The organism is Hassallia byssoidea VB512170 (genome assembly GCF_000817785.2).
Taxonomy (GTDB): Bacteria; Cyanobacteriota; Cyanobacteriia; order Cyanobacteriales; family Nostocaceae; genus Hassallia; species Hassallia carrinoi.
Genome location: NZ_JTCM02000055.1, coordinates 1 through 43549, shown reverse-complemented (window position 1 = coordinate 43549; position 43549 = coordinate 1). Strand labels below are relative to the sequence as shown.

The 43549-nt window shown below is 42.7% G+C and carries 48 protein-coding genes; 24 read left to right on the top strand and 24 right to left on the bottom strand.

The features are described from left to right. Positions 1 to 134 precede the first annotated feature (134 nt). Positions 135 to 737 (bottom strand): precorrin-6Y C5,15-methyltransferase subunit CbiT, encoded by a 603-nt coding sequence (gene cbiT / locus PI95_RS21285; RefSeq protein ID WP_039742100.1) that lies wholly within the window; start codon positions 735 to 737, stop codon positions 135 to 137. Between the two features lie 165 nt (positions 738 to 902). Between cbiT and PI95_RS21280 the strand changes: the two genes are divergently transcribed. Next, positions 903 to 2306, top strand: a complete 1404-nt coding sequence (locus PI95_RS21280) for a serine/threonine protein kinase (RefSeq protein ID WP_039742097.1) — start codon at positions 903 to 905, stop codon at positions 2304 to 2306. Between the two features lie 85 nt (positions 2307 to 2391). Next, a complete protein-coding gene (gene tatA, locus PI95_RS21275) occupies positions 2392 to 2568 on the top strand; it encodes a twin-arginine translocase TatA/TatE family subunit (protein WP_039742090.1) in 177 nt (58 codons plus the stop codon). 128 nt (positions 2569 to 2696) lie between these two features. On the opposite strand, the gene cphA is transcribed toward tatA, so the two are convergent. After that, positions 2697 to 5399 carry a cyanophycin synthetase gene (cphA, locus tag PI95_RS21270; protein ID WP_039742087.1) on the bottom strand — a complete coding sequence of 901 codons (2703 nt, stop codon included), beginning with the start codon at positions 5397 to 5399 and terminating at the stop codon, positions 2697 to 2699. Positions 5400 to 5581: 182 nt separating this feature from the next. Further along, positions 5582 to 6445: a cyanophycinase gene (locus PI95_RS21265; RefSeq protein WP_039742084.1), complete on the bottom strand. Its 864-nt coding sequence runs from the start codon at positions 6443 to 6445 to the stop codon at positions 5582 to 5584. 688 nt (positions 6446 to 7133) lie between these two features. Between PI95_RS21265 and trmD the strand changes: the two genes are divergently transcribed. From trmD to larB, 8 genes are all read left to right on the top strand, one after another. Next, positions 7134 to 7814, top strand: a complete 681-nt coding sequence (trmD, locus tag PI95_RS21260) for a tRNA (guanosine(37)-N1)-methyltransferase TrmD (protein WP_039742078.1) — start codon at positions 7134 to 7136, stop codon at positions 7812 to 7814. 44 nt (positions 7815 to 7858) lie between these two features. After that, complete coding sequence (locus tag PI95_RS21255) at positions 7859 to 8089, top strand: hypothetical protein (RefSeq protein WP_163519059.1); 231 nt, start codon at positions 7859 to 7861, stop codon at positions 8087 to 8089. Next, a complete protein-coding gene (gene ispF, locus PI95_RS21250) occupies positions 8082 to 8564 on the top strand; it encodes a 2-C-methyl-D-erythritol 2,4-cyclodiphosphate synthase (RefSeq protein WP_039742075.1) in 483 nt (160 codons plus the stop codon). The genes PI95_RS21255 and ispF overlap by 8 nt, the downstream gene beginning before the upstream one ends. Before the next feature lie 81 nt (positions 8565 to 8645). Next, positions 8646 to 9110, top strand: a complete 465-nt coding sequence (locus PI95_RS21245) for a hypothetical protein (RefSeq protein WP_039742072.1) — start codon at positions 8646 to 8648, stop codon at positions 9108 to 9110. 9 nt (positions 9111 to 9119) lie between these two features. Next, complete coding sequence (locus PI95_RS21240; RefSeq protein ID WP_236117137.1) at positions 9120 to 9467, top strand: hypothetical protein; 348 nt, start codon at positions 9120 to 9122, stop codon at positions 9465 to 9467. A gap of 277 nt (positions 9468 to 9744) precedes the next feature. Further along, the gene (locus PI95_RS21230; RefSeq protein ID WP_039743909.1) at positions 9745 to 11535 is read left to right on the top strand and encodes an ABC transporter substrate-binding protein; all 1791 of its coding nucleotides are present in this window, start codon (positions 9745 to 9747) and stop codon (positions 11533 to 11535) included. Between the two features lie 24 nt (positions 11536 to 11559). Continuing rightward, complete coding sequence (locus tag PI95_RS21225) at positions 11560 to 11730, top strand: hypothetical protein (protein ID WP_163519058.1); 171 nt, start codon at positions 11560 to 11562, stop codon at positions 11728 to 11730. After that, positions 11720 to 12499, top strand: coding sequence for a nickel pincer cofactor biosynthesis protein LarB (larB, locus tag PI95_RS21220; protein WP_039742069.1), 780 nt, complete (start codon positions 11720 to 11722; stop codon positions 12497 to 12499). Before PI95_RS21225 ends, larB begins: the two co-directional genes overlap by 11 nt. 219 nt (positions 12500 to 12718) lie before the next feature. Here the strand turns inward: larB and PI95_RS21215 are convergent, their stop codons facing one another. Further along, positions 12719 to 13990 carry an aspartate aminotransferase family protein gene (locus PI95_RS21215; protein WP_039742066.1) on the bottom strand — a complete coding sequence of 424 codons (1272 nt, stop codon included), beginning with the start codon at positions 13988 to 13990 and terminating at the stop codon, positions 12719 to 12721. 141 nt (positions 13991 to 14131) lie between these two features. Here PI95_RS21215 and PI95_RS35305 point away from each other — a divergent pair, with 141 nt between their 5' ends. Together PI95_RS35305 and PI95_RS21205 are read left to right on the top strand one after the other, a co-directional pair. Further along, entirely contained in the window at positions 14132 to 14356 is a 225-nt protein-coding gene (locus PI95_RS35305) for a hypothetical protein (RefSeq protein ID WP_052324906.1), read from the top strand. Then, positions 14308 to 15372, top strand: coding sequence for an NAD-binding protein (locus PI95_RS21205; RefSeq protein ID WP_039742064.1), 1065 nt, complete (start codon positions 14308 to 14310; stop codon positions 15370 to 15372). Before PI95_RS35305 ends, PI95_RS21205 begins: the two co-directional genes overlap by 49 nt. 157 nt (positions 15373 to 15529) lie before the next feature. Here PI95_RS21205 and PI95_RS21200 read toward each other — a convergent pair whose 3' ends face one another. The 8 genes from PI95_RS21200 to PI95_RS21165 all read right to left on the bottom strand — a co-directional run bounded on the left by PI95_RS21200 (position 15530) and on the right by PI95_RS21165 (position 21833). Then, a complete protein-coding gene (locus PI95_RS21200; RefSeq protein WP_039743906.1) occupies positions 15530 to 16105 on the bottom strand; it encodes a methylmalonic aciduria and homocystinuria type D protein in 576 nt (191 codons plus the stop codon). A 353-nt stretch (positions 16106 to 16458) separates the two neighbouring features. After that, positions 16459 to 16665, bottom strand: a complete 207-nt coding sequence (locus PI95_RS21195) for a hypothetical protein (RefSeq protein WP_039742063.1) — start codon at positions 16663 to 16665, stop codon at positions 16459 to 16461. 198 nt (positions 16666 to 16863) lie between these two features. After that, complete coding sequence (locus PI95_RS21190; RefSeq protein ID WP_039742061.1) at positions 16864 to 17517, bottom strand: MotA/TolQ/ExbB proton channel family protein; 654 nt, start codon at positions 17515 to 17517, stop codon at positions 16864 to 16866. 65 nt (positions 17518 to 17582) lie between these two features. Continuing rightward, positions 17583 to 18269: a DevA family ABC transporter ATP-binding protein gene (locus PI95_RS21185; RefSeq protein ID WP_052324856.1), complete on the bottom strand. Its 687-nt coding sequence runs from the start codon at positions 18267 to 18269 to the stop codon at positions 17583 to 17585. Positions 18270 to 18317: 48 nt separating this feature from the next. Further along, entirely contained in the window at positions 18318 to 19484 is a 1167-nt protein-coding gene (gene devC / locus PI95_RS21180) for an ABC transporter permease DevC (RefSeq protein WP_039742057.1), read from the bottom strand. Between the two features lie 63 nt (positions 19485 to 19547). Further along, positions 19548 to 19871 carry a DUF2834 domain-containing protein gene (locus PI95_RS21175; protein WP_039743904.1) on the bottom strand — a complete coding sequence of 108 codons (324 nt, stop codon included), beginning with the start codon at positions 19869 to 19871 and terminating at the stop codon, positions 19548 to 19550. A 54-nt stretch (positions 19872 to 19925) separates the two neighbouring features. Continuing rightward, complete coding sequence (locus PI95_RS21170; protein ID WP_039742055.1) at positions 19926 to 21215, bottom strand: ABC exporter membrane fusion protein; 1290 nt, start codon at positions 21213 to 21215, stop codon at positions 19926 to 19928. A gap of 9 nt (positions 21216 to 21224) precedes the next feature. Beyond that, complete coding sequence (locus tag PI95_RS21165; RefSeq protein WP_039742053.1) at positions 21225 to 21833, bottom strand: TetR/AcrR family transcriptional regulator; 609 nt, start codon at positions 21831 to 21833, stop codon at positions 21225 to 21227. A gap of 500 nt (positions 21834 to 22333) precedes the next feature. Here PI95_RS21165 and PI95_RS21160 point away from each other — a divergent pair, with 500 nt between their 5' ends. The 9 genes from PI95_RS21160 (at position 22334) to PI95_RS21120 (ending at position 33536) form a co-directional block, all read left to right on the top strand. After that, positions 22334 to 22786 carry a hypothetical protein gene (locus PI95_RS21160; RefSeq protein ID WP_163519063.1) on the top strand — a complete coding sequence of 151 codons (453 nt, stop codon included), beginning with the start codon at positions 22334 to 22336 and terminating at the stop codon, positions 22784 to 22786. Positions 22787 to 22810: 24 nt separating this feature from the next. Then, positions 22811 to 24643: a response regulator gene (locus PI95_RS21155; protein WP_039742050.1), complete on the top strand. Its 1833-nt coding sequence runs from the start codon at positions 22811 to 22813 to the stop codon at positions 24641 to 24643. 363 nt (positions 24644 to 25006) lie between these two features. Continuing rightward, positions 25007 to 27256, top strand: a complete 2250-nt coding sequence (locus tag PI95_RS21150; RefSeq protein ID WP_039742049.1) for an ATP-binding protein — start codon at positions 25007 to 25009, stop codon at positions 27254 to 27256. Positions 27257 to 27269: 13 nt separating this feature from the next. Further along, positions 27270 to 27716 carry a response regulator gene (locus PI95_RS21145; RefSeq protein ID WP_039742045.1) on the top strand — a complete coding sequence of 149 codons (447 nt, stop codon included), beginning with the start codon at positions 27270 to 27272 and terminating at the stop codon, positions 27714 to 27716. 134 nt (positions 27717 to 27850) lie between these two features. Beyond that, positions 27851 to 29608: a PAS domain S-box protein gene (locus tag PI95_RS37235; protein ID WP_052324855.1), complete on the top strand. Its 1758-nt coding sequence runs from the start codon at positions 27851 to 27853 to the stop codon at positions 29606 to 29608. A gap of 140 nt (positions 29609 to 29748) precedes the next feature. After that, positions 29749 to 30120, top strand: a complete 372-nt coding sequence (locus PI95_RS21135) for a response regulator (protein WP_039742044.1) — start codon at positions 29749 to 29751, stop codon at positions 30118 to 30120. Between the two features lie 239 nt (positions 30121 to 30359). Then, positions 30360 to 32003 (top strand): ATP-binding protein, encoded by a 1644-nt coding sequence (locus PI95_RS21130; RefSeq protein WP_052324854.1) that lies wholly within the window; start codon positions 30360 to 30362, stop codon positions 32001 to 32003. A gap of 150 nt (positions 32004 to 32153) precedes the next feature. Beyond that, positions 32154 to 33323: a homocysteine biosynthesis protein gene (locus PI95_RS21125; RefSeq protein WP_039742039.1), complete on the top strand. Its 1170-nt coding sequence runs from the start codon at positions 32154 to 32156 to the stop codon at positions 33321 to 33323. Positions 33324 to 33395: 72 nt separating this feature from the next. Next, positions 33396 to 33536, top strand: a complete 141-nt coding sequence (locus PI95_RS21120) for an alpha/beta hydrolase (RefSeq protein WP_163519062.1) — start codon at positions 33396 to 33398, stop codon at positions 33534 to 33536. Here the strand turns inward: PI95_RS21120 and patR are convergent. Beyond that, positions 33502 to 34512 (bottom strand): heterocyst master regulator PatR, encoded by a 1011-nt coding sequence (patR, locus tag PI95_RS21115; protein ID WP_039743898.1) that lies wholly within the window; start codon positions 34510 to 34512, stop codon positions 33502 to 33504. The two genes, PI95_RS21120 and patR, sit on opposite strands and share 35 nt — an antisense overlap. Before the next feature lie 365 nt (positions 34513 to 34877). Here patR and PI95_RS21110 point away from each other — a divergent pair, with 365 nt between their 5' ends. Next, positions 34878 to 35747, top strand: coding sequence for a tetratricopeptide repeat protein (locus tag PI95_RS21110; RefSeq protein ID WP_039742037.1), 870 nt, complete (start codon positions 34878 to 34880; stop codon positions 35745 to 35747). 163 nt (positions 35748 to 35910) lie between these two features. On the opposite strand, the gene PI95_RS21105 is transcribed toward PI95_RS21110, so the two are convergent. The 9 genes from PI95_RS21105 to PI95_RS21070 all read right to left on the bottom strand — a co-directional run bounded on the left by PI95_RS21105 (position 35911) and on the right by PI95_RS21070 (position 41084). Further along, positions 35911 to 36531 carry a TMEM165/GDT1 family protein gene (locus PI95_RS21105; protein ID WP_039742035.1) on the bottom strand — a complete coding sequence of 207 codons (621 nt, stop codon included), beginning with the start codon at positions 36529 to 36531 and terminating at the stop codon, positions 35911 to 35913. A gap of 320 nt (positions 36532 to 36851) precedes the next feature. Beyond that, positions 36852 to 37304, bottom strand: a complete 453-nt coding sequence (locus PI95_RS21100; RefSeq protein WP_039742032.1) for a DUF29 domain-containing protein — start codon at positions 37302 to 37304, stop codon at positions 36852 to 36854. Positions 37305 to 37449: 145 nt separating this feature from the next. Then, positions 37450 to 37659: a DUF6887 family protein gene (locus PI95_RS21095; RefSeq protein ID WP_039742029.1), complete on the bottom strand. Its 210-nt coding sequence runs from the start codon at positions 37657 to 37659 to the stop codon at positions 37450 to 37452. Further along, on the bottom strand, positions 37656 to 37838 hold the full coding sequence (locus PI95_RS37525; RefSeq protein ID WP_039742026.1) for a DUF6888 family protein: 183 nt from the start codon (positions 37836 to 37838) through the stop codon (positions 37656 to 37658). Before PI95_RS37525 ends, PI95_RS21095 begins: the two co-directional genes overlap by 4 nt. Beyond that, entirely contained in the window at positions 37783 to 37932 is a 150-nt protein-coding gene (locus tag PI95_RS21090) for a hypothetical protein (protein ID WP_163519061.1), read from the bottom strand. The genes PI95_RS37525 and PI95_RS21090 overlap by 56 nt, the downstream gene beginning before the upstream one ends. Positions 37933 to 37983: 51 nt before the next feature. After that, positions 37984 to 38145, bottom strand: coding sequence for a hypothetical protein (locus PI95_RS36095; RefSeq protein WP_236117136.1), 162 nt, complete (start codon positions 38143 to 38145; stop codon positions 37984 to 37986). Positions 38146 to 38291: 146 nt separating this feature from the next. Beyond that, positions 38292 to 38495: a hypothetical protein gene (locus tag PI95_RS21080; RefSeq protein ID WP_039742023.1), complete on the bottom strand. Its 204-nt coding sequence runs from the start codon at positions 38493 to 38495 to the stop codon at positions 38292 to 38294. 164 nt (positions 38496 to 38659) lie between these two features. After that, entirely contained in the window at positions 38660 to 40387 is a 1728-nt protein-coding gene (locus tag PI95_RS21075; protein WP_039742020.1) for a succinate dehydrogenase/fumarate reductase flavoprotein subunit, read from the bottom strand. Positions 40388 to 40811: 424 nt separating this feature from the next. Continuing rightward, positions 40812 to 41084, bottom strand: a complete 273-nt coding sequence (locus PI95_RS21070) for a hypothetical protein (RefSeq protein WP_236117135.1) — start codon at positions 41082 to 41084, stop codon at positions 40812 to 40814. Between the two features lie 124 nt (positions 41085 to 41208). Between PI95_RS21070 and PI95_RS21065 the strand changes: the two genes are divergently transcribed. Further along, the gene (locus tag PI95_RS21065) at positions 41209 to 41412 is read left to right on the top strand and encodes a hypothetical protein (RefSeq protein ID WP_039742018.1); all 204 of its coding nucleotides are present in this window, start codon (positions 41209 to 41211) and stop codon (positions 41410 to 41412) included. A 152-nt stretch (positions 41413 to 41564) separates the two neighbouring features. Then, positions 41565 to 41774 carry a hypothetical protein gene (locus PI95_RS21060; RefSeq protein ID WP_039742014.1) on the top strand — a complete coding sequence of 70 codons (210 nt, stop codon included), beginning with the start codon at positions 41565 to 41567 and terminating at the stop codon, positions 41772 to 41774. A 402-nt stretch (positions 41775 to 42176) separates the two neighbouring features. On the opposite strand, the gene PI95_RS21055 is transcribed toward PI95_RS21060, so the two are convergent. After that, positions 42177 to 42497, bottom strand: a complete 321-nt coding sequence (locus PI95_RS21055) for a hypothetical protein (protein ID WP_039742010.1) — start codon at positions 42495 to 42497, stop codon at positions 42177 to 42179. 565 nt (positions 42498 to 43062) lie between these two features. After that, positions 43063 to 43236 carry a hypothetical protein gene (locus tag PI95_RS21050; protein WP_163519060.1) on the bottom strand — a complete coding sequence of 58 codons (174 nt, stop codon included), beginning with the start codon at positions 43234 to 43236 and terminating at the stop codon, positions 43063 to 43065. Between the last annotated feature and the right edge of the window lie 313 nt (positions 43237 to 43549).

Below are 43549 nucleotides of genomic sequence, written 5' to 3'. Positions count from 1 at the left end.
AGACGCGAAGCGCGAACATCCTTTGTGACTCGCTATCGTGTTGAGGATCTTTAAAACAAGCCTGTCCATTTTTGTCTACATGAGTGTGAAACCCAATCTAAAATCTAAAATCTAAAATCTAAAATCTATCGGATTTAGTCTAGTTTCTCACCACTGAGGATAAAAATGGGATCGACGGCTGCAAAGGTTTGCGAATAGCCGCGTGTTTCTAAGCGATTTATTGCCGATTGAACAACTTCAACATTGCGAGCTTGCAGTTGAGAAAAGCTTTGAGAAATAGCATACAGAGTTTCTAGACTAGCAGCTGTGGCGACAACTCGACCGGATAAAGGTAAATAATTCCAAACTGCTTGCAAAATTTCTTGGATGGAACGTCCTCCTTCGATGCAGACGCGATGGGGTTTCTCTTTCAAATTGTGCAAACACTCTGGGGCACTACCTTCAATCACTTCAACATTCTTTACCTCAAAGCGATCGCAGTTACGCCGAATTAAGTTGGCTACTTCTTCATCTCTTTCCACTGCGATAATCTGCCCCTCAGGACACAACAACCCCACTTCTACCGGAATTGTACCTGTTCCCGCGCCAATATCCCACAACACTGAATTGGGTAACAGACGCAGTTGAGCTATCAACAGCAGGCGAATTTCGCGCTGTGAAAGAGGAATTCCCGGTAGGCTTTCAAACAACTCATCAGGAATACCAGGAGTAATGTAGGGCCAAAGTTGGGAGGGCATAGAATTTTACTAAACTAAAAGGGGAATGGGGAATAGGGAATGGTGAATTTCATGAGGGGAAAAGGTTAAAGGGTAAAGGGTAAAGGAAGAAGAATTTTTCCCTTTCAACCTGACCCTTTTCCCTTTCAACCTGACCATGATTGCCCTTTACTCTTCTTTTTTGTCATGAATGGTCAAATATTAGGCGATCGCTATCAAATTCAACAACAGTTAGGAAAAAAGGCAGGACGGCGATCGCTCTTAGCCCGTAACTTGGAAACTGAGGAATTAGTTGTAATAAAGTTACTTTCTTTTAACAGTGATTTTGAATGGGACGATCTCAAGCTGTTTGAACGAGAAGCCGAAACATTAAAATCTTTGTCTCATCCCTGTATTCCGCGTTATTTAGATTATTTTGAGGTAAATTCACCTTCTATTAAAGGATTTGCTTTAGTACAGTCTTATATCCCAGCACAAACTTTAGAGCAATATTTAAAAGCAGGACGTAGTTTTACGGAAGCGGAAGTAAAAGAAATTGCTAAAGAGCTTTTAGAAATTTTGATTTACTTGCATGGGCTGCATCCGTCTGTAATTCACCGCGATATTAAGCCTAGCAATATTTTATTGGGCGATGCCTACGGCGGGCTACGCCAACGCACTGGTAATACAGCAGGTCTTGTGTACCTTGTAGATTTTGGCTCGGTGCAGACTGTTGCCAAAGAAAGCGGAACTCGCACTGTAGTAGGAACATATGGTTATATGCCACCTGAACAATTTGGCGATCGCACAAAGTGCGCTTCTGACCTTTATAGTTTAGGTGCAACGTTAATTTACTTGGTCACGGGTTTACACCCAGCAGATTTACCCCAAAAAGATTTTCGCATTTCCTTTGAGCATATCGCTAATCTCAGTCCCGCTTTCACTGATTGGTTGCGCTGGATGACTGAACCGAGTTTAGAAAAGCGTTTGAGTTCTGCTGTTGAAGCACTTGCAGCTTTGGATGATTCACAACCAAGAATCAGTGCTTTAACTAAACCAAGTGGTAGTAAAATTCAACTTACTAAAGATAGAGATTCGCTTTTAATTCTCATTCCGCCGACAGGCTTTCAGTCATCAATGGTGTTCACGGGTTTGTTTGCGATCGCCTGGAATTCATTTATCTTTTTTTGGACAACTGCCGCTCTTGCCGCTCCTTTTCCTGTCAATGTTATCTTTGGCTTATTCTCCCTTCCTTTTTGGGGTGCTGGCTTTCATCTGGCATCTTTGCTACTGTTTCCTTTATTCAAAAGTACCGGATTGCGCTTGACAAAGCAGCAAATTGCCTTCACTACAAAGATATTTGGATTTAAATTTTATCAACGTCCATCGCTAACACAAGATATTACTAAGTTGGTTTACACTGACAGCCACTTTACTAAAGACTCTCAAGGAAACCGCTTTCAAGTGCCGGCGCAATTAGAAATTTGGGCAGGAGTCCAGAAGTATGAAATAGGTATTAATAATGGTATTGTCAAATCTGAAGTTGAACTCGAATGGCTAGCGCATGAATTAAGCGATTGGTTAGGGATACCGATTACGCTAGAAGAGTAGTAAGGACTTCAGTCCTTTCATTAAGCGTTAAAACGCTTACTACTTTTATCTATAGTTAATAAACAAGAGTTGACAGGAGACGCCTATGTTTGGACTGGGATGGACGGAAGTGGGTGTAATCGCTATAGTTGCTATTTTAATTTTTGGACCAAAAAAAATTCCGGAACTAGGAAGCGCACTGGGCAAAACCCTCAGGGGGTTTAAAGATGAAATAAAAAATCCCAGTGACGAAACCAGTCCGGAAGAAGATGTCAAAAGTTAGGAGTCAACAGTCAAGGGTCAAAAGTCAAGAGTCAAAAGTTAAAAGTCAACAGTCAATATTTTGACTATGGACTATGGACTATGGACTTTTTGACTATGGACTATGGACTTTTTGACTGACTCCGCGTCTCATAACAGCTTATTTAACACAGAAGATGTCACCCCTATCTGGGAATCTACAGGATTAGTTGTAGTATTTTGTTGATGCAACTCCTCTTTAACCAGACCGCGCAGTTTAATTAACTTAATAGCGCGGCTGACACTTTCTGGTAGAATCACCACCAGACTGTTATCGGGAGCCATATCTAAAGCTTTGTTAATTGCTTGCGTTTCGTCCATAACGACTTCATAGCGGCAATTAGGCTTAACTTGGGTGATACCTTGGGTAATCAAACTTGCTGCTGAACCTCGTGGACGCCCCCTTGTGTCATCATCTTCTTTGACGATGATGTAGTCGAAAATATCTGCTGCCAGTTTACCTAAAGTAACAAAGTCTTCGTCACGGCGATCGCCTGGTCCACCAACTACGCCAATTCGTTGTCCTGTATTCCAGTTGCGGACGAAAGAACCCACAGCTTCGTAACTAGCCGGGTTATGGGCATAATCTACCAAAGCGTGGTGATTCCCCAAATTAAACAAATTCATTCGTCCTGGTGTTTGACTCACCGAAGCGCGGAAGGTTTTTAACCCAGCCCGAATCTGTTCAATTGTCACATTTTGCACAAACGCCGCCAAAGAAGCTGCTAAAGCATTAGCAATCATAAACGGCGCACGTCCCCCCATTGTCAGAGGTATATTTTCTGCCCTTTCTATACGGTGCGTCCAATCACCTTTGACTATTGACAAATAGCCATTTTCATACACTGCTGCGACTCCACCCTTTTGGATGTGCTTTCGCACCAGATCCGAATCCGGGTTCATGGTGAAGTAAGCAATATTCGCTTTGGTTTTTTCTGCCATCGCTGCGACGCGCACATCATCGGCGTTGAGTACTGCATAGCCATCAGGATAAACAGATTCGGCTACCACACTCTTAAGATTAGCCAATTGGTCGATAGTATCAATGTCACCTATGCCTAAATGGTCAGCGGCAACATTTAATACTACACCCACATTTGCGGATTCAAAGCCTAATCCTGAGCGGAGAAGACCGCCGCGAGCCGTTTCCAGCACTGCTACTTCTACAGTTGCGTCTTGCAAAATTAAGTGAGCGCTTTGGGGACCTGTATTGTCTCCCGTTTCCACTAAGTAATCACCGATGTAAGTTCCATCTGTAGTTGTATAACCTACAACTTTACCTGTTTGCTTGCAAATGTGTGCTAGCAGGCGAGTAGTGGTGGTTTTGCCGTTCGTACCCGTCACAGTGAGGATGGGAATGCTGCTGGCTTGGTCGTTGGGAAACAGCATATCCATCACTGCGCCGGCAACGTTGCGGGGAATGCCAACGCTGGGGGCAACGTGCATCCGGAAACCAGGGGCAGCGTTAACTTCGACAATTACGCCATCAACTTCGCGCAAAGGACGGCTAATATCGGTGGTGACAACATCAAGTCCGGCAATATCCAAACCGATAATTTTGACTACCCGTTGTGCTAGCCAAACGGTTTCTGGGTGGATTTCGTCGGTGCGGTCTACGGCTATACCACCTGTACTGAGGTTAGCAGTTGCCCGTAGATAACACATTTCACCTTTATTTGGCACGCTGTTGAGGGTGTAGCCTTGTCTTTCTAGTAGCTGATAACTGGTGCGGTCTAGTTCAATTTTTGTCAGGACGTTATCATGTCCTTCACCGCGATTTGGGTCTTGATTGGTTTCGTCAATTAGTTCGGCTACAGTGGATCTGCCATTACCAACTACATGAGCTGGCACGCGTTCAGCTACTGCTACGACTTTGCCGTTTACCACTAATACTCGATGGTCGCGACCAACATAATAGCGCTCAACAATGATTGCGCGAGAAACTTGTCTTGCGGCATCGTAAGCGGCTTCAGCTTCTTCTCTGGTGCGGATATCAATGGTGATCCCGCGTCCGTGATTGCCATCTAAAGGCTTGATGACGATGGGAAAGCCGCCAACGTGTTCAATAGCTTCTTCCAAATCGTCCAAGAAGTTGATTACCGTGCCTCTGGGGACTGGCACTCCTGATGCACCGAGGATGCGTTTGGTGGCTTCTTTGTCGCCAGCGAGTTCTACGCCCAAAATGCCGGTATTATCGGTCATTGTGGCTTGCATCCGCTTTTGGTTGGCGCCGTAGCCGAGCTGAATCAAAAAGCGTGCCGGCAAAGGCATCCAGGGAATACCTCTTTTTTCAGCTTCTTTAACAATCGCTTCTGTTGAGGGTCCTAAGGAAGCATCACGCCACAATTCTTTTAAGTCTTGTAAGTCTTGCTCTAATTCGGCTTTAGGATAGCGACCTCGATCAACTATGCTTTGGCACAACCGCACTGCTGCGCGGGAAGCATAGCGTCCGGCTTCTTCATTCAGGTATTCAATTACTACCTGGTAAACCCCAGGTGTGGCGGTTTCGCGAGTCCGACCAAAGCCTACCTGCATTCCGGATAATTCCTGGAGTTCTAAGGCTACGTGTTCGACGATGTGACCCATCATGGTGCCTTCGCGAACCCGTAACAAAAAGCCACCACGACAGCCAGGGGAGCAATAATGACCCTCCAAACTTGGCAGTGCCTCAACTAATCCTTCATAGAAGCCAGGAATTTCATTCGAGGGCGCAAGGGCGAGATTTTCCAAGTCGAGGCGCATGACTATGAGCTTGTGGCGTCGAATGCTCCAGTAATTGGGGCCGCGTAATGTCTGGATCTTGAGGATTCTCATGGGAATAGGTAGATGGAGATTCGGAACCTAAATTCTAGTTTTCTATTAGTTTCATACTGGAATTGACCGCTAAACTGTTCATTGCAAACAGTTTTTTCTTTTTACATGGTATGATTGTTATTTTTCTCCAGCTAGCGAGAAATTAGCGGTCAACACAGTGTAACCTTAGATACTCTATTCCGTCAGCTGGAAATACGGTGTACAGCGGGCAGGACGGTGCGTTGGTAGAGGTGAAAGCGATCGCCATGACTGAGGATATGCAGTCGCAAATTATGCACCGTTAGCGGTTCTGAGGCTCCCACATGGGGTTCGTTAGTGTGAGTAACTTCTGTGGGATCGACAATTGTGACACTGCCTTTGCCCATAGCTTGCAGCCAACCATCCCTTTCAAACATGGCACAAGTATCTTCATCAATGCCAATGCCCAGGCGATCGGGATGTGCGGCGATCGCGCTAATTAACCTTCCCATTCGATTGCGATTGTGAAAGTGTTGATCGACAATCACCTCAGGAATAAATCCCAAACCTGTTGCCATATCAACTAGAGAACGTTTTGGTGTCTCACCACTACCACCGCCAGCAATCATATGATGCCCCATCACTGCTGCCCCTGCCGAAGTGCCTGCTAAGGTAAGCTGCCCTGCCCTTACTCGTTGCCTGATAATTTCCATTGCTGGCGTATCCGCCAACACACCACAAAGGCGCAATTGATCCCCCCCTGTCAAAAACACCCCGCTACAGGCTTCTAAGGATGCTTTTGTCTCCGCGCTTTCACACTGATCCCGTTCCCGAATGTCTAATATCTCAACCTTTTTAGCACCCATTTCTTCAAAAATCCGGGTATACCGACCACCAATGATGGCAGGTTCGCGGGAGGCTGATGGAATTATTGTAATATAGCCATTGCTAGCACCGGCACGTGCAAAAAAAGTTCTGAGGATCTCACGTCCGTGAACTTTGTCTTCTGCGCCTCCGATAACCAGAACGGCGGTCTTAGTTGCAGATGGTGTCCTCATTTCCAGCGATTTAGCTTTTAATTGCGGCATTGTGTTTCTCCTGTCAACAACCTCGGATGAATAAAACAAGGTTCATTTTTTCTGATGATGTTCCCGCTTCGCTTCAAAGGAGGACACTTAAACAGGTGCTCTTGTTGCGGCTTTTGCTGCCAACTTTGCTCTGTTGCTTGACGTAGTAGACACGCCCTGAAGGTAGGGAGAAATTGATGCTTCCTTCAGATCGTACTTCAACGAGCGGTAGTGTCCCTTGCCGTTTCGAGAGCGCAAAGAAGAGTGTTTTTCACCTGTCCTAATTTTCCAGACTGGCAAAATACCGCTTGGGGAAAGCAGGTGGAGCGCACGCTTTTTTCTGAGGCTGGCTTGATGCATCAGGTGGAAGTTGTTAACTTGCTTCGATTATTAATTTAAATGTAGTTGTCACAATATTTAAACATAAATTAAGTAATTAGAAAAACTTTTGCTGGTGCAGAAAATCCAATCTTCTCTGGTACTTTTAGATACTATTGATGAAGCTCCATAAGTCTTTGACGCAACATCAGTCGAAAAAAGGGCAACGGGCAAGGGGCATGGGGCATGGGGCAGGGGGCAGGGGGCAGGGGGCAGGGGGCATTGGTAATAATTCTTTTCCCTTTCCCCTTTCCCCTTTTCCCCTTTCCCCTTTCCCCCTCTTTTCCCAGACATGCCAATTTAAGATTAGTGTCCTTGAATACGAATTACTGTGCGCTTTGATATAGTTACGCTATTTCCTGACTCGTTTATTTCTGTTCTCAGTTCTGGGCTGCTGGGTAAAGCCTTAGCCAAAAAAATTGCCGAAATTAATTTGGTTAATCCACGAGACTTTACCACCGACAAGCACCGAAAGGTGGATGATGAACCATATGGCGGTGGAGTGGGAATGCTGATGAAGCCAGAACCCATTTTTAAGGCTGTGGAGTCGCTGCCGATTTTACCCCGCAGAGAGGTTATTTTGATGAGTCCTCAAGGTCAAACGATAAATCAACCGCTGTTACGAGAACTGGCGACAAATTATGACCAGTTAATTGTCATTTGCGGACATTATGAAGGAGTAGATGAGCGGGTGCAGCATTTAGTTACCCGCGAGGTTTCTTTGGGTGATTTTGTTCTCACTGGTGGAGAAATTCCGGCAATGGCTTTGATTAATGGAGTGATGCGGCTGCTTCCCGGAACTGTGGGTAAAGCCGAGTCTTTACAATCAGAAAGTTTTGAGGAAGGATTATTAGACTATCCTCAGTATACCCGTCCGGCGAATTTTCGCGGTTGGAAAGTACCTGATGTGTTACTTAGCGGTAATCATGCAGCGATCGCCAAGTGGCGTTATGAACAACAACTCAAAAGAACACGCGATCGCCGTCCCGATTTGCTGAATTCGGGGGAGTAGGGAATGGGGGGCTTTGGGGTCCCCACGAAGTGGGGTTGGGGGGAATGGGGAGATGGGGGGATGGGGAGAGGGGGGGATGGGGGGATGAGGAGACAAGGAGCACAAGGCAGACAAGCGAGATAATTCTTTCTTTTCCATACCCATTACCCATTACCCATTACCCATTACCCATTACCCATTACCCATTACCCATTACCCATTACCCATTACCCATTACCCATTCCCCCATTCCCCATCAACTATCAACTAACAACCATCAACTAACAAATGACTAATATTCGCATTGGTAACGGTTATGATATTCACCGACTGGTGAGCGATCGCTCTTTGATTTTGGGTGGTGTTAAGATTCCTCACGAAGTTGGTTTGTTGGGACATAGTGATGCTGATGTCCTGACGCACGCGATTATGGACGCGATGTTGGGTGCTTTGTCTTTGGGGGATATTGGACATTATTTTCCCCCTAGCGATGCTCAATGGGCGGGGGCTGATAGTTTAATGTTATTAGCTCAAGTAGATAAACTGATACGCGATCGCGGTTGGCAAATTGGCAATATTGATTCGGTAGTAGTCGCAGAACGTCCAAAGTTAAAACCACATATTGAGAAAATGCGCGACAAACTAGCAGGTGTTTTGCATCTTTCACCGAATCAAGTTGGTATCAAAGCCACTACAAATGAAAAATTAGGTCCGGTGGGACGCGAAGAAGGTATTTGTGCTTATGCTGTTGTTTTGTTAATGGCTGAGTAACTTTATTTAACAGTAGTTAGGATGGGAATTAAAGAGTGCGATCGTATAAAACAAACTTGAACTTGGTAGGAAATTAGAACAATGCAAGCTACAAACTTAGAAGATGTAGACTTCCCTGATTTCGTTGCTTTAGACAAAGATAGGCAAGTTATTCTCATAGCTGAAGTCCAAGGTTTTCCATTTTACTTCAAAACAAAAAGGGCAAAAGAAAATGCTATCTCGCAACTTAGTGATTACTTGCAAGCTGCAAAAACGTTGATTCCTTTTGCCATGCTTGTTGACGTAGAAAATCTTATGATTTTTAAATGGGACGGAAAACATTTATCAGAACCGATTCTTTGTCTTAATACTCCTGATGTGCTGAGTCATTACGAACCAGAATTCAGCAATAAAAAAATATATAATCTTTATCTGAGAGGACTGACAGAAGCTTGGCTGCGTGACTTAGCTTATCATTGGAAATTGGAAATACCACCTTTTACAAAACAGATGGCAAATATTGGTTTATTACAACTATTAGAAGACGGAACTACTCAAGCTTATTAGCAATTGCCAGTGATACTTTACATTGAAACTAATTTTTTGATGGGCATTGCTAAAGGACAAGATCCGCAAGCACAAAATTTACTGCTGAATACGCCTACTTCTATCGCTATAGTAATACCGAGTATTTGTTATGTTGAAGCTCTTACAACATTGGAGCAAAAGGAAAAATACAACGAAGATTTCCTCCGCAGGTTAGATATCCAAATTAATGAAGCCGAGCCAGATAAAACTTCAGAAAAGTCAAGGTTACTACGTTCCTTGCTAAACCAATCTAGAGTGAAATTTCTGGATCGAATAAACGATATTAAAGAACGTTTTGATACAGCGTTTAATCAGCTTAATAAAGACAAAAAATAATTACATTAAATACTGAGATTATTCAGGGGAATCTAAATACAAATATTTTGGATAAACACATTATGGATAAATTGATTTTAGAGTGTATAATTCACCATACACGCTTACATACTAGTGAAACAAAAGTATTTTTAAGTAGCAATTCCAAAGAATTTGGTAAACGGGAAGTTGTAGAAATATTACAAAATAGTGGTATCGAGTATTTTAGCAAAACTCAAAACTTCCTCGGTTGGCTACAATCTCAATTACTTTAGCAAAAGACTCAAATATTGAAACTATGAAATTTTCGAGCATCTTTTCCATAATCAGGCGTTTTCGTTTATCAGTGATTTTGGCTTTAATTACAGCATTTACAGTTAGTGCCTGTAACCCGGCTAATTTTAAAACCGAAGCAGCGCAAGTCCCGCAACTTGTCAGCGCTGCATTGGGTGAACCTTCAACTTTTAACCCAGCGCTGAATGAGTCGGCATATAGCGTTTTTGGTTTTATTTTTGACTCATTGATTTCGCTAAACCCCCTCACCACTAAGCTAGAACCTGCTTTAGCTGAGTCTTGGCAAGTTACTGATAATGGACAGCGGATTGTAATTACCTTACGACCAGGACTTAAGTGGTCAGATGGTCAACCAATGACGGCTGATGATATTCTTTTTACTTACAACGATGTTTACCTAAACCCAAAGATACCTGCACCCAGCAAAGATGCTTTGAGAATTGGTGAAAGCGGTAAATTGCCGACAGTGAAAAAACTCGACGATCGCCGAGTAGAATTTAGAGTACCGGAACCGTTTGCTCCTTTCTTGAACTTGGTAGGTGGAATAGAAATTTTGCCGGCTCATATTCTCAAAAAATCTACCCAAACCAAGGGATCTGATGGCAATCTCCAGTTTCTCTCAATGTGGACAACAGGAACCAATCTTAAAGAAATTGTCGGTAACGGTCCCTATGTAATGGAAAGCTATACTCCCAGTCAGCGAGTGATTTTTAAGCGCAACCCTTACTATTGGCGCAAAGATGCTCAAGGTAATCCTCAACCTTATATTGAGCGAGTTGTTTACCAAATTATTGAATCTACTGATAACCAGTTAATTAGTTTTCGTTCTGGACAATTGGATGATTTGGAAGTAGCTCCGGAAGGGTTTAGTTTGCTGAAGCGAGAGGAAAAGCGAGCGAAATTTCAAATATATAACGGTGGACCAGATACGAGTACAACTTTTATTGCTTTCAATTTAAGTAAAGCTAAAAATGCTCAGGGTCAGCCTTTTGTAGATCCAATTAAGTCTCGCTGGTTTAATAAAAAAGAATTTAGGCAAGCCATAGCTTATGCTCTTGACCGCGAAACGATGAAAACAAACGCTTTTCGGGGATTGGGTGAACTGCAAAATTCCTTTGTTTATGTCAAAAGTCCTTTCTTCTTACCACCAGAAAAAGGCTTAAAGGTTTACAATCACGATCCAGAAAAAGCGAAGAAATTACTTTTACAAGCAGGCTTCAAATATAACTCGGCAAATCAATTAGTTGATGCTGACGGTAATCAAGTTCGATTCACTTTGCTAACAAATTCCGAAAGGAAAGTTAGAGGAGATATGGCAGCGCAAATCAGACGGGATTTGGCGAAACTAGGGATTAGAGTTGATTTGCAAATTCTCAGTTTCAACGCTTATTTAGATAAACTGAAAGTCGCCCAAAATTGGGATTGTTACCTTGGTGGTTTTGCTGGAGGAGGAATTGAACCTCATTCTGCTAGCAATATCTGGAGACTTAATGGCGCATCTCACGCATTTAATATTGCTCCACAACCGGGAAAGTCGGGGATAACTGGTTGGGAAGCTGCTGACTGGGAAAAGCAAATTGACCGCCTTTATATTAAGGGAGCGCAGGAAGTTGATGAAAACAAGCGCAAGCAATATTATTACGAATATCAGCGCATCGCTTCGGAACAGTTGCCGTTTATTCATTTGGTGGAACGGTTGAATTTGCAAGCAGTGCGCGATCGCTTCTCTGGTGTCAAGTACACTGCTCTTGGTGGTCCGTTCTGGAACCTCTACGAATTGAAAGTTACTAATTAGGGAATGGGTAATGGGGAATGGGGAATGGGGAATAGGGAATGGCGAATGGCGAATGGAAATAACTACCAATGCCCTATGACGCGGCTATGCTTCAAGTCGGCATCCCCGCCCAACGCACTGGCTCCCCAATGCCCCATACCCAATGTTCTATGCCCCATGCCCAATTACCAATTACCAATGACCAATGACCGATGAAAAAGATTTGCGATCGCTTTTAGAATCTGTTGCCAATGGTAACGTTACTCCAAATGTGGCGTTAGACAAACTGAAAAACTTGACTTATGAGCCTGTTGGTGAGTTTGCCAAAATCGATCACCATCGTCAACTAAGAACCGGTTTTCCAGAGGTGATTTGGGGACCTGGCAAAACTCCGGCTCAAATTGCCCAAATTATGGAAGTGATGCGCTTGCGTAACCCGGTAGTGATGGCTACGCGAATTGAACCAGAAGTTTACACTGCACTTAAAGCAAAAATTTCCGGTTTGCGATACTTCGACTTGGCGCGAATTTGTGCTATAATTCCCCCGACTATTGAACCTCAGTATTCTGGTAATATTGGCATTCTTTCGGCTGGTACTGCCGATCTACCTGTGGCTGAAGAAGCTGCTGTCACCGCTGAACTTTCTGGTTTCCGCGTAGAACGCCTTTGGGATGTCGGTGTTGCCGGTATTCACCGCTTGCTGAATAACCGCCATGTCATCGAATCGGCTTCGGTGTTAATTGTCGTGGCGGGGATGGAAGGCGCTTTACCCAGTGTAGTCGCGGGTTTGGCAGATTGTCCGGTAATTGCCGTTCCCACTAGCATCGGTTACGGTGCAAGTTTTGGTGGGTTAGCGCCCCTCTTGACAATGCTCAATTCATGTGCTGCGGGAGTTGGGGTAGTGAATATTGATAATGGCTTTGGTGCAGCAGTTTTAGCAGGGCAGATTTTGCGGACTGCGAATAAGTTGGGGACTGGGGATTAGGGACGCTTGGACTGGGGGAGTGGGGGAGAGGGGGGACAAGGGGGACAGGGGGGACAAGGGGGACAGGGGGGACAAGGAGGACAAGGGGACAAGGGGACAAGGGGAAAGGGAAAGAATTATTACCAATGCCCAATGCCCAATGCCCTTCGGACGGCAGGTGCAGATAGCGCTCTTAACCCGCGCAACGCACAGCCAAACCTATGCCCAATGCCCCATGCCCTATGCGGTTACAGTTGCGATCGCCTTTTCAAGAGCAAGCATAGCTATTTCTACTTCTTTTTCTGTCACAATCAAGGGTGGAACAAAGCGGAGAACTTTGGGTCCTGCGGGTACGAGTAATAAGCCTTCGTCCATTGCGGCTTTGACGATATCACCTGCGGTTAGCTGAATATCTGCTTGCAACTCCATCCCGTTGATTAAACCCCAACCGCGTACTTCGGTAATTATATGGGGATATTTGGTGGCGATCGCTTTCAATCCATCTCGCAATTGTTCGCCCCGATCTTGCACATTCTGTAAAATATTCTCTTGTTCTAATGTCTGACAAACGGAGAGCGCGACTCCACAGGCAAAAGGATTGCCACCGAAGGTGCTAGCATGTTCCCCAGGTTGGAAAACATCGCAAAATGACTTGCTCATCATTGCGCCGATGGGGATACCACCACCTAAGCCTTTAGCACTGGTGAAAATATCTGGCTCAACGCCAAGATTTTCGTAACCCCATAATTTACCGCTGCGTCCCATCCCGACTTGCACTTCATCGAAAATCAGCAAAATGCCGGTTTCATCACATATTTTCCGCAGTTTTTGGAAGTAAGTAACGTCACCCGGACGCACACCGCCTTCTCCTTGCAATGGCTCAATTAAAATCGCCGCCACGCGATAATCACCTTCATCAAGTTCGCTAATTGCAGCTTCGACTGCGGCAATATCGTTGTAAGGTACATAGTGGAATCCCGGCATCAAGGGGTCAAAGTTTTTTTGATACTTCGGCTGTCCCGTAGCGGTAACTGTCGCCAAAGTTCTTCCGTGGAAACTGGCATGAGCTGTGAGAATTATTGGTTTGTCAATATGCAACACAGTATGTGCGTATTTTCGCGCAAGTTTGATTGCAGCTTCATTTGCTTCCGCGCCGGAATTGCAGAAAAACGCGCGATCGCTACAAGAATGTTCAACGATCCATTTTGCTAATTCCGCTTGTTCGGGGATGTAGTACAAATTAGAAACGTGGTGCAGCTTTTGAATTTGCTTTGTCACCGCTTCTACTAATACTGGGTGGGCATGTCCTAGGGTGCAAGTAGCAATTCCGGCGACAAAATCCAGATATGAGCGCCCTTGTGTATCCCAAACGCGGCATCCTGCACCTTTTTCTAAGGCTAGGGGAAACCGCGCATAAGTGGACATGACGACTTGATCGAAGCTATCTGTATCAAAGGGGCTAGATTGTGCAGAACTTGAGTGTGGGGGTGTTGTTTGTTGTAAAGTTTGCATACTTACGCTTCGCCACTCCTGAAAGTTTTTTATCGTATAGTCATTTACTAGTTTGATAGAAATTACGAAAAATTTCTTATTATTTGGGAATTGGGCATTGGGCATTGGGGAGTGGCGAGTGGGGGAGTGGGGGAGTGGGGAGTGGAGAGTGGGGAGTGGGGAGTGGGGGGACAAGGGGGACAATTCTTTTTTTGCGATTACCAATTACCAATTACCGATTACCAATTACCGATTACCAATTACCGATTACCGATTACCAATTACCAATTACCCATTGCCCATTGCCCCTTGCCCAATGCCCCAAATGGTGAAAAACTGTGTATTCAACGCTTGAGCAAAAATATCGTCGCATCCAAAAAGAGTTGATGGCAGGAATCGCTGCCCTCGGTGGTATCTTCATCATTGGGACTTTATGGTACAGCTTAGTAGAAAAGTGGAGTTGGGAAGATGCAGCTTATATGACGGTGATCACCTTAGCTACTGTGGGCTATGGTGAGACACACCCCTTAGGAAACCGAGGACGGTTGTTTACGATCGCCTTAATTTTAATGGGTGTGATCGCAATCGGTTATATCGTCAATAGATTTACAGAAGCTGTAATTCAAGGTTATTTTCAAGAAGGAATTCGATTACGACAACACCGGCGTTTAATGGAATCCTTGTCAGAACATTACATCCTTTGTGGATTTAGTCGAACTGGTCGTCAAATTGCCAAAGAGTTTCGGGCAGAAGGCGTACCTTTTGTAATTATTGATTCGGAGATTGAATCGGTGCGAAAAGCACAATCGGAAGGTTTTACATTATACCAAGGCGATGCCACGTTGGATGAAACTCTCTATAAGGTTGGCATTGAACGGGCAATTTGTATTGTCGCAGCACTGCCTTCTGATGCCGAAAATTTATATACAGTACTTTCAGCAAAAACACTGAATCCAAATATTAGGGCGATCGCCCGCGCCAGTACAGAAGAAGCTGTGCAAAAATTACAACGTGGGGGTGCTGATGCGGTGATTTCTCCTTATATTACTGGGGGTAAAAGAATGGCAGCAGCTGCCCTCAGACCGCAGGTAATGGATTTTGTTGATGGTATTCTCACAGGTGCAGACCGACAACTATATATGGAAGAAGTTTTGCTCGATCCGGCAATTTGTCCGTATCTCGGTGAAACTTTGCAGAAAGCAAGATTGCGATCGCAAACTGGGGCATTAATTCTGGCAATTCGTCGCACCGATGGCACTCTCATCGGCGGTCCCACAGGCGATACTATTTTATTACCTGGAGATTTGCTGATTTGCATGGGTACAGCTGAACAATTGCGTAGCCTAAACCAAATTCTCGGACCAATTGGTTCTCAGAAAGTGCGTAAACCGAAAAATAGCTGATGAGGAGTCGAGGAGTGGGGGTGTGGAGGAGTGGGGGTGTGGGGGAGATGAGGGAGACAAAAATAATCAACAATTAACAACTAACCACTAGCAACTAACCACTAGCAACTAACCACTAACAATTAACCACTAGCAACTAACCACTAACAACTAACCACTAACTACTAACTAATGACTCTTGACCGACCTCTTGCCAACCATGCATGGGGGCTATGCTTTTAGTTACTGATTCGATGAGCGTTGGGGGAGCTTCTGATATTAAAATACTTGGATAAACTGCCATACCCCAATTGGGATGAATTAAGACACGGCATTTATTCTTCAGCACTGGATAGTTAAGTAAAGCTTTGACAACGGCAGTGTCGTCGTGGGGAATTTGTCCGGGATGGGAAAGTAAGGGATAGCCGGTGCGGGGGTCGATTATGTCTGTGAGATAACTCCGATCGCGCAAATTAAAAGCAACGTCACAGCCAAACCTCATAAATTTTTCCCGCAAGCGTTCTTTTTCTTTCTCTATTGTATTCGTACTTTCTACTAATTGATATCGCGATCGCTGTAAGACAATCACCACCCAAAAAGACGGCTGGTTTTTCCAATCTGGTAATATCCGTTCGCGGTTGGCACAGATATACTGACTGGGCAAATGAATCGAAATCTGAACTGCTTGTCCCGGTTTGCCAACTAAATTAATGGGACAGCCTTGCTCCGAAGTGTAAACGTTGGGGTAGTTCACTACATTTATTCGGTTTTTGCAAGTTTTGTATTTAAATCCTTGGTTTCGATGATAACTCTTAAACATTCATAAAAATCATCAATTTTACATAATATGTTATGTTTCTTTGGATTCATTGTTACTAAAATCTAAATTTTTAATCGCACTTTTATCGTTTCTTAACTTCTTCTGATAGTACTTACTTATATTCCGAGGCAATTTCCGGATTTATACAACGCTATATAGTTAGAGACGCTCATGGATAACTTTGCCTTCATCATAAGCGAAGCGATGCATCTCTAACTCCACGCATTCACAGCACACACCTGATAATGGATGAAAAAAAAAGCATTCCTTGGATAAGAGCAAGTAAATTAATTCAGTTTTAAAGCATTGACAGGAACTTCATCCCAAGAATCAACTGTTCGCAATCGCGCTAGCCAACCAGTTGCTTTTTGCATCTGAGTCAAATTATTCTCAAAAGATTCATGACAATCTTTTGCTTGGGACTCATCACAACAGGCTATACAAGCATGAATCATGCCAGACGGATCAATTTGCTCGTTTACCCAAATAGTCATGGTGTATCCTCTCAAAATCTTTTGCTAAAAAAGGAATTTGTCATTTTAGAATACTACGAGATGGGGCATGGGGAATGGGGAATGGGGAATGGGGAATGGGTAATGGGGGAATGGGGAATGACCAATTACCAATTACCAATGACCAATTACCAATGACCAATGCCCAATACCCTGTTGATTTAAGATGGCAAATCTGGTTCATATTGAAGGTGCATAAGGCTTTTCTCCTCGTTCATAGCGACGACGGTAAAGCAATTCTAACTGTCCGCCATTCTCCTGAATCATGGCGATTTGTCGCTGGTAAAGTCCTCGGAAGGTGTTAGCAAATAACAGTGTAAAGATAGCAACTACTAAGCCTGATGCGGTAGAAATTAAAGCTTCACTAATCCCACTGGTAACACCCGCTGTTTGAGAACCTCCCACATCACCAATATTTAAAGAGGCAAAAGAAGCAATTAATCCTAAAACGGTTCCCAAAAGACCTAACAAAGGTGCAAGGCTAATAATTGTGTCGAAGATGTTTTGAAATCGTTTGAGTAAAGGTATCTCGGCTTGCGCTGCTGTTTCTAATGCTAAACGAAAGTCTTCTGGTGTGGCTTCTTCTAATTCTAAAGCTGCTAAAAAAATGCGGGCGATGGGCAAGTTAGTATTTTGCCGTAATGTCTCGATCGCACTAACTACATTATTCAGACGATAAAAATTCAGCACTTCTTGCACCATCCGGCGTTGGCGGCTAACCAATATTACCCAAAACCTCATACGCTCAATAATCAACGCCACCGCCAACACGCTAAACCCCAGCAGGGGTAACATAACCACGCCACCTGCTGTAAATATATTATTAATTGCCATCAGCTGTTTTTAGAACGAATCAATGCACACCTAGAGTAACAGATTGCTTTATAGCATATGATGGATCATCCTTCATCTTTTAGTTGACCATCTTCCATATAAATGATGCGATCGGCAATATCAAGGATGCGGTTGTCATGAGTAACCAGCAAAATTGTACAGCCTTGTTCTTTTGCTAGCTTTTGCATCAATTCGACGACATCGCGTCCAGATTTTTTGTCGAGTGCAGCGGTGGGTTCGTCTGCTAAAACTATTTTAGGTTGGCTGATCAAGGCACGAGCGATCGCTACTCTTTGTCTTTGTCCACCTGAGAGATTTTCTGGGTAATAATTCGCACGATTTCCCAAACCTACTGTTTCTAACATGGCAAGCGCTTTGCCATCTATATCTTGATTTAACATTTCGTCATGTAACTCTAGTGACATTCGCACGTTTTCTTTGGCTGTCAAGAATGTCATCAGGTTATGCGCTTGGAAAATATAGCCAATCTGCCGCCGAATTTGAGTTAACTGCTTTTTGTTTGCCTTGCACATTTCTTCTGATAATATTTTTAGGCTACCTTCTTGAGCAGAACGCAGTCCACCCATCAGGGACAATAGTGTGGTTTTTCCGGAACCACTTGGACCTGTCATAATTACTATGTCGCCTGCATAAATTTCTAAGTTAATGTCGAATAATGCTTGTTTGCGAAGTTCTCCACTACCAAAGTAATGGTTGAGGTTTTGGACGGAGATGACTCTTTGTGTTGACATGGAATTTTTCTCACGCAAAGGCGCAAAGACGCAAAGGAAGAAGGTAAGTTAGAAGATATCGGCGGGATCAGCGGCTTGTAGTTTTCGCATGGCGATCGCACCAGATGCACTACACATGACTACGGTTAAAATAAATACACTGATGGCGCGACTGAGTGTCATCCCAATCGGTAGGAGTGTCGCTGCATAAGTCAGTTGATAAAGTCCGATGGATATCGCAAATCCGGGAATATACCCTAATACTGCTAACAGCAGTGCTTCTTGTAACAAGACACCGAGGAGGTAGCGATCGCTATAACCCATTGCTTTTAATGTGGCATATTCTGGTAAATGATTTGTCACGTCGGTGTAGAGTATTTGATAAACAATCACAATACCGACGATAAAGCCGACTACTACACCAAGTCCGAAAATAAAGCCTATTGTGCCTTGGCTTTCCCAGTAATATCTCTCAACTGCAATAAAGTCTTCGCGAGTCAAAACTTTGACATCGTTCGGCAGGGCGGCAATAAGCTGCACTTTAGCTATGTTAGGATTTATACCTGATTTCAGTTGGATTAAACCTACGTCTATTTGATGCGGTTGACGTTCGGGAAACAACTTCAAAAATGTGGAATCGCTGGTAATAACGTTACCATCAGCACCAAAGGATGTCCCAAGAGTAAAGAGTCCTGTTACTTGAATGTTTTGGTTATTCAATTCTGTTTCTATTGTCTCATGCTTTTGCTTATTGTTGGCGATCGCCCCATATTCGGGACGAGAAGCGCGATCGAATAATACGTTATTTAGAAGTTTTAACTCTGTCGCATTTTGTCTAACTTCTGGTAGTTTAAAGCTGGGGGCTTCAGGTTCTATTCCCCATATTAGAATCGCCCGATTTAAGCGAGTCTGAGCATTTTTCCATTGTCCCATACCAATATAAATTGAACTGACTGCTTCAACATTTTCCGAAGCTAATGTTTGATACAATCGTTCTCTAGGAAAGCTTTTCGGTGAGGCTAAAGTTTGAAATTGGGGATTAATAACTACTAAATCTGCTTGTAGTAAGCTATGCGGTAGCGTAGCGCTGTCATAAAGCGAGTCTTGTAAGCCCAATTGACTAAACATTAACATGTCTGCAAAGGCGATCCCAGCCGCTGCAATTATCAGACGAGTTTTTTCTTTCATTAACTGCCGCCACGCTAGCGGAGTTTTCCGAAATAGTTTGGAAAGCATATTATAATCCTAAATTTTGATAACTTCGTAGTCGGCGCTTCAGCGCTGAAGCGCCGACTACAATTAGTCAGTTTGCTGTTCAACTTGGCGCTGTCGAATTAATAGAAACAATGGCAAACCAAACGAAACGCCAACCAAAAGATTGCAGACAACGTAAACCCAGAGATATCGCATTTTCAAACGTGTTCCTTCCCAAAATACAAATGTCCAGAGGACTAGGGATGACACCGCAACATCCATGCCAAAAAATCCAGAAATTCGGTTAGCAAAAAGCTGTTCAAAAAACAGCTTTATATCAAGTCCATGTTCTAAAAGAAACGGAACGAACTGAGAATAGGGCAAAACAAAACCAAGGATGCAAAGTATTAAGTAGAAACTTTGAAGCATATTAAACTCCTCCATTTATATCAAACATTCGTTATAAATCAGTTTATTGAAAATTTACAACTCAATTGCTGTCTGCACTTGCAAGTTAGTAAAACCTGCAACTCGCTGACTATCTTCTCTTTGAAGGCGAATTTTTACTTCAATTACGCGGCGATCTAAATTTTCTCCTGGCTGATTACTGAACACGTTTTGCCGATTTACCTGCAAGCCAATTTGAGAAACGGTGCCGCGCAGTTTACCAGAAAACGCCTGACTGGTAATTATAGCTTGCTGTCCGAGTTTAACTTTACTAATATCGGTTTGATAAACTTCTGTAACTGCAACCATCTTGTCAGTTTGCGCTAAGTCTGCAATGCCAGCATCATTAATCTTTTCTCCGATTCGCGTGTTAATTTTGAGAATCTTTCCTGTTATTGGTGCTTTGATATAAGCTGCTTCTAAGTCGGTTTTGGCACGTTTGGCTGAAGCGATCGCATTATCAACTTCTGTTTGCGCTGCTTGCACATCTACCGCACGAACTTCGGCAATACTATTAAATGTGGCTTTGGCTTCGCTAATTTGTTTGTCACCAGTAGCGTTAATTCGGTTGAGTGTGGCTTTGGCTTCGCTGATTTGCTTGTTACCAGTTGCGTTGATTCGGTTGAAAACGGCTTTCGCTTCGTTTAGTTGCTGTTTGCTAGTTTCTACACTCAAGCGCTTGCTATCAAACAAAGAGTTAGAAATTGCACCTTCTTTATATAATTGTTGATAGCGCTGATATTCAGCTTCGGCGTTATTAAGTTCTGCTTCAAGTTTTCTAATTGTTGCTTGTTGGGCGATGTTGTCTCCTTGTAATTGCGCTTTTAATCGAGCTATAGTTTCAACTTGAGCGATTTTATCACCTTGCAATTGCGCCTGCAACCGCTCAACATTTGCCTGTTGTGCTTGAATTTCTCCGGTTTTTGCGCCAGCTTTCACTTGTGCGAGTTTCGATGAAGCTACATTTATTTGTTGTTGAGTTTGTTGCAAAGCATCTTGCAAGCGATCGCGTGAATCGAGAATTGCCACAACTTGTCCTGCTTTCACAGTATCACCAACTCTAACCAATATTTTGGCAATGCGATCGCCATCTAAAGCTAGAGGTGCAGACAACTTAATTACCTCTGCTTCTGGTTCAAGTCGTGCTAACGCTGTTACTTTTTGAGCGCGAGGTATAGTTTCTACTTTACTAGATGTAGAATTGTCAGCAACCCCAAATTGAGAAACACCATAAAGAGCTATTCCGCCTGCGATCGCACTTGCAGCAACTATTATACCAATCAACCAGTGACGATTTGCAGCTTTGAATAAAAGATTTGTACTCATAATTTTTCCCTAACTTTCGTACAGACGTTCCACCGGAACGTCTCTACTATTTTCTTTCTCTAAATATGCAGTTAGCATCTTGCCCAATAAAGCGCATTGTTCGGGAATCGAAACCATTTCATTATTCAAGAGACGCTCGAAGATTAAGCCATCAATAAACGAGTAGATAAAGGCGGCAATTACTGGATCTTGAATACCTAAAAAATCATATATTGCTTGCTTATATCTCTCGTTTATGCGATTAAATGCGTCAACATTTTCCATACCTTTAAAGTTTTGATGCTGACAAAAATCAACTAATAAATAAGTCCATTTAATCAAGTAATCCTCTTTTTTGATGATGAATTTGCCAATAATTTCCAGCTGTTCTGGCAGCGTTTGCGTTCCTGACAACTCAGCCGTTGCCATCGACACATCTTGTTGACATATTTCTTCCATTAATTGCTCAAATAAAGCTTGCTTGCTGGGAAAATAATGATACAGCGTCCCCGTGGAAACTCTTAAGCCTTCGGCAATTTGGCGCATGGTAATTGAGCCATAACCTTTCTCGGCAAATAAATCAAAGCATTTGCTAAGTAGTTCTTTGCGATATTGGTCATGGTCAACAATTTTCGGCATTAGTCTTTTTTTATATCGAACGGTCGTTATTTATAAATATAATATGCTTTTTACAGTGTTGTCAAGGAAACGGGAAGGGGGGAGGGGGAGACAAGGGGGAGGGGGGACAAGGAGAATTTTCTAAGTCCCCTTGTCTGCTTGTCTTTTTGTCTGCTTGTCTTTTTGTCTCCTTGTCTCCAATTCTTTCTTCCGCATTACCAATTAGCTATTACCGATTACCGATTACCAATTACCGAGATCGAAAAGTTTTCCCACATAATCTCAAGCTTTATCTTCGACTCTTCATCATTTCCTCATTTTTATCCTCTAGCTTTCGGGAGATGACAACTTACTCAAGTAAGAGGTTTTCTATGAACGGCTTATGTGTTTCAGTGGGCGAAGTCTTCCCTAGACAAATGTGGACAGGCTTCATCAAAAATACTCGTGGGTGGTTGCGGATCTACAAAACAAGCCTGTCCACATTTGTCGTGGGTTATTGCAGGGCTAAAAACTCTACTAAATTGCTGAGACTACTTTTGTCTGTGCGGGTAAATAGCAGCACCCAGTTAGAGATCGCTAAGATTATAAATCTTAGTCCTGAGTTAAAAATCCTGAAAAGCCTAAGTAAGCGACTTGCTTTTCAGCATTTAGGACTAATGAAAAATATTGCCAATTGGTGGTACTTTGATCCGGTTGTTTTTCCTAATAAGCCTTCGTTATTTGCAGTGATTCCAGAAGCTTTATTAGCGATTCAGTCATTAGCTCAAAAGTGCCATGAAATAGCAGTTTACCTGACGACAGGGACTCTTGAGGGGGATATCGAGAGAGAAAGGGTAACGCTACAGGGTAAGAGTAAGCAAGCTTCTACTTATTATCCTTACTTTTACTCGAAAAATGTGCGATCCCTTTCTTTGATTCCTCAATTTTCCACCCTTGACACTTTATCAGAATTAACAGTCCAGCAAATGAGTTAATACTCGGCTATGACGGAGTATGACATGAAAATTCTAGTAGTGGAGGACGATCAGCCTACTGCTTCGATGGTGTCAGAAGTACTCAGATCCCATAACTATATAGTTGATACGATCGCCGAAAGTCAAACAGCTTTGCAACTAGTGCGAGGCTTTGCATACGATCTGATCGTTCTGGATATAGTTTTGCCTGGGTTGGATGGTATTAGTGTTTGTCGTCAATTGCGATCTAGCGGGTATCAAATGCCGATTCTGCTATTAACTGTCAAAGATAGCAGCACTGATAAGGCGATGGGCTTAGATGCAGGTGCTGATGATTACATGGTCAAACCTTTTGACGTGTCAGAATTAATCGCCCGCGTTCGCGCTTTATTGCGACGAGGAAGTAATATTTTAGCGACCGTACTGACTTGGGGAAAACTACAACTTGACACCAGTAGCAGCAAAGTTGTTTATGAAGGGAGGCTTTTACGACTGACAGCAACAGAATATCGTTTATTACATCTTTTTTTGCGAAATCCGCAACGTATATTTAGCCGGAGTATGATTTTAGACCGCCTTTGGTCGATTGCCGAGTATCCGGGTGAAGATGCGGTGACAACTCACATCAAAAAACTTCGCCAGAAATTAAAAGCAGCAGGAATGACTGCTGATTTAATTGAAACAATCTACGGCTTAGGATATCGCCTTTTACCTCCACCAGAACAGACACCTGCACCTGAGTCGTCCGCAGCTTCTACTGATGCCGACAGGCAACAGGCTGAAAATATGGTGATAGAATCTGTTAACACTATTTGGCAGCGCAACAAGGAGAGTTTTACTTGTCAGGTGGCATTATTTGAGCAGGTGGTTGCAGCTTTGATGACAGACACCATCACCTTGCAAATCCAACACTCAGCAAAGCTAGAAGCTCATAAAATGGCTGGTTCATTGGGTTCTTTTGGCTTTAATGAAGGTTCGAGATTAGCACGCGAGATTGAACAGTTGCTAGAAAGTGAAGCAATAAAACAACAAGCAACACAACTACAGCAACTAGTTAGTTTATTGCAACAAGAACTAGAAAAGCCACCAACTTTAAGTGCTGTTGCACCTGTTTTGGAGGAGCAATCTGCTTTAATACTGATAATTGATGACGATCGCTCATTAATTGAACAACTCACCCAATCGGCATACGCCTTAAATTTGCGCGTAGAAGTAGCGAATTCTTTGGCTGCTGGTAGAGAAGCGATCGCTCAAAATCCCCCGGACGCGATTTTGCTCAATCTGATTTTTGCTAACACCAATGAGAATGGACTGACGCTACTGGCTGAACTCGCACAAAGTAAATCTCCAATCCCGGTGTTAGTATTGACCATCAGGGGTAGCTTGCTTGACCGAGTTGAAGTAGCTCGTTTAGGCGCTCGTGCCTTTTTACACAAGCCTATAGACCCAGAGCAAATCCTCAAAGCTGTCACCCAGATACTCAATCAAGCTACCGCAACTGAAGCCAGAGTTTTAATCGTGGATGATGATCCCCAAGTACTGACAACCTTAAGCGATTTACTACAACCTTGGGGACTTGATGTCACAACTTTAGAAGATCCGCAAAATTTCTGGGAAGTGCTAACTACCACAGTTCCCGACCTACTAATTTTAGACGCTTCTATGCCTACCTTCAGCGGCATAGTTCTTTGTCAAGTGGTACGTCAAGATCCTCATTGGGGAGATCTACCCATCGTCGTACTGACATCTGACACAAATGCTGATACGATACGTGAAGTATTTGCCGCAGGTGCAGATGATTATGTAGGTAAACCGATTGTGGAACCAGAACTTATTACTCGGATTATCAGCCGTTTAAAACGGGTACAACTGTGGTAAAAGAAACTTTTGAGTCCTGAGTTACGAGTCGGAGAAAGTTTAGAAATCTTGAGTTCTGAGTCTTGAGTTTTAAATTTTGACTAATTTATTTAACTTAACACTCAATACTCAACACTTAATAGTTAACACTTAATACTCTAACTCTGCTCTCAGCACTCGTAGTGATATTATTTATATTATTAATTGTTAATTTAAAATTAATCTTGCTTTGATTGGCAATGAGAAACAGTCTTTGACTAACATCGAATAGCTATATTATCAAAAATAAGAGCGTAAAATTTATCGTACAGACTTTTCATGAAACGTCTCTACATTGCTGATCTAAAAACGCTATACTAATCCTATTTCAATGTTAAAAGTTTAATGATTATGCAGATAAATGTAGATTTAACTAACTGCGATCGCGAACAAATTCACATTCCAGGTTTAATTCAACCATACGGTATTCTTTTTGTTTTACAAGAACCAGAATTTACTATTTTACAAGTTAGCAAAAATACTTTTGATTTGATTGGTATTCATCCCCAAGAATTGCTAGGCAAACAACTTAAAGAATTACTGGATGTCGAGCAAATTTCTCATATTAAACAATGTTTTTCTACCGATTTTGAAAGCATCAATCCCGTAAAAATATCTTTGGCAACTCCAAATAATACTTTCTTCTTTGATGGAATTATACATCATTCTCAAGATGTTGTAATTCTGGAATTATTGCCTGTTACATCACAAGATAATCAAGATTTTTTTACTTTCTATCAGTTAGTCAAAGCCCCTCTTAAGCAAATACAAAATACACTGACTTTACAAGATTTATGTCAAGTTTTAGCCAAACAAGTGCGAACAATTACAGAATTTGACCGAGTTATGATCTATCGATTTGATGAGGAAGGCGCTGGTAAGGTCATAGCCGAAGATAAATTAGAAGATTTGGCTCCTTATTTGAGTTTACACTATCCTGCATCAGATATTCCCAAACAAGCAAAGCAATTATACATTCTAAATTGGCTGCGGTTAATTCCTAATGTTAATTATCAACCAGTAGAACTGATTCCCACTCATAATCCAGTTACTAATGAACCAGTAGATTTAAGTTATTCAGTCTTGAGGAGTGTTTCTCCCATACATGTTGAGTATTTGCAGAATATGGGCGTTACCGCTTCGATGTCAATTTCTTTAATCAAAAATAAAAAATTATGGGGATTGATTGCCTGTCACAATAATACACCTAAGTATGTACCTTATTATATACGCACTGCCTGCGAATTTTTGGGACATGTAATGTCTTTAGACATTGGGACAAAAGAAGAAAATGAAGACTTAGATTACAAACTCAAACTCAAGACAATTCAATCGAAGTTTGTTGAGGCTATTTCCGAAACCAAAAATTTGGTAGATGCTTTAATTGAGCAGAAAAATGAATTATTAGAATTAGTCAGCGCTGAAGGTGTTGCTGTCTGCTTGAATCAAGAATTGCTATTATTTGGCAAAACACCATTAAAAGCGGAAATTCAAGACTTAATAAACTGGTTAGCGACGCCAATTAATAATGATAACGTTTTTTATACAGATTCACTAGTAAAAGTTTATCCCGCATCAGAAAATTTTCAAGATGTTGCTAGTGGAATGTTAGCACTTGCCATTGCTCAAAGTCAAAAACATTGGATTTTGTGGTTTCGTCCAGAAGTGATTCAAACTTTAAAATGGGGGGGTAATCCCAACAAACCAGTGGAAGTTGACGAAAATGGTAGTTTGCATTTATCACCGCGTAAATCTTTTAAAATGTGGCAAGAAACGGTACGATTTAAGTCTTTACCTTGGAGAAAATGTGAAATTGATGGTGCTTTAGAACTTAAAAGCGCTATTGTAGCAATGGTACTCAAAAAAGCGGATGAATTAGCAAAAATTAATGTCGAATTAGAACGCAGTAACAGAGAATTAGATGCTTTTGCTTACATTGCTTCTCATGATTTAAAAGAACCGCTACGAGGAATTCACAACTACTCAACATTTCTGATTGAAGATTACGCTGATTCGCTAAATGAAGATGGAGTTTCCAAACTGCAAACTCTGGTGCGTCTGACTCAGCGAATGGAAGATTTGATTAATTCTCTACTGCATTTTTCTCGTTTAGGACGAGTCGAACTAGTAATGCGACGAACTAACTTGAACGAATTAGTAGAAAGTGTGATAGAAATATTAAAAATTAGCCTAAAAGAAACGTCTAATGTAGATATTTGCATTTGCCGACGATTACCAGATGTGAAATGCGATCGCATCCAGATGAGCGAAGTATTTAGTAATTTAATCAGCAATGCGATTAAATACAACGATAAAGCGAATAAATCAGTAGAAATTGGCTTTTTAGACCAAGAAACAACAAACCAACCCACAATCACTTTCTATGTGCGAGACAATGGTATAGGAATTAGGCAAAAACATCTAGATAATGTTTTTCGCATTTTCAAACGTCTGCACGCAGCAAGTCAATATGGTGGTGGTACCGGCGCCGGCTTAACTATTGCCAAAAAAATTGTCGAGCGCCACGGGGGCAAAATTTGGGTAGAATCTACTTATGGGGAAGGTAGCACTTTCTATTTCACATTACCAAGTTGAGGTAAGTAAGTAAATGTTTGGACAGCAAACTCCAACATTATTGGTTATTGAAGATAGCGATGAAGATTTTGTTGCTTTACAACGCATGATGAAGGGTGCATCTCTTCCTCACCGAGTTGAACGTTGTACTGATGGCGATGACGCTTTAGACTTTCTTTATCATACTGGCAAATACATAGACAACAAAACAGCACCCCGTCCATCTTTAATTTTACTCGACCTCAATTTGCCAGGTACAGATGGGCGAGAAATTCTACACCAACTCAAGCAGGATGATAGTCTGAAAATGATTCCTGTAGTGGTATTTTCTACATCGTCAAATCCTAAAGATATTGAAGCTTGTTATGAATATGGTGTAAATAGTTATATTCTTAAACCAATTGATGTCCATAAATTGAAAATGACAATCGAAATTTTTAGTAAATACTGGTTTGGAGTAATCAGTCTACCTGATACTTAAAAAAAAGAAAAAATTAATAAATAATTATTAAATATAAGAAAAAGCAAGATAAGATACCCGACTTCTTAAAGAAGTCGGGTATCTGAAGAAGTCGGGTATCTGAACGCAATAGCTGCACATTCCATGTAAAAGAAATGCATACTAGAGAACAAATTCAGGATATCACCGATGCCTATCGGCAAGCTACGCAACGCAAACAAACACAAGCCGCATTGCAAGAAAGTGAAAGACGATTTCGCGCAATCTTTGACCAGACATTTCAATTTATGTGGCTTTTAAAACTGGATGGTACACTTTTAGAAGCTAATCAAACAGCACTGAATTTTGGCGGATTGCAATCAACAGATGTAGTTGGACATCCATTTTGGCAAGCGCGATGGTGGATGTCTCAAGAAACACAAACGCAATTATTTAGCGCGATCGCTCAAGCCGCAAAAGGTGAATTTGTTCGCTACGAAGTAGATATAATCGGTGCGGGAGAAATAGTGCAAACAATTGACTTTTCCCTCAAACCAGTTTTAGATGAAACCGGCAAAATAGTATTACTAATTTCTGAAGGACGGGATATTAGCGATACCTGCGGCACACTTCGTGAACGCGTTGCCGCACTTCGCGATCGCAAACTTGCATTATCAGCCTTACGCTGCTGCGAAGACGAATTTCGCGCTTTAAGCGAAGCTTCCCCAGTCGGCATCTTTCGAGTAAATCCCCAAGGAGGATGTATCTACACCAATCCTCGCGCTCAAGCAATTTGCGGCTACACTTTTGAAGAAGCTTTAGGACATGGCTGGGTCAAGTTCGTTCACCCAGAAGATCGTCAGCTTTATTTTTCTCGTTGGTTACAAGCAGTAACAGCAACTCAAGAATTTATTGGAGAAGTGCGTTCTGTTCATCGAGACGGAACTATACGTTTTTGTCGGCTGAAAACAGCTCCTATTTTTTCTGACCAAAAAGAATTAATCGGTCATGTCGGAACCGTTGAAGACATCACCGAAATGCGAGCTATAGAAAAGATGAAAAGCGAGTTTATTTCGATTGTCAGCCACGAATTGCGAACACCATTAGCTTCGATTCGCGGTTCTTTAGGATTGCTTGCTTCCGGACGACTCGACAACCAACCGCAAAAAGCGCGACGCATGTTAGAAATTGCCGCGCTTGACACCGAACGCTTAGTACGTTTGGTCAATCAAGTTCTTGATTTAGAGCGACTCGAATCAGGCAAAATTGTCTTGGCAAAACATCCATGTAATGCTGCTACTTTAATGCAGCAAGCAATAGACGCTGTGCAATGCTTTGCCGAAGAAGCCAACATCAACCTAACAGTTTTTCCCCTATCTGTTGAGATATGTGCCGATCGCGATCGCATCATTCAAACTCTTGTCAACCTGCTAGCAAACGCCGTTAAATTTTCGCCTTCGGGGAGTACTGTTATTCTGAGTGCAGAAGTTCAAAAGGACAAGGGGGATAAGGGGGACAAGGGGGCAGGGGGCAGGGGGCAGGGGGCAGGGGGCAGGGGGAGTTTGTCTCCCTCATCTCCCTTGTCTCCCTTGTCTCCCCCCTCTCCCTTGTCCCCCCCCTCCCCCTTGTCTCCCTTGTCCCCCCCCTCTCCCTTGTCCCCCCCCACTCCCACTCCCCCCACTCCCCACTCCCCACTCCCCACTCCCCATCTCCTATTCAAAGTCAAAGACCAAGGGCGGGGTATTCCTGCTGATAAACTAGAAAGTATTTTTGGTAGGTTTGAGCAAGTTGATGCTTCAGACTCTCGCAATTCCTGCGGTACTGGACTAGGATTAGCTATATGTCGCACTATTGTGCAGCAGCATAACGGAAAAATTTGGGCAGAAAGCGTTGTCGGTGAAGGCAGTACCTTCTATTTCACCTTACCGCTGTAGAAACCCGACTTCGCATGAGTTGTTGGGTTTCTGAAGGACTTAAATAAAATCTACCTTTAGATTACCACCACGGCTAGAAGAGGAGTAGAGCCTGCCAAAGTAGGCTAACTTTACCGCTTATTAAAATACTCCTTTGGGTAATGCGACGAATTCTGCTGATTGATGACGAAGAACGTTTGAGCGAAGTAGTTCAGACTTGCTTAGAAACCTTAGGAGGTTGGGAAGTACTCATCGCTACTACCGCTAATGAAGGGTTACTCATAGCGGAAATTGAACAGCCAAATGCCATTTTGCTAGATGTGATGCTGCCGGAAATGGATGGTATTACTTTATTTCATCATCTACAAGAAAAACCTGATACCCAATCGATTCCAGTCATTTTGCTGAGTGCGAAAATACAGTTTGCCGAACCGAATCAGTTTGCTAACTTAGGTGTAGCAGGAGTCATTGCCAAGCCCTTTGACCCTTTGAAGCTGGCAGATCAAGTGGCAAAAATCCTGGGTTGGAGTTAGGGGGGAGAGACGTTCCAATGGAACGTCTCTAGGGGAATGGGTAATACAATTATTTATAATCGCTAATCTGGAATTATCTATCTATCTTTAGATAGAAATTATTATAAGTTCATAATTTGCTCAGTTTTGAGAGATAACCTTGCTTGTGCAAAGGGAAATTAAGAATATCTGCTGTAAAGGCAGTAAAAGCTTAATAGGAGTCAGGCGATCGCTTGACTCTTGGGATTAAAAAAAATTATATGCAAATAAATAAACCAATTAAGGAAGCAAGCACAAATGAATTGCCGCTAAGGGTGGAAAAAATGGCACACAAGCGACGCAGTATTCTAATTGTTGATGATTGTCACGAAGACAGGCAAACTTTCCGCCGTTATTTACACCAAGCCTCGAACTACATATATAGTGTCATTGAGTCAGAGTATGGCGAACAAGCGCTAGAATTGTGCAAGATTTTGCAGCCAGATTGTGTTGTAGTCGATTACTCTCTACCTGATATGGATGGTCTTGAGTTTCTCGATAAATTCAGAAACGCAACCAATCAGGTAGATATTCCCGTGGTGATGCTGACAGCTTGCGGTAATGAAGCGATCGCTGTCCAAGCAATGAAAAAAGGAGCTACCGACTATCTCACCAAAGAACAGCTCACAGCAGAAAATTTGCTTTCAACCCTTCAGCACGCTCTCGAAAAAGTAGAACTGCTGTGGAAACTCAACCTCACTCAAGAGCAATTAAAATTTCAGTCTTATATTTTATCTCAAGTAACCGATGCAGTTATGGTTGCTGAAGTCAAGTTGATTGATGAAATTAAAGCGCGGATTGTCTATGTGAATGCAGCATTCACTCACATGACTGGTTACAGTGCTGAGGAGGTTTTAGGCAAAACACCGAGTATCCTGAACAAACTGAAAACCGATCCAAAAGTACTAAAGGAAATTAGTCAGGCAATGGCTAATTATCAGCCACTAAAAGTAGAACTAATTAACTACCGCAAAGACGGATCGGAGTTTTGGTCAGAAGTTAATATTACCCCGATGCTTGACGAATCAGGGGAATGCACTAATTTTATTTTTGTGCAACGCGACATCAGCGAACAGCAAGCCGCGCTTCGCGAACGCAAAGAAGCCGAAGCAGAAAAGCAACAACTGTTAGCACAAGAAAAAGCTTGCCGCGCTGAAGCAGAAGCAATCAACCGCACCAAGGATCAGTTTTTGGCAATTATATCTCATGAATTGCGATCGCCTCTTAATGCTATACTCGGTTGGACAAAGTTAATTCAAGGTGGCAAGTTAGACGACTTGGCTACTGCACGCGCACTTGCAACAATTGAGCGTAACGCCAAGTTACAAAACGAGTTAATTCAAGACCTCTTAGACTTTTCCCGCATCACACAAGGTAAACTTCGTCTTGAACTGTGCCCAGTTGATTTGACACAAATAATTAATGCCGCAATTGATGTAGTCCGTCCATTAGCTGATGCTAAAAGCATTGCCATTGAGTCAGCACTTGAATTTACAATCGGCGAAGTTTTCGGCGATGCCAATCGATTGCAGCAAGTTATGTGGAATTTACTGACGAATGCGATTAAATTTACACCAGAGGAAGGACAGATCGCAATTTGGTTAGAGCGAGTTGAGTCTGAAGCCCAAATCACCGTCAGTGATACAGGCATTGGTATTAGTCCTGACTTTTTGCCTTATGTATTCGAGCAATTTCGTCAAGCTGATAACCAATATACAGCAAGGCATAAGGGATTGGGACTAGGACTTGCGATCGTCCGTAGTTTGGTGGAAATGCACAATGGTACTATTACCGCAGCGAGTGACGGTGAAGGACAAGGTGCAAACTTTACAGTTAGGTTGCCACTTCATAATAGGGCATCATAATAAAGGGCATCGGGATTTTAAAGAGGGGAAAAGGGAAAGGGGGAAAGGGGAAGGGAAAAATATTTCTTCTTTCTTTACCTTTTCCCTTTTCCCTTTACCCTTTCCCCCTCTTGATTTGCCCAATGCCCATTGCCCAATTCCCAGTCCAATATGCGATCGCTTGCTGAAATTAACGATAAAATTACCCGCAAACGTGCTGTAGTCTTAACTGTTGAAGAACTCAAAGCACGAGTTGCAGAAGTCGGCGTTACTCAAGTTGCCAAAGAAACTGATGTCATTACCACCGGCACATTTGAACCGATGGAATCATCAGGTGCGATTATTAACTTAGGACACACCGACCCACCAATTAAAATTCGCCGCGCTTGGTTAGATAGTGTCCCCGTATATTCCGGTTTTGGGGCAGTAGATTTATACATTGGTGCAAGCTGTGCCGTGGAAGTCACCGACGGCGAAGAAGTCCGGGAACGCGGTGGTGGACATGTAATTGAAGATTTAATCGCCGGCAAACCCGTACATGTACGCGCACAAGGACAGGTAACAGATTGTTACCCCCGTGCCACCTTTGAAACGACAATTACCCGTGAAACAATAAATCAGTTTTATTTATTTAATCCGCGCAATCTTTATCAAAATTTTATCGTGGGGGTGAATGGAGGCGATCGCCCACTTTTCACTTATCTCGGTCCACTACAACCGCGTTTGGGGAATGCAGTTTACTCTAACCCAGGTGCGATTTCCCCTTTACTCAACGACCCGGAACTACAACTTATCGGCATTGGTACGCGAATTTTCTTAGGTGGTGGTGTTGGCTATGTATCATGGGAAGGTACTCAGCACTTTCCCTTACAAAAGCGATTGCCCAATCATACACCTATCGGTCCTGCCGCCACTTTAGCGTTAATTGGTGATGCCAAACAAATGGATGCGCGTTGGGTACGCGGTTGTTACTTCAAAAGTTACGGACCTTCCTTAATGTTAGGCGTAGGCGTACCACTTCCGGTATTAAACGAACAAGTCGTAGAACGCGCTTGCGTGACTGACAAAGACTTAGTAGCGCCGATAGTAGACTTTTCCATCCCTCGGCGCGTCCGTCCCACCTTTGGGTTAGTGAGTTACGCCCAACTTAAATCTGGGCGAATCACTATTGAAGGTAAAACAGTGCGTGTTGCTCCCCTTGCAAGTATGTATCTTTCCAGACTAGTGGCACAAGAATTGAAACAGTGGATTGAAGCCGGCACATTTACCCTGACAGAAGCAGTTTCTCCAATTCCAATGGAGCGATCGTTTTTGCCCCAAGACCGCTGGACAGAGTTTTGATATTGGGTAATGGGTAATGGGTAATTGGTAATGGGTAATGGGTAATGGGGAATGGGTAATGGGTAATGGGTAATGGGTAATGGAAGAAACGCACATCACTATTACCAATTACCAATTCTCAATTACCAATTACCAATTACCAATTCCCAATTACCAATTACCAATTACCAATTCCCTACTACTGCTGCGGCTTCGGTCGTTTTATTGGCTTAGGAGCGGGTGCTTTGGGTATGGGATTTGGCATTGGCGATGACTCGCCTTTCTTGATTGGGCGGGGGGTTTCGCCGCTACTGCGTCTGGGCGGATATGGTTTTCTGCCACCACCGCCACCGCGACCGCCACCGCCACCACGGAAACCGCCTTTTTCAGGTGGTCTGCGTTTTTTGGGCAAATCAGCGATCGCCGTAGCGTTTTCGATCATCAATAAATCAGCTTCTCGCTTCGCTTGGAAGTCCCAAAACTTACCGACAGCTTTAGTACCAAGTACACCCGTAAGTTTCAACTTGAAATACTTGGGTTTGTCATCTGTCTTGCGAGGGGCTTGTTTAATCTTGACCACTAAGCTTTTAGCGTCAAAAGATTGGTAAACTACTTCACCACGAACCGAAAAACCACCATCTGTAATTTCTGATGAAGGTGTAAGAGCGCTGGTAGTTTCTGCGGATTCTGATGAAGCTTCATTAGTAGAAACTAATTCTTCTGACTTTGAGTCTTGATCTTCATCTTCTATGGAATGTTTCGCCAGGTTTTCTGGCTCCCAAACCCCGACAATTTGTAGGTGCAGTGCATCATTTTCTTGCCTTGTACGCGGATATACTACCCACAAATGTTCTTTTTCTAAATCTAAATGATTCTTAACTAAACTCATTATCCGACCAAGAAGGACGGCATTGAGTTCTACACCATCTGTAGTCACCAGCATTCCTTGAGTGAATTGTTCATCACTAGCAACGTAGCGACCTCGGACTAAGCCGATCGCTCGATATTGCATCGGTTCGCTGGGAGGGGGAATCGGTTGCTGCCGATTGCCTAAGTTTGCATCTGAGGCAGTCTCGCTGGGTTCAACGGAAGAATTCTCAGGTTTAGATTGGACTGGTTTTTCAACTTGATTTGCTGCTTCTAGGCTAGTTGGCTCTTGATTAGAGGCAGATTTGGACGGTTCGGACGACGGCATCAGGTCGGAATTCATATAAACTCCTTGCGGCGGAGACACATCCCATTGTGGGATTTTACTAAGGCAGCTGAAAAGAGCGTTTGTGCGGCGCTTAAAAGTATATTTCTTTCAAGTTAGCCACGCGAAAGAGCGCTCTGTGTGATACTCTAAACGCTAAACTTACCATTTAGATACTAAATGTGTAATTTAACGCTTTTACACTAGTTTCGGCAGCTTAAGATAGCTACAATTTCAGAGGATTTCCCCCAAAGTCATCACCTACTTTAGCAGTGTAAATTGCTAATTGTTATAAATTTCACAGCTTAATACCCGTATTCCGCAAACTTTTTAAAATTTTTAACGTTACTGATAGTGTCATTATTCAGAAGAAGGACGGTTTTGTGTCTAAACAAGGCAATCGTTGGATGGTTAAAGTAGTGCTGTTGCTGGCAGTAGTTGCTTTTGTCGGGGTTTCTCTGGTTCCCTTAATTACGGCATTTAATGATACGCAACGCCCAACTCAAAACACCAGTAGCGCCAAAGTCGCCACTTCGCCTGCTTCTGACCCAAAATCAAAGGTAGAAGACGAAGTACGGGGTTATGAATTGGTTTTGCAACGCGAACCAGAAAATCAAGCCGCGCTTAAAGGGTTATTACAAGCTAGGTTACAGCTGCTGAGTCAAAAAGGAAAAGGTGAAATTCAACCAGCTGACATTACTGCTGTAATCGAACCTTTAGAAAAATTAGTCAAGCTGAATCCAGAACAAACGAAATACGCGGTGCTACTAGCGCAAGCAAAACAGCAAATAGGCGACAAAGAAGGAGCAGCTCAAGCTTATCGTTCTGTTTTGGCAACGAAACCAGGGGATATCGAAGCTTTACAAGGCATGGTGGCTCTTTTGGTATCTCAAAAACGCCCGGAAGCGGCGATCGGTTTGCTGCAAGATACGCTGACTACCTCAACGCAGGCAAATAAAATTCAACCGGGAAGTGTGGATGCGATCGCTGTCCAAGTACTTTTAGGCAACGTCTACGCCTCCCAAAAACGCTACACTCAAGCTATCTCTATTTACGATCAAGCAATTAAAAGCGATGCTAAAGATTTTCGCCCGGTTTTGGCAAAGGCATTGCTCGTCAAAGAACAAGGCAAAATTGAAGAGGCAAAACCTTTATTTGACAAAGCTGCCACTTTAGCACCCGCTCAATATAAAGACCAAATTAACCAACAAGCAACAGCCTCACCCAGCCCGACGGCTTCTCCTAAGCCGTGAGGGAGTGGGGAGTGGGGAATGGGGAGTGGGGACAAGGGGGACAAGGGGGACAAGGGGGACAAGGGGGACAAGGGGGACAAGGGGACAAGGGGGACAAGGGGGACAACTAACCACTAACCACTAACCACTAACCACTATCCACTATCCACTATCCACGCTCCTCCTAACTCCCTTCCATCGCTGCAAGTACACCAAACACGATAAATAAGCATCCACCAATTAGGGTAAGTTGGCGTTCGGAGATTCGTCCGGATATCATTCGTCCACAACTTACGGCGATGACTGCACAAATGAAATGTCCTAATATGGCACCGACGGTTACGCCAAAAGGGTTGTTGCTAGCGGCTAGAGCAATGGTGGCAAATTGTGTGCGATCGCCCCACTCTGCCATAAATGTTAATACAAAGGCTTCTGCTATAATTGACAGTGGCGTTTTTTTCTTGGGTAGTTGCTTCTCTGCTTGTTCTACCGCCTCTTTAGCCTCTCCTACTACTTCTGCATCACAACTCAAAGCCGACATCCGATTTGCATCATACAGCAGCTTGATACCAAAGCCGATAAATAAAACAATTTCTGCGTAATGAATATAAAGCTTTGGCAAGAAAGATACCGCTTGTCCCGCTACCACAGAAATTATTGTCATCGCAGCTAAAGCCGCTGTCACACCGATTAATACCAGCCGTCGCGAGTGCCGCATCGCTAAAATTGCGGCGATAAAAAAAGTTTTATCTCCTAATTCGGAAACTGTGATTAATAATAAACCTGCGGTAAAAGCTGTTAGCACTCTCTCAAGCTCCTAAGGATTTTTTTCCTGTGTGAAGCTAAATGAGAGTTGCGAAACTTCACTAAGCTTCACACTTTTTTGTGTGAACTCAGTGAAGGTCTCGCTATCAAATATCTAAATACTTGCCATCTGAACCAGGTTTATCACCAGTATGTTGATTCAGATGCGCTGGCTTTCTTTAAAGTCTTTTTGCCAGCAGCTACTCCCCTTCTATGCGAATCTCATTATACATCTTTCCCAGCTAAAAGTCAACAAAGGAAAAATGAAGAAGTTTGAATAATTTCGTTTCTGTATAACGGTTGAATTGGGCTGCGTGGTGTTTACTGAGGTAAAAACTCATCATTTGTCACTTCTGCTAGCTCGTATGGACACATCACAGGAAAAAACTCTACTGGCAAATTAGTTTCGGCTTTTGCTTGCTTAACTGCTTGTGCATAACACTCTGCAAAGACGCTTTCAAGATAAGATTTGAGACTAGGCGAATCATCGTCAGCTTCTTTAACACGTCTACGATGCTCAATAATGCTTGCTTCCCAGTTACCGCTTTGCTTTTGCGGCTGAAACTGCCATTTGAGCAAATGCACCAAAATTACAATAAAATTACTCTTGAGGCTGCGACGCTCACTTTTTCCGATGTCCGCCATTTCTTCGATGAGGTTTTCCCAGTCTACGTTCGCGTAGTCCTGACTTTGCAATTTTTCCACAGTCGTTTCTATCCATTGCAAGTAGTCAGTATCATATAGCGTTTGGGAATGCGCTTTTAGGGAAGACATGGCAGTTTTGATCGTTTACTCTGATTGTAGTTTGTGCGGCAAAAGCGCGATCGCACTACAAAGAACCTTGAATTGCTGCCACACTCATCAAAACTCTAAGTAATCTAGACAATAACTATAGGATCTTGTATTCGTCCGATGGGTGCTATTCAGCTTTTTTCAGCTTTTCTATTAACAAAGCTTTTACCTCGCTGTCAGGGTCGGCAAGATCAAAGGGATAAGGTTGCTGTGTAGAAGGATCGCGACGACTCATCAAAACTTCCAATGCAGCCCGAAATTCTTCTTCATCATTTCTATGTTTTGAAATATACTGTTTTAGTTCAGTATTTGTCATTTGGTGTAAGTTCTGCGTCATAGAACAAAGTCCCAATTTCGATCTTGATCAATTATGACTACAATTTCATCAGTTACACCAGCTTGAATATAGAGCGTTTTCAACTTTTGGTCGTAGCGGAAAATTTGAATCGGCTGATAAAAATTAGATAGTAACTGGCAAAGGTATATCGCTGTATCCGATTGTTTCTGTGTCGGCAACTAACAACTCCAAACAAACACACCAACCGTAGCTTATCAGAAAGGATGTAATGCGATCGCTCCACAAAAACAAATGAATTCCTGCCGCACTCATTAAAGTTGTTCCTTAATCTAGACAATAACTATAAGGTTGATGACGTTTGTATCACAGCCCTAACCAATCGCGCAAAGATTGTTCTAACTGCTCAATATCGGCATCAGTTAGTTTGCCAATAATTGTAACAACTAAGCTCTGATGTACTGTGTACAAACCTCGTTTAACCGCCGTTGAAACGTTAAGTCCGGCTGCGACCCAATCAAAAAGCACAAAGAAAGCCAGCCAGTAACGGTGTGGTTTTGCTAGTTAATGGAACAATGAAAATGTCTTGAGATACATGCGATGCACTCACAACGACTGCGGGTCTTACTTTTGAGCCGGATAAATCCGAAAAAGGATACCTAACCAAGATGATGTCATTTTTCGAGTAGCTGGGCATAGACATCATCCTCAGTATTATCCCAAATGGCATCAACTGAGACTTGACTTGTCTGAAGCCAAAACTCAGACTCATCATCGAGCAGAAGTGTTACTAATACTCTTGTACCTTCAGGAAGTTCTGTTGGTTCTAGCAACTCGATTTTGCCTTGACGAACAGTAGCCCACACGGTTTTCAGCATAATGTTTCTACAATGGCAACGACGACGATCTTAATTGATCGTAAGCTAGTTAGCTAAAGCCTGAAGAAAACCGATACCAATTCTTTGTAACGATGCCAGCGTAAATTACCACGTTGTAAATCAGTAGAGACGTTCCACCGGAACGTCTCTACTGTGTAAATATTTTAGTATTTCCGCTCTTTTGGCTCAAACATGGTAATCGTCACCGGACGATATTGAATATCAATTCCTGCCGGTGAATAATAAGCCAATGTGTGTCTGAGGAAGTTTTCATCATCGCGTTGCGGATAATCTTCGCGGAAATGTGCCCCACGACTTTCTTGACGATTCAAGGCTGAGGAAAGAATTGTTTGTCCTACTACCATTAAACTTCGCATTTCCAAGGCTTCGACAATTTCTGTATTCCAAGAATTGCCTTTGTCATCTAAGTATATCTGCGAAGCTTTTTGTTGTAATTCTTGTATTTTTTCTAAACCTTGATGCATTAATTCTTGGGTGCGGAAAACACCGCAATATTCTGTCATACAATCTTGGAAGGCTTGACGCACTTGGTTAATGCGATACTGCCCAGGCTGATCTAGCAAAGCTTGAATTTGTTGCTTTGCATCTTTGATGTAAGTTTGCTCGTCTATTGTGGGTAACTTGCGGTTTTGCACAAATCGAGCGATCGCACTTCCGGTTCTCTTTCCATAAACCACGCACTCCAACAGCGAATTACTACCTAAACGATTCGCTCCATGTACGGATACACAAGATGTCTCCCCAGCGGCAAAGAAGCCCTCAACAAGCCCTTCACCACTACTGCGGACTTGACCATCAGTGTTAACGGGGATACCACCCATACAATAGTGAATCGTTGGACGCACTGGCATCGGTTGCGTTACCGCATCAACACCAACTAAGCGGTGTGCTTCTTCCCAACAGAAGGGAACGCGGCTCATAATTTTTTCTTTGCCCATGTGACGCAAGTCGAGATAGACAAACGGTCCGCCTGCACTGCCATCAAGATGAACGCCACGACCGGCGCGAATTTCGTAAGCGATCGCTCGTGAGGTAATATCACGCGGGGCAAGTTCCATACGACTGGGAGCGTAATTCGCCATAAAGCGATCGCCTTCAGAGTTAATCAAATACGCTCCTTCCCCGCGCACCGCTTCGGAAATTAGCACCCCGACGGGATATAATCCAGTGGGGTGGAACTGGACAAATTCCATATCTTGCAGTGGCAAACCGGCGATCGCTGTCATCGCCAAACCATCACCCGTAGAAGCGTAATCATTAGAAGTGGTGTTATAAACGCGACCATACCCACCTGTAGCAAACATCACCGCTTTAGCCCGCACCACGACTATTTGCCCATCCAAAAGGTGGTACATCACTACACCTTTCGCCTGACCTTCTTCTAATATCAGGCGCATTACGTACCACTCTTGATAAATTTGCACACCTGAACGGCGCAAATTATTCACCAGTTCGTGCAAAATTGCGTGACCGGTTTTATCGGCAGCATAGCAAGTACGATTGTGAGAATGTCCGCCAAAAGCGCGTTGGGCAATGCGACCATCATTTAAGCGAGAGAATAAAACACCCATGTGTTCTAGGTCAATCACCACATCCGGTGCTTCACGGGTAAGAATTTCTACCGCGTCTTGGTCTGCTAAATAATCGGAACCCTTGACAGTATCGAAAGCGTGTGCTTCCCAGCTATCTTCTGTATCGACGTTTCTCAGCGACGCTGCCATCCCACCTTGGGCAGCTACCGAGTGCGAACGAATCGGGTGAGTTTTCGCCACCACAGCTACATTCAAGCTAGGATCGGTTCTGGCAATTTCCACTGCTGCGCGACATCCTGCCAATCCCCCCCCGATAATAATCACATCATGTTCAAGCATAAGATATTAACATTATTAAATCAGTACTTTCAGTCTTTAAACCTTAATTAATGCTCACTAAAAGCTCAAATACCCTAAATTCAATGTTTTAGTCTGGCTTCTGAGCATAATTTTATACCTCAATTTCCTGCTCAACAGATGCTGATAGAGATACCTTGTCTATTTTACTTAAACTCTTACTCTTTGCGACTCTGCGGACGCCACTTGCTACAACGGGGGGAACCCCCGCAACGCAGTGGCTCCTCTGCGTGAGACAAATAAAAAAAGACCCCTACCTGTAGGCAAGAGTCTTTCGCGATTACTTTACATTACAACTATATTACATGTTCAACAAGTCAAGCGCTTGTTCTAAGTGCATCTTAGCTTTATGCAAGTTAAGCAGTGCTTCCTGGTCGTACCGATGGGGATACTCTAAACGCTTTGCTTACATCGTTGCTTTAATTAATGCAGCAAGCTTGTCTGTAGGTTGTCCCATCTGATCTAACGCTTGCCCTAAATCCTGATAACCTTTAAAGGTCATTCTTGTCAGTCCTTCCCCTTCCTTCATCTGACGTAAGGCAATAGCCGCAAAGGTCAACAAAGCATCAATCCAAGCAGTTTTATAAGCAGGGTTCCCCAGTGGTTTAAGTCCGTACTGCTTGCACAGTCCCTTAAGTTCCCCCAGAGTTTTGATTTCCAATTCAGAACGTGTAAACATGGAATTGTCCATTTTAAAAAGGTGGATATTGGTAGGGGAGAACCGTGCAAAGTATTCCCCTGCCAATTAATAGTTTATTCACACGACGACTTGTAAAACAAGCTTTAGTTATATTTCTTAATCAATGCCTAACCCCAAAGGGAACCCAGATAATTTGCAACCGTTTACTACCGATAGAGATGAACCATTGATAGGAAAACTTACCGTAAGAGTACCTGAGTCAATATTGGCAAAGTTAAAATCTATTAATAATTACCCTGAATTTGTAAGACAGGCTATCTATAAGGCTTTGAGTGAATTAGAAGGTAGTGAGGATGAAATTACTTAAAGTAATTTACACAATATACTACTGACAAGAGTGAAATTTCTCTTACTGTTATACAAACTCTCTATAACTACCTACTAACTAGGTAAGTAGAAATTCAATACTCTATAGGTATGTTCACCAGCCAAACAACATTTCTTTACATTTCTTAATTAATGCCTAACCCTAAAGGGAATCCTGAAAGTTTAAAAGGACATGGTTTTACTACTGATAGAGATAAACCACTAACAGGGAGGTTAGCTTTTAGAGTGACAGAGGAAGTAGAAGCGAAAGTAAAATCTCTCGATAATTACCCAGAATTCTGTAGACAGGCTATAGCTAGGGCTTTGAGCGAATTAGAGGGTAGTGGTGATGAAATTACTTAAAGTAATTTACACAAGGTACTACCACCACTATTTCTTTACCTACCAAATACTAACTATAATTAATAGCAATACCAACCTTAAGAATTATTTAATACCAGTTTTTTTGGTATTGATATATAAACAATAAATAAAAAAATACTCCTATGATTTAGGAATCATAATCAACACCCCAACTGCAAAAAGAACTGCTGTTCTATTGTAAAGACATCAAAAAAAATTCCCTGCCAATCGACAGGGACGTTAGGTCAATTTTGGATTTTGGATTTTGGATAAGAAATAAGCTATTGGTAATAACCTTGTTAGCTAGTCCCCAGTCCCTAACCTCCAATCCAAAATCCGTCGAGAATGCGCTTTGATCGGAGGAAACCTCCGCTCAAACTTTTCGCAAAATCTAAAATCGAATCAGCTGGTTGCTTCTACAGGTTGTTGCTGGGAAACATTACCGGGTATTGGTTCCATTTTTGTTCCTGCTTCTACAGGAGACAATTCAATATGATTTAACAATGTAGTCACGAAGGCAAAAAGCAAGAAAGGCAACGATAGCAAAACAACAAGTCCAACTGTAGCTAAAGCATAAACGGGTCGTCTAGCACCCATCAGCGCCAAGGCAGCAGCTAAACTAATAGTGATAGTGATTAACCAAACAATTATTTGCCCGTAGATATCGCCAAAGGTCAGGGTACAGACAAACCGATACTTTTGAATATTATTTATGTTCACCATAGTTGCCTCCAGTTTCTCCTACTAGGTTCTAGGTTAGAGCCATGTTTGGATAGTTGACGATTTCTAAATATTTTTGCAAGCTTTGTAATATCACTTTACAATTCTCATTGTTTTGTGCAAATCAGATAGGAGATTTCAGTGTTAACCAATATTTGGCTTAAGAGTTCGCCGTTTTTCTGGTGGTAGTAACGGTTTTAGCTTTTCCCACTGTTCGTTACTTACTGAAGTTTAGACTAAGGCATGACAAAATGACCCAGCAGTACTGAGTTGACAATGTACACTCCTCAGTCGAGAACAACTAAAAGCTCAAGCCGATTTGATTGGTTGTTTTTTCGGCTTAGTAGTACTTTTTTTAACTTTCGGATAGCGAATTCTACGCAATCGGGTTTTTCCAGCAGTCCATCCAGGAAACTTTCCACTCTTGTTTGGGTGCAACAGCAGGTGTACCAATCACCGATAAAACTCCACCCATCGCCTGAGATTATGACAACATAGCAGTCGTAACCATCCCAACTTTGGATCTTTGACTTCTACTAAGGAGTCGGGTGTCCACCAAGTTTCAGAGTCATTGAGCTTGAATTTGTCTCCATGAACACAAAGGACGACCAATCCCTGTGTAAGCTTCTGGTTCACCGTAAAGTAGACGATTCGAGCGCAAACGGAACAATTTATCAGCAGCGATATCTGCTGAAAGTTTGACAAAGCTGGCACAACCGTACTCAGCATCCCACAAGGACAACGGACGAATGGACAGTTTTTCACAGCAGAGTTTTAATTGTGCTTTACTCTTTTTCTTCTCCAGTAATGTTCCAATTAACGCACTCTGGTTTTTCTACCCGTAATCTTCAGTCGCTTTGCCTTCCCTTCTTCTGCGTTTAGTCTAGTCTAGTTCGCGGTGCGAAACTGCTGAACAAATCAGATAGAAAACTTATCAATAATCAATAGTTGTATGTGCCAACTATTGATTATTGATAAAGCTAATTTTGACTATTTTGCCCGCTATTTGTTAAGACGCATAACCTTTCATTACACTCAATTTTAATTGCGTGTAA

Excerpts from the sequence above, each read along its gene's own strand:
- cbiT (WP_039742100.1), bottom strand. The coding sequence starts at position 737 with ATGCCCTCCCAACTTTGGCCCTACATTACTCCTGGTATTCCTGATGAG.
- PI95_RS21280 (WP_039742097.1), top strand. The coding sequence starts at position 903 with ATGAATGGTCAAATATTAGGCGATCGCTATCAAATTCAACAACAGTTA.
- tatA (WP_039742090.1), top strand. The coding sequence starts at position 2,392 with ATGTTTGGACTGGGATGGACGGAAGTGGGTGTAATCGCTATAGTTGCT.
- cphA (WP_039742087.1), bottom strand. The coding sequence starts at position 5,399 with ATGAGAATCCTCAAGATCCAGACATTACGCGGCCCCAATTACTGGAGC.
- PI95_RS21265 (WP_039742084.1), bottom strand. The coding sequence starts at position 6,445 with ATGCCGCAATTAAAAGCTAAATCGCTGGAAATGAGGACACCATCTGCA.
- PI95_RS21255 (WP_163519059.1), top strand. The coding sequence starts at position 7,859 with ATGGGGAGATGGGGGGATGGGGAGAGGGGGGGATGGGGGGATGAGGAG.
- ispF (WP_039742075.1), top strand. The coding sequence starts at position 8,082 with ATGACTAATATTCGCATTGGTAACGGTTATGATATTCACCGACTGGTG.
- PI95_RS21245 (WP_039742072.1), top strand. The coding sequence starts at position 8,646 with ATGCAAGCTACAAACTTAGAAGATGTAGACTTCCCTGATTTCGTTGCT.
- PI95_RS21230 (WP_039743909.1), top strand. The coding sequence starts at position 9,745 with ATGAAATTTTCGAGCATCTTTTCCATAATCAGGCGTTTTCGTTTATCA.
- PI95_RS21225 (WP_163519058.1), top strand. The coding sequence starts at position 11,560 with ATGGGGAATAGGGAATGGCGAATGGCGAATGGAAATAACTACCAATGC.
- larB (WP_039742069.1), top strand. The coding sequence starts at position 11,720 with ATGACCGATGAAAAAGATTTGCGATCGCTTTTAGAATCTGTTGCCAAT.
- PI95_RS21215 (WP_039742066.1), bottom strand. The coding sequence starts at position 13,990 with ATGCAAACTTTACAACAAACAACACCCCCACACTCAAGTTCTGCACAA.
- PI95_RS21195 (WP_039742063.1), bottom strand. The coding sequence starts at position 16,665 with ATGACTATTTGGGTAAACGAGCAAATTGATCCGTCTGGCATGATTCAT.
- PI95_RS21190 (WP_039742061.1), bottom strand. The coding sequence starts at position 17,517 with ATGGCAATTAATAATATATTTACAGCAGGTGGCGTGGTTATGTTACCC.
- PI95_RS21185 (WP_052324856.1), bottom strand. The coding sequence starts at position 18,269 with ATGTCAACACAAAGAGTCATCTCCGTCCAAAACCTCAACCATTACTTT.
- devC (WP_039742057.1), bottom strand. The coding sequence starts at position 19,484 with ATGCTTTCCAAACTATTTCGGAAAACTCCGCTAGCGTGGCGGCAGTTA.
- PI95_RS21175 (WP_039743904.1), bottom strand. The coding sequence starts at position 19,871 with ATGCTTCAAAGTTTCTACTTAATACTTTGCATCCTTGGTTTTGTTTTG.
- PI95_RS21170 (WP_039742055.1), bottom strand. The coding sequence starts at position 21,215 with ATGAGTACAAATCTTTTATTCAAAGCTGCAAATCGTCACTGGTTGATT.
- PI95_RS21165 (WP_039742053.1), bottom strand. The coding sequence starts at position 21,833 with ATGCCGAAAATTGTTGACCATGACCAATATCGCAAAGAACTACTTAGC.
- PI95_RS21155 (WP_039742050.1), top strand. The coding sequence starts at position 22,811 with ATGAAAATTCTAGTAGTGGAGGACGATCAGCCTACTGCTTCGATGGTG.
- PI95_RS21150 (WP_039742049.1), top strand. The coding sequence starts at position 25,007 with ATGATTATGCAGATAAATGTAGATTTAACTAACTGCGATCGCGAACAA.
- PI95_RS21145 (WP_039742045.1), top strand. The coding sequence starts at position 27,270 with ATGTTTGGACAGCAAACTCCAACATTATTGGTTATTGAAGATAGCGAT.
- PI95_RS37235 (WP_052324855.1), top strand. The coding sequence starts at position 27,851 with ATGCATACTAGAGAACAAATTCAGGATATCACCGATGCCTATCGGCAA.
- PI95_RS21135 (WP_039742044.1), top strand. The coding sequence starts at position 29,749 with ATGCGACGAATTCTGCTGATTGATGACGAAGAACGTTTGAGCGAAGTA.
- PI95_RS21130 (WP_052324854.1), top strand. The coding sequence starts at position 30,360 with ATGCAAATAAATAAACCAATTAAGGAAGCAAGCACAAATGAATTGCCG.
- PI95_RS21125 (WP_039742039.1), top strand. The coding sequence starts at position 32,154 with ATGCGATCGCTTGCTGAAATTAACGATAAAATTACCCGCAAACGTGCT.
- PI95_RS21120 (WP_163519062.1), top strand. The coding sequence starts at position 33,396 with ATGGGTAATGGAAGAAACGCACATCACTATTACCAATTACCAATTCTC.
- patR (WP_039743898.1), bottom strand. The coding sequence starts at position 34,512 with ATGAATTCCGACCTGATGCCGTCGTCCGAACCGTCCAAATCTGCCTCT.
- PI95_RS21100 (WP_039742032.1), bottom strand. The coding sequence starts at position 37,304 with ATGTCTTCCCTAAAAGCGCATTCCCAAACGCTATATGATACTGACTAC.
- PI95_RS21095 (WP_039742029.1), bottom strand. The coding sequence starts at position 37,659 with ATGACGCAGAACTTACACCAAATGACAAATACTGAACTAAAACAGTAT.
- PI95_RS21090 (WP_163519061.1), bottom strand. The coding sequence starts at position 37,932 with ATGAGTGCGGCAGGAATTCATTTGTTTTTGTGGAGCGATCGCATTACA.
- PI95_RS21080 (WP_039742023.1), bottom strand. The coding sequence starts at position 38,495 with ATGCTGAAAACCGTGTGGGCTACTGTTCGTCAAGGCAAAATCGAGTTG.
- PI95_RS21075 (WP_039742020.1), bottom strand. The coding sequence starts at position 40,387 with ATGCTTGAACATGATGTGATTATTATCGGGGGGGGATTGGCAGGATGT.
- PI95_RS21070 (WP_236117135.1), bottom strand. The coding sequence starts at position 41,084 with ATGTTTACACGTTCTGAATTGGAAATCAAAACTCTGGGGGAACTTAAG.
- PI95_RS21065 (WP_039742018.1), top strand. The coding sequence starts at position 41,209 with ATGCCTAACCCCAAAGGGAACCCAGATAATTTGCAACCGTTTACTACC.
- PI95_RS21060 (WP_039742014.1), top strand. The coding sequence starts at position 41,565 with ATGCCTAACCCTAAAGGGAATCCTGAAAGTTTAAAAGGACATGGTTTT.
- PI95_RS21055 (WP_039742010.1), bottom strand. The coding sequence starts at position 42,497 with ATGGTGAACATAAATAATATTCAAAAGTATCGGTTTGTCTGTACCCTG.